We start from the raw sequence: 57,671 nt of genomic DNA on the forward strand, positions 1-57,671 counted from the left end.
TTGTACCTCAGCCGGCGAGCTCTGAGTCCACCAGAGAGCGGTCGGAGGCGACACAGTTCGTGACCTGTACAAGATAAGTCGTGGCTGCGCTGCATTCGCAACTACGCTGTTGTTGCACTGAGGTTTACCTATCGCCGACCAATATCGCTCTGCGCCGAAGCGGCAATCTCGAAGACGCCATGCTGCTCATCCTCACTCATCACGGTTGCGAGGCAGTAACGTTCCGTTTTCCGTCAACCAACTGAATGGCTCCAGGCGGATGAGGCGTCTCTAATGCGCCAAGACTTCTACTCCGCGGACGAGGCGGTCAGCAAATTTGAGCCTAAGAAATCGGTGCTCGCTCAACTTGCCTGCTTGTCGATTTACCAAAAGAAGACAGGTGCCAACGCAGCGAAGTCGAAAAGGCCCGCTCTGATTGGGATGGCTTGGTACTCGAACGGACGATTTACCGCGATTGAAACGTCCATAGACTGAATTAAGGGCAGCTGCTGAGCTTGAGGAAGTCGATTGATACCGCTAACGCTAAGGCGCACGGGGAGACAGCGGTGCCCGACGCTCTGTGTTGTCGAGCAGGGCTCTTAAGAGTGCACCAGCCGGCATCGGACGCGCCGACCGCCCTTGGATTGCCGAAGGCGAATGTGCGGTGCATTCGCCGCCAGACTAGGGCAAGCGCAAACGCTCGCCCTGTCGTTGCGCGCTCCACAACGCTCTAGCTATTGCCAACTGGAGGTCGGCCGTGCGCGGCGTGTTAGCGTACTTGTCCCGCCGGCTTTTGAACTCACCGCGAACTCCTTGGTCGGTGAGCGCGGCGAGTCACCATGGCTCTTCCGCCCCATCATGGCCTGAATTTATTCTCGCCAGTTCGACCCGATGGCGTTCCAGTTAGGTGGTTCTTGCCCGAGAATGTTGCGAACGAAGAAGTCCAGGAGCTTGAGCTTGCTGTAACTGCTTGGTGCTACGTGATCTGCGCCGGGCACCACAAGCCAGTCGAAGTATTTTCCCGCCCTAATGAGCCGGTCGGCAAGCTGGAGAGTAGAGGACGGATCGACAATGCGGTCCGTTTCGCTCACAATGAGCAGCAGCTTACCTTGCAATCTGAAAGCATTGTCGACGGCGGAGGATTGAGAATATTCGATGCCAACTGGCCAGCCCATCCACTGTTCGCTCCACCAGATCTGGTCCATCCGGTTGTCATAGGAGCCATTGCTCGCGACCGCTACCTTGTAGAAATCAGGATGGAAGAGCAGCGCACTCATAGCGTTCTGCCCGCCGGCGGACCCGCCAAAAATGCCAAGGTTCGAGATATCGTACCAGGGATACTTCGCACTCGCCGCCTTGTGCCACAGGATTCTATCGGGAAGGCCGCCGTCCTTCAAGTTTTTCCAAGCAACGTCGTGGAACGCGCGAGAGCGGTTGTTCGTACCCATTCCATCGATCTGAACGACAATAAACCCGAGCTGCGTGAGAGGCTCGACGAAGGCCGAGAAGGACTTGGGAACGGAAGACCTAGTCGGGCCGGTGTAAATGTGCTCCACAACCGGATATCTCTTGTTTGGATCGAAGTTGACCGGCAGGTGAATGATACCCCATATATCGGTTTCACCGTCCCGCCCCTTGGCATGGAAGCTGAGTGGCGGCTGCCAACCGGCGGCGACGAGTTCGGAGATCTCGGCGCTCTCGACCTGCATCAGCTCGGCATTATCGCTGGCTCGGTACAGCATCAAGCGGGGCGGGGCATCGATGCGTGACCAGAGGTCGACATAGTAGCGGCCGTCAGGCGAGAACTCGATGTGATGATTGGCCAGCTCAGGCGTGAGCGCGGTCAGTCCCTTCCCGTCGAAGTCGATGCGGTAGGCGTGGACGAAATACGGGTCCTCCGCTGGGTTCATCCCGCTCGCGCCAAACCAGATCTGGCGCTTGACCGGATCGACGTAATAGACCGTGCGGACCACCCAATCTCCTCTGGTGATCTGATTTTTGAGTTCGCCGGTCCGGCCATTGAAAAGGTAGAGGTGCTCGTATCCATCGCGCTCGGACGCCCAGATGATCTCCTTTCCGTCGTCAACATCGTAGCGGAAGGTCTTTCCAGTACGCGGCTGATTCACCAGTGGCTGGTAGTCGACAAAGGTGTGGCTGACCTCATCAATCAAAGAGCGCACCTGGCCGGTGGTGGCGTCCACCTCGACAACACGATAGAGCTGACGTCCGCGCTGATTAAATTCGAAGGTGAAGCCGCGGCCATCCTTCCACCACAGGATCGGCGAAAGACTGTAGGGATTTGGGAACGAAGCATTGTCGACCGCGATCTGGCGCCGGCTGACGATGTCAAACAGCACCGGCTGGTGCAGTGCCAAGGTATCACCCGCCTTCGGATACGTCATCGTCCAATGTTTCGGTTGAAGCTGGTCCCTCGGTGATGATTCGAGGTAATAGACCTGCCGTTTGTGCCCTGGGCGGATGCGGTAACCCGCGAGGTGACGCGAGTCTGGAGACCATTTCAGCGTCGACAAAGCATAGTAGTTGGATTCAGATCCGTCCCAGGTCAATGGGATGTTTCGAGAGCCATCCTTGCTGCGCAGGAACAAGTTGTAGTTCTTAGAATAGGCCAGCCATTTGCCGTCAGGCGAGACGCTTGTCTTCTCTCGATTATTTTCCGCGGGTGGCGTGCGGTCATACCTGTACTGATAGGCTTGGGGTGGCATGGTATTGCTTGTGCACGCATCGCTTACAAGGTCGCAGCTCCACCGGGTATTCTCGATGTTGGAGGTGATCCTGCCAGCATCTTTGGCCATCTTGAAACCGGCGAAGGGCAGATTGTCGGCCTTATAGTCCTTGTGGCTTGCCCTGTTCAGCGCGGCCGCGAGGCGGGTGTGATCAAAAGCCCGCTGTTTTGTGCCCGTGGCAGCATTCACGAGAATGAACTGATGCTTGCCTTAGTTGTTTGCCGATAGACGAAAGACTCACCATCTGCGAGCCAGAATGGCACGTCGGGGACATTGGTAGTGAGCTTTGCATATTGATCGCCGATCGTCATCGCTCGCTTGTAATCGGAGAGCTGCAGCTGATTTGCAGTGCTGTCCGTCGGACCCGCGGCAGCGGACGCCTGCTGAACCAACAGAACAAGCGTCAAAACGCCGAACTTGTACATGAACGATTACCTCTCCTGTTTGTTTGGGATGAAACACAAGTGTTGACTTCCCGAATGTTGTGCAGCTGCGGCTAGCGTCTGCTGCAGATACCGCACCGGATTTCTGGCGTAGAGCGCCGTGAACGCTGCTTTCAACTCCGTAACGCTCGTGGTGTGCAGAATGGATGCTAACGGGGCGCGATGCGCATCCCCGTGTTTCTCGATTACGATGTCATCTAGGCGACAAGAACGTTGAATGTTGAACCAAGCCGCGCGTCTAAGATCAAACACGAAACCCCATGCCAGTTATAGATTGCTGTCGACATGAGATCGGCCATGCTCGCGTCTACGCCACTTGACTCGTTGTTGATATCGCCCAGCTTGTTCTACCAAGCACGCTCGCCTTCAGGCTGGGATCGTCAAGGATGAGAAAGGCGACGATGGGAAATGGACCTCGTCGAAACAACCAGCATTTCGCCGTGCGGCGTGCGTAGGCCTTGGTGTAGAAATGCGGGCATCCGGCCTTCAGACAGAGCTGAAGTTCTAAAATGATAGCGATCGCCTCGACCGCAATGTATTCGTGCCATTCGGAGAAGCGCGCCGCTGGCGAAAAGTCCTCAATGGTGATCACGCTGTTTGAGACGACTGACAGGACCCGCCGTATTTCGCTTCTACACGCCCTTGCGCGGGCTTGTACGGGACAGACCTCGAACTTTCAGGCCCAGGCTCATCGAGCTGCTCATGAAGCATTGCGAAGCTGCCACTAGCCGCGCGGCAGACGAGCACGTTCGTCGATCAATCAATGCCTACCCTTAAATTCGCTACCCTCCGGTATTGAGGCCGCTGGCACGAGAGCTGAACTTCTGAAATAAGTTGTGACAGATCAAGGCACGATTAAACCTGAGCCAGAGCAGGAGGCCATGGTTTGTCCCTGGTGGGCTGATCAGCCGTTCGCCTGACCGGCATCTCCGCTAGAGCCGTCCGTCTCGTGTTTACGAATGAATTCCCTTATCGCGCTGGGTCAACGGTCTTCAGACGGTTCAGCGCGCGCTCAGCTTCGAGATCGGCGGCTTGGCGGTGACGGTTCTTGATCTTATTCACCGCATCTACCATGCGTTCGAGCTGCCTCATTGGCGTTGTCTTTCCGGGTTTGTCCGCGAACCTCTCTGCCTGCCCGAGTGCTGACCATGAACGCCTACTCGGTCGGCGTCCTCCTTATCATGGAGAGAGAAACGGCCCGTTGATCTTTTCTATGTGGATCCGCGGCGGTCCCTCCGCAGGCTCGACGGCGCGAGCGAGCTTCGTCAGCGCCTGCATGCGGCGTTCCTAATCTTCCGCGTAATGGCGGCCAAGTTCAGATGGCTATTCTGTCCCCCTTGTCGGAGATTGCACCCTCGATCGAGGGCTGGTTGAGCGCTGCAAGTTGATCGTAGCGGATATCCTGGGCGGTACGTGGAGCGTTGCGGCATTTTAGCGAAGCTTCAACTCTGCTGGGGAACGGAATCAGTGTCGTCCTCCAGGTACTTCAGCATGTTGTTGCAGGCGTCCTCGGCCTCAGCGAAGCTTTGGAGGGGCGTGCCGAGAACCCTGATCGCGCCACGGCCCTGGTGAAGCGGACGCCACGACGCGACGTAGCCCAACCTTCCGCGAAAGCTAGGACCGGCGGGGCTCTGGAAGCTGATCACGAACGAATAGTGGTCGCTGCTTGCGCTCCATATGTCCATGTCTTCGACGGCACGATGGAATTGCAGGGGCATCACGGTCCATTCGCTGGGCCAGCCCGAGAACCAAACTGCTGCGGGCCTACGCCGGGCAGGGTCAATACATCGCAGCTCTCGCCGGCAAATTGCGTTGCGTGGTCAACCCATGCCATCCCTTTCTTATAGCCAGGGCCGGAAGTAGGAGCATTGACGTCAAGCTTCGGCGTACATTGTAACAATCGAACTCCACGAACTGCTAGATTGTATGTCTGAGGGGAAGGCCGGAGGCCTATGGCCTGCGAGGCCACTTCGCCTCCACATTGCAGCAGTTAATATGGATGTCTTGCGGACGGCGCCTTGCGGTAAATCAATCTGGCTTGAGGCGATGACTTAAGAGCTGGGCAAACCCGATCTAAGACCGTACACAGCACTCTGGTGACAACGCGCGAATGCGGTGCCGGCATCCCGGTCGACGCCCATCAATGACTGCTCTGCGCTGGGGGACATATCGCCGCCGCCAATCTCATCGAAGATGCCCGCCGCTTGCCCCTAGAACATAGCTATGCATCTTGGATTAAGTGAGGTCGAGGAGCGGGGCCGTTAAGCGACAAGTGTACGGCGGTCCAATCAACATCAGCGCGTTTGGCGGCCGAGCTCATCGAGCCGGCTCGCGAAGCGGGTGCTGCCGGACGGATGGCCAGGCGGTCGCGAAAAGGGCACAGTGGAAATCAATGGTGGCCTTCTAGCGCAGAGGGTCAGAGAGCACTGCAGCGGCACTAGCGGGCTGATGTCAATTCGTCATTCGACCGACAGAGCTTTGGCAAAGAAGTCAAGTCCTCCCCTCGAGTTGGGCCAGTCGATGAAGATCCGATACCTGAGATAGCAACACGCTACCACACGAATTAGATACATATAGTCTTGCATGATAGGAGAGAGCTGGCCCTGAAAGTGGAGTTGCTGCTTGACGACAGGCAAGATTGTCCCGCGAATCAGGAAAGACGATGAGCAGGAGCGAGCCGGCACCACGCACCGGCATTCAAGGCCAAGGTAGCGTTAGCCCTGATCAAAGGCGGGATGAAGCTGACCCAGCTGATTTCGACGTGCACCCGAACCAGATCACGCGATGGAAGTCCAGCTTCAGTGGAGCCCAGGTAGTTGGTGCTGACATTGGCAACAGAACGAGCGCACGCGCGATGGACGTGGAGACGCTGCACGCCAAAATCGGGCAGCTGAGACTGGAGAACGATTTTTCAGGAAGGCGCGCTCAGCGAAGCTCGGCTGCTAAGCGTAAAGCGATGGTTGACGGTGGGCACCACCTGCCGATCACGAAACACAGGGAAGTTTTGAAGATCAGCCGTAGCAGCGTCCATCATCTATCGTCCGTGGAGTAGGGTGCCAGTTGCGGTCTAGCACTAAGAAACGCTTGATCTACTATACGCGCGCGAACGCGGACCTGCTTGTGACTTAGTTCGCCGCCGGATCGATGAGCACACACCCGTACTTGATCATCGTTTCGACCTCTGCGCGAAAAGCCTGGCGCGAGGCGTCGCGTGAATAGAACATGTGGCCGCCCGGATAGACCACGAGTTTGATCCGCGGCGCCGAGGCAAAGGGCGGCAACTGATCGAGCGCAAGCTTGGAGCCGAAATAGGGCGTGACAAGATCGAATAGGCCGTGTCCGACCAGCACGTTCATCTTCGGGTCCGTCGCAAGGATCTGGCGCAGCTCCGACAGCGATTCCGGGGGGGTGCCGTTGCCGAAATTCCAACCCGGCCTCACCGCGCGGTTGAGCAGTTCATAGGAGCCGTCCGGGCGCCAGTTGAGCTTGCGCGTCAGGACATCGACGGCGGCACTCGCCAGCGGCGCCGCCAGCGCATCGCCCGAGGGATCGCCGAAGCGGTGGCCATCGGAGTCCGGATAGGGATCGAGACCGCGTGCCGAGGCGTCATAACCGCCGGTCACCTTGCCGCTCTTGCGATCGAACTCTCGGCGGAATTCGCTGATGCCAAAGCGCCCGGCAAGCCGTCGGCTTACGGCCTGGTCGATGCCGGTCAAGGCGGCGACCTTGTCGGCGAGACGGTTGGTGGCCTCCTTGTCTGCCTCGCCCTTGATGAGGTCGGCCAAGAATTCGCCACGCGCGTAAGCTTCGACGTCGGTGAAATCCGCGCGTTTGACTGCTCCCCTGCCTTCGCCCTTGGCTTCGCGGGCTACCGCGACATAGCTCGGCAGCGTCGCGACATATCGCAGAAGGCTCGTGTCTCTAGACTCGCGGTAGTCGAACAGCGGCGAGACCAGGATCAGGCCCTTCACGCCGACGCCCTGCTGCATCTGCAGATTGCGCACGACCTTCGGTCCGCGAATGCCGCCATAGCTTTCGCCCGCGACATATTTCGGCGAGGAGAGCCGCTCATGCTTTTCGAGCCAGCGGCGGATCACAAGCGCGATCGAACTGGCATCGCCATCGACCGAATAGAACCGCTTGCGCACATTCTCCCCCGTCGCCACGAAACGGCTATAGCCGGTGCTGACGGGATCGATGAACACGAGGTCGGTAAAATCGAGCCAGGTCTCGGCGTTGGGCCTGACCTCCGGCGAAGCCGACGGCGTGACGGTCTCCGCATCGATCGGCAGCCGCCAGGGCCCGGCACTGCCGAACTGCAGCCAAGCCGAGGATGAGCCGGGGCCGCCATTGAAGAGGAACGTCACCGGACGGGTGGCGCGATCTGTGCCGTCGAGCTGATAGGAGGTGTAGGTGATGTCGGCCTGCGGCTCGCCCTTGTCGTCGAACACGCGGATCGAGCCCGCAGTCGCGATGAAACGAAGCGTCCGCCCGGGCAGCTCCAGCGTCTGTTTGGTCGTGGAATCGGGCGGCAGACCATGCTGCTCGGCGGCCGCTGGGGAACTCGGCGTGCTGCCGCTGCGCGCGCCGGGCCCGCCCTTCTGGCCGGCCTGCATCGTGGAGTCGGGGCGCGGCGGCGGATCGTCGGCCCGGGCGCCGCCCATTACGGCGCAGGCAAATAGGGCTAGCGCAAGAGAGGTGCGGCGCAGCGCGGTCAAATCAAACAGCATGGAGTTTCTCCCGGTCCGGCCGCACTTTGCGCGCACGAGGCGTGTCTGCCAAAAACGGCTCTACTCACTTAGCTGATAGTCGGGGAACAACAAACCTACTAAGTCCGGTAGCATTCGCTATGCCAGGTCCTTCCTGTCGGCGGCAGAAACCTGCCTGGATCACTCCCGCCGGATGATCTTCGACGTGAGTTGGGCGAGGAGTTCGGTCGTGCTTTCCGTGCTGCTGACGGGCACCAATTCCTGTGCCCCCCGCGAGTGGCATGTCAATCAGCACTGGAACGAATCCTACGGGATCCAAAAGGTCCACGCCCAAAACATAATCCTCAGCACAAGGCACAGGAGGCGCTCGCAGAGCATGCCAACTCAGGCGACCCTAGCGTCCAAGTCGTTGATCGCGGTCTGTATCGTTCCGCATCAAACGCGAAAGGTGGGGCATATGGTGGCCGATGCCGGCGGCGAGGGGCGATTTGGCGTTTCCCTTGGCGATCTCGACATAAACCTTCGTATCGTTCCGTCGTACCTTTTGGACGCTCGACGATTACCTGCGTTCAATTGAGCTGCAGATGGCGATCGTCCTAGGCTGCATCCTGCCCTCCTTGGGCGTTTCCTCCCTAGACTTCGGGCCGCTTGTGGCAACGCAGGCGGCCCGTTTTATCGCACGCTCCCGCTGGCTCGGAAACAGGTGGGTATGAGCGTCACCATCGACACCAAGCTGGCCGAACGTCTTACGGCCAAAGCTTGATGAGCTGGATAAGTGATAGACCCCATCACGTCCGGTAATCTCAAAGATTGGGGCCAGTATCGGCGCTAGGGGGTGCCGAAAGACTCCCCGCCAACGTGCGCACGATGGAAGACATCCTGAAAGAGTAGGAGGAGAGGGAAGGGATGGTACGCGTTTCGACGATGGAACGGCACTCGAAGTCGGAGGACCAGAAGGCCGAGCTGTTGAGGTCTATCGCGATCTGTGCAGCATCGAGCTGCTGAACAACAAAGGTCTTGGCCGGCATCTACATCGAGCCGAGAAGACCAAGGGGGGCTCATCCTGTCGACCGGCGCGATCAAGGAATCGGTCTGGCACGGCACCGTCGACCTGGTGCTCAAGAAGGGCGAGACCGCCTTCAAGGATGAGCCGGAGACCGGCACCTATTTCCACGGCTAGACCTTAGGGTCGGTGATTGGGTTGTATCCCGGTCCGGCGATGCCCGCCGCGTCCGGATCATGGCGTGGATTGCCGCATGGTCGAGGACACGTTGCTCGACATTGTGGTCGACAACCCCGACGTGATCACACACCGCTGATAGTGATACCCTTCGGGCGCACTGAACGAGAGCTCCCGTTTGTCAGCTTTGAGACCAATGTCCCGCGACGTGACGCTGCACACACACGAAGTTCGAAGCGACTGTAGATCCTCCAATTTTCAAAATCGGCACGCCGCTTGCTTCATTCGGGGCACCATCACCGGTGGGCGGTGCTGTAGGGGCGGACTCGGCACTTTCTCTGTGCTGTCCAGCCGCTCCGCCAATTTGCTGTGAGGCGACATGAAACAGCATGTTCGAGCGGCTGCAACTGCGGTCGCAGCCGCTCACGCTACGCCGTTGTGTCCTTTGCGTGTCAGAACACGAAACTACCAACTTTTGCTCCCGGGTTTCCCGACGATGTGCGTCGATCGCCTGGCCGCCCGGCTCGCTACGCGCCTTGCATTTTTGTCGCCGGCTTCGGCATTGCGGCCTTGGTGCCGCTGGTGCCGTTAGCGCGGGGGCGGTTGGCGGTCGATGATGGAGTTCTCGGTTTTCTGCTGCTCTGCCTGGGCGTCGGCTTGGTCGTCTCGATGCTTTTCAGCGATTTGCTGTGCGCGCGCTACGGCAGCAAACCGATCATCCTGATCGGCGGCTTCGGAATTGCGCTCATCCTGCCGTGGCTCGCGGTTGCCAGTACGCCTCTCGAGCTTGAGGCCGCGCTGGTTGCCTTCGGCGCCTCGTTCGGCTCGATCGACGTCCCTGAGAATGTCAATGCGGTCGAATTGGAACGTGCAGCGAAGCGTCCGCTGATGTTCGGCTTTCACGCGAAATTCAGCATCGGCGAATTTGCCGGCTTCGACAGCGATGACCGCATTGGCTGGCTGCACGTTGGGGCTTCTTCATCACCCTAATTCGCTCGAACTTATGGCGATCGCGATGGCGCTGACCTGGCCGCGGAGCAGGCATCGCTGTTCGTCATGCCGCATCGGTCCATTCCCGCAGGTAGTGCAGGCGATAAGGAATCTTAATGACGACACTGCGGTCGTCGCTGACGCCCCAGTTCTAGGCGCCCGCATATCGAGCATTTCATCTGGCTCGCGCGCCTGGTTTGAGGCGGCGCCAGCTGAATCGCTTCGCGGCGCGCATCGCCGGATTCCGAATTGGCTCTAATCCGCCATAGAAGAGCGTGCCACAAATTCTGGGTGTCTCTCGATAACGGACCCAGTAACTTTGGAGTCACGTACACGGCGCGCAGGTGCGAGCGTTTGCGAAGCGTCTCTATGGAATAATGGCCGTCGGTTGATGCATGTCAATGCGACAGACCGCAGCGCACGAATAGAAGCAAGAGTTGCCGACGACCAAGGATAGATTCGATGATCGATTTCGCTGTCCGTCGCGATTTGCCAACTGCGGCGCTGCTCGCGTGGCGGCCGCGGACCCGAATGCAAAACGCGGAGATTTTAAAGACCGGCGGGATCAACTGCGGTCTCAACGATGAGGCTGAATGGTACACCTGCGAGAAAAATTCGGCGCATCGCGCGGTCATTTCGGATACCTGTTCATGACGCAGCCTTGTAGTCTGTTAGTCGCTGAATTGGGCGCACGATTCGATGCTGGTGGCGGCGTCGGGCGCTGCGACGAGCAGCGAACATTCATGTCGCGCGCTTTGAATGAGACCGCGACGTGTCCGACGACGGAGACTAGCAGATGCGCCTGATGAGCTTTGCCGAGCCTGCCGATGCAACAGGCGAAGCGAGCGCCGCATGAGTTCATTTTTTCAGCGGCAGCTTGCCGATTATGTTCAGTATCATCGCGCCCCCTGGAATTGCGCCATGCATGTCTTCGGCATCGTGTTCCTGTTCCTGGCTGCCGTTCTTCCGCTCAGCCAATGGCCCATCGCCGTGTTCGGGATCCAAACCAGTGTGGCGGCCATCGCTACCATGCCGGTGCTCATCTATTGGTTCCTGCTCGACTTCGCGCTTGGAGCCGCGATCCTTGGGGCTGCGATCGTATTGCTTTCAGTCGCCGCCATTATCGCAGGTCAGGCAAATACTGTCGAAATGTGGTCGCTTACCGCTATCCTGATTGTGATGGCAGTGCATCGCAGGTTATTGGGCACCAGGTGTTCGAACGTCGCCGGCCGGCACTGGTCGACAATCCGATCCATCTGTTGCTCGGACCGATGTTTGTAATGGCGAAATTGTTTATCGTGCTCGGATTTCGGCGCGATCTCGCCGTCATCATCGACGAGCGTCCGCAAGGCCATTTGAGTTCGTCGTGAACAGATGTGCGCGACATTGCCGAAGGTCTTATCGTTGCCGTGGGACGCGGACGGGCTGGACATCGCTTCATGCTCGGCGACGAAGCGATCCCGCTGAAACAGATTCTCGAACTCTTGTCGGCGATCAGAGGCCGCCGCGCTCGGCGGCTTGAGGTGGCCGGCCGAGTTGCCGAGATTGGGCGCTGCAGTGCTGGAATTTATCGCCGATCACGTGACGCGCCGATCTCATTCCGATAAGGCCGAGGGCGTTCGTATCACATTGCGTACGGAGGTTTATCGAGCAGAAAGGCAGGCCGATGCGCGCATTTCTCCACCGCAGAGTGCCGTGCTAGTTGGGATACCTCGCAGAGAGAATAGGACGCCTATCAGAACGCCTGCAACAGCATCGCACGCAGCAGTTTCTCCGGCGGGATCAACGGCCGCCCAATCGGCGAATGGAGCGCGGCAAGCTCGCGCTATAGCGCCGACAGCGCCTCGCTCACGATGGATGATCGCAGCGGTGATCGCGCGGCGCCCGCGGCTCCAGGTCAACGTAGCTGAACAGCTCGCCAGTGCGATTGTCGCCGCCGCGCATGCACGATCTCCGTATCTCATCGAAGGCAATGAATCCCGCTCGCCGGTCGGCGGCGAGCGCCTTTTTCAAAGCCTGCTAGACTGGTTGCTCGACACAGAGGTCTTGGCTGGTTGGTTTGGCATTTCCAAGAGGGATAGCTGCTCAGGAGCGACCAGCATTTCGTTGGTGCGCGCGAGCCGGGTTGCCGCGTCATGAGACCCGCTCGTTCCAGGGGCAAGACCACTGGTGGACCCCGAAGTGCCGTTGAATCTCCCAAATGTACGAGCGTGTAGAGCCCTGACCGCCTTCAGCTCCTCGGGCCCGTCAAGAATGGGGAGCGGAGGAAACTTCGTTCCTTCCCTCTCGGTGGAACTAGGCGCTCTACAGCTCACCCGCTGGAGCAGTGTCCCCCGGTTCCCTCGCGCGAGCATCGCTCGACATCATCTTGCATGCTCCGCCCAAGCAGCGACAGCACGGGCCCATGATCGAATCCCGCGCATCTTGCGCCATCGGCGTTGATCAGCGGGCGCCTTATCAGGAGCGGATCGCTCAGCATCAGCGCGAGTGCGCTCGCCGCGTCGCTTGTGTCGGGGTTGATTTCGCCTGACTTGATACGCCGCGCGGCGCGGTTGAACCAGGATGCGACCGGCGTATTGCCGAAGAAGCGGCGCAGTTCCTCCGCACGCCACGGCTCCTTCAAGATATCCTTGGCAATCACGTGGTGGCCCGCGGCCTTCAGCGCTTGCATCTGGCGCGCGTTGGTGGCGCACCCGGGTTTGTGATAGAAAATGATCGTCGCCATGGCGCGCCTATTTGCGCACGCTGAGCCGCACGATCGGCGGGGCGCCGCAACGTCGGAGAATCGTATCGACCTTCTTACGGACGGCTTCCAAGGTCAGCGGCTTGAGCAGCGCGCCCTGCGCGCCGGCCTTGATGCCTTCGACCGCGGTGGGCCAGTCGTGTTTGTCGCAGATGATCAGGATCCGAACGTCGGGAAAATGGGCTGCAAATTCACCGATCAGCGTCGGCCCCTTTAGCTTCAAAAAGGAGGCGCCGAGCAGCGCCACATGCGGCTTCAACCCATCGACGCCCCTGGCAAAGGCCTCTTCCGGCGTTGCAAGCTCGTGCGTCTCGATCTTGTCATGCAGCATGAATTGCAAGGCCGCGCGGGTGGTCTCGTCATCGTCGACCACGAACACCCGTCGCTGGTCCACTGCTTTAGACCTTTCGACACCGATCTGCACTGTCGCTCTCCTGAAAATCCGCTCCGATAAAGCGCTTGCAAGAGCGTTAGCAATTTCCGTTCCGTGCATGAATGCATCGAAATGGCCCGCGCCAGGCCGGCTTTTGCCCGTTCGATGCTAGCGATCCTTGTCCGGCTTCTGACAGCGGCACGAATCCTGTCACGTTCAAAACACCTGGTTTCATCCACCGGCTCACGATTTTTTAAAGCGTAATCAGAAACTTAAAGAGCGTGGACAGGGTTGGCACGGCGGTTGCTATCAGGATGCAGCAACACTGAGTGAGGGCTGAGTGCACGCAGACGCGCAAGACGAGCGATGCTCTCCTTCCCTTGAACCCGTGTGCCTCGTTTCTGAGAGAAACAAGCTCGCGCGCGAGCCAGCGCGCAATCTTTGGCAAATTGGTTGATGGAGAGAGCAACATGGCTTCACTGAGACAAATCGCGTTCTACGGCAAGGGCGGTATCGGAAAGTCGACGACTTCGCAGAACACGCTGGCGGCGCTGGCCGAGATGGGTCACAAGATCCTGATCGTGGGCTGCGATCCCAAGGCGGACTCGACCCGCCTGATCCTGCACGCCAAGGCGCAGGACACGATTTTGAGCTTGGCGGCGAATGCCGGCAGCGTCGAGGATCTCGAAATCGAGGACGTAATGAAGGTCGGCTATCAGGACATCCGCTGCGTCGAGTCGGGTGGTCCGGAGCCGGGCGTCGGCTGCGCCGGCCGCGGCGTCATCACCTCGATCAACTTCCTGGAAGAGAACGGCGCCTATGAAAACATCGACTACGTCTCCTACGATGTGCTCGGCGACGTCGTCTGCGGCGGTTTTGCGATGCCAATCCGCGAGAATAAGGCACAGGAGATCTACATCGTTATGTCTGGCGAGATGATGGCAATGTATGCCGCCAACAACATTTCCAAGGGCATTCTGAAATATGCCAACTCTGGCGGCGTGCGGCTCGGCGGCCTGATCTGCAACGAGCGGCAGACCGACAAGGAACTGGAACTGGCGGAGGCGATGGCCAAGAAGCTCGGCACCCAGCTGATCTATTTCGTGCCGCGCGACAACGTCGTGCAGCATGCGGAGCTGCGCCGCATGACCGTGCTGGAGTATGCGCCGGAATCCCAGCAGGCCGATCACTATCGCAATCTCGCGACCAAGATCCACAACAATGGCGGCAAGGGCATCATCCCGACCCCGATCTCCATGGATGAGCTCGAGGACATGCTGATGGAGCACGGCATCATGAAGCCGGTTGACGAGACCGTCATCGGCAAGGCCGCAGCCGAACTCGCAGCCGAGTAAGGGGCACACCGACGGAAGCCGGCCTCCCCAATGCTCAATAAGGAGGTCGGCGTTCCCGTGAAAGATGTCGTGACCAGCATCACGATGCAGCTGAGCATACTTGATCACTGTGGAAAGGTCGGCAATCCATGTTCGAAGCGCAATTGTTTCCGCTTATGGCTGCCAGAGCGACTGAAGCGAACGGTGAGCGGCATAGGGGAATTGCGACCTATCGCCTGCTCACTGGGGCGGACCCCGCGGATGCCGACATAACCAGTGACAGCAATTTCGATCGCCACGTGCTGGCGTCTATTCTGGCGGCCGCCACGATGGATGGTGGTCTGGTTTCCGAGAAGGTCGGTCTGTCCGGCCATGAGCTGGCCGAGTTGCTGGAGAAGTACTTCCCGTCGATTCGGATAAACACCGAGGAGTTGCTCTTGCGTGTCGAACGCAATGAGAGCGACGAGGCGGCAATACTGCGTGATCTCCTGCTCGCACAACGCTCGACCGAAGGGGACATTGGCAACTGGCTAGCTGGGATGATCGCGCGACGCGCGATCGAGCCAAATCACTTGTGGGAAGATCTCGGATTGCGCGGTCGTGGCGAACTATCCCGGCTCCTAGGCCGCCATTTCGCGCCGCTGGCTGCGCGCAATACCAATAATATGCGCTGGAAGCGCTTCTTCTATCGCAGGCTGTGCGAGGACCACGGCCTTGTCATGTGCACGACGCCGGTGTGCACGCAATGCAACGACTTCAACCTCTGCTTTGGCGATGAAAGCGGCGAGAGCCGGATGGCCGAGCGCCGGCGCGAGGTTCTGCTGCAGGCGGCTGTCCCAATTGCGGCCGGCACCTGGCCGTGAGCGACATGGGATGAATCGGCCGTTGGCCAGACTTCCGACCAGAGACGCCGGGGACCGTGCGAGCCTCGAAGAGGTGCAGGTAGAGCCGGCCTCCGTCCAACTCAGCGGGCAATATCCCGCCACCGGCTGGAATAATGTGTTGCTCAAAGCCGGGGTGCGACCGACGCGCCAGCGCGTGATTCTAAGCGAACTGTTGTTTGCCAGGGGCGCCCGGCATGTCAGCGCAGAGATGCTCTTTGCCGAGGCGCATGAGACCGGCTTTCCGGTCCCGTGGTCTACCGTCTACAACACTTTGAACCAGTTCACGCAAGCCGGCCTCTTGCGCCGGTTCTGTCTTGATGGGTCGCGAGCATTGTACGACACCAACACCACACCGCATCCGCATTATTATCTACATGGCGAGGATACGCTGCTCGATGTCCCCAATGCGGATCTCCTGCTTGTGAATGTGCCGGAGCCGCTGCGCGGTCACGAAGTCTCCTGCGTCGATCTGATCATCCATCTGAGCCGCAAGCGGAGTTGATGCCATCCCATCGCGCCGTGAGGTAAGCGGACGCGTCGACTTTGTGAGGCTGTCGCGTTTGCGACAATCCGGCTGTGCCGAAATGCGCGCTTGTTCAATAGCTTGGGAGGTGGTGCCGGCGTGGCATGCGGGTTGCTGAAGGCTTGCTTTGCCAAGAACAAGGAGCCTCACATGATCGTCGCCACCTCTGCCAAACCGTTATGGTCCGAGACGGTATGGGGAAGTCCAATCGTGCTCAACGACACGACGCTGCGCGACGGCGAACAAGCGCCTGGCGTTGCCTTCACCTCTGATGAAAAGGTGGCGATCGCGCAGGCCCTGGCGCGGGCCGGTGTCCTCGAGATCGAAGTGGGCACGCCTGCCATGGGCAGCGAGGAAATCGCGGCTATCCGCGCCGTGGTCGAGGCCGGTCTCCCGCTCACCAGCATCGGCTGGTGCCGGATGCGTGAAGTCGACGTCGATGCGGCAATCGAGGCCAAGGTGTCGATGGTCAACGTCTCGATTCCGGCCTCTGACGTGCAGATTGCCGGCAAGCTTGGCGGTGACCGCGATCTGGCGCTGGAGCAGGTGAGACGGGTGGTTAGTTATGCCCGCGAGCGGGGGCTTGAGGTTGCCGTCGGGGGCGAGGACTCCTCCCGCGCAGATGTCGATTTTCTCATCACGCTGATCGCCACCGCAAAAGCCGCGGGCGCACGGCGCTTTCGCATTGCCGATACGCTCAGCGTGCTTGATCCCGACTCCACCTATGCGCTGATCGCTCGTTTGCGCGCGACCACCGATCTCGAGCTCGAATTTCACGGCCATGACGATCTTGGGCTCGCGACCGCCAATACGCTCGCCGCCATCAAGGGCGGCGCGAGCCATGCCTCGGTGACTGTCATCGGTCTCGGCGAGCGGGCGGGCAATGCACCGCTGGAAGAAGTCGCGGTTGCTCTCAAACAGCTCTACGGGCGCGACACTGGCATCGTGCTGCGGGAGCTGCAGAACGTCGCGGCCGTTGTGGCAGCCGCGGCTGCACGCACGATTCCTCTGAACAAGGCGATCGTGGGTGAGCATGTGTTCACCCACGAATCCGGCATTCATGTCCATGGCTTAATGAAAGATCAACGCACTTATCAGTCGCTCGACCCGCATTTGCTTGGTCGCTCCAACCGTATTGTGATCGGCAAGCATTCCGGGCTGTCGTCGATCACCACGTTGCTTGACGAATTGCAGCTCGCCGCCAGCGCCGAGGAGGCAAGACAGATCCTGTTGCGGGTGCGGAAACATGCCATCGAGCACAAGCGACCTGTCGCGTGCGAGACGGTGGTGGCGATCTGGCGCGACGTCTGCGAGCGCTTGTTGATCAATGGTGCGTGAGGCGGCCATGGTCCGGCATTATTACAGCCGTTCACTTCGAAACCGCCGGCGTACCACGGCAGCCCTCGCTGATCCACGACGACATAGGCCTGAAGGCCATATGCAGCGCCGCCTGCGCGAAGCAGCGTCGCAAGGAGATGACCAGCCGGTGTCGGGGGTCCCGACCACAGGTCGGCGATCTAACCCAAAGGAGATAATTCGATGAGCAACACACAGGCGGCAATCGGCATCCTGGATCGACTCAACAAGGCCTCCTCGGCCGAAGATTTTTTCGCGCTGCTTGGCGTCGATTACGACCCCAAGATCGTCAATGTCGCGCGCCTGCATATCTTAAAGCGCATGGGACAATATCTCGCCAAGGAAGTATTCGAAGATGGCGCGGAGGCAGAGGTCACGGCGCGCTGCAAGGCGGTGCTGGAGCAGGCTTATGCCGACTTCGTGGCGTCCTCGCCGATCGACCAGCGGGTGTTCAAGGTCTTGAAGGATGCGGTCGCGGAGCCCAAGAAACCGGCCGCCTTCGTGCCGTTGAGCTCGCTGAAATAGCCTCACAACCAGTTCAGATCTGCCGCAAGCCATGTCGATGCAGCGCGTTGTGCCATATTCCTCCTCAACTCTGTACAGCAATGCCCGAAGCGGCGCTGTCGCATTCGCGACGTATGTCGGAATTGTAGGATCGGCGATGCTAACGCCCGGTCTTTGTCAACTTTCTTAAGTCGTTGAATGGACGGCTGATTTTTGATGTCCCCAACTGGTACGACACTTGCTGTTCTCCGGCCAAGTCCGTCATTGGCGCCGACTGCAGAATTGTTGCTGTCCGAGATGAGATTTGGAGCAGGACCAATCATGTTGCCGTTACTGATCGCCGCTCGCACTGGCATCATCTTATGGCTCACGCTTGCGTTGATGCCCTTCGAGTTGCTTTTGGACGCCGTTGAGGCTGGGATTGACCGGGAGATGGCCGCCAATGGGTAACTCGCGTTCCACGTTACCTCTGGAGAAGGCATGCACAGTATCGTTTGCAGCAAACAGGTTCTCCATTCCGCGCAGATTTGCGTCAATCCCCTGACCAACACCATCGTGGGTCAGGGGAACCGAACAACCGATACGCCTTGTTCACGCTCGATGCGGCGCTCCAATTGCGTGACGAGTTCGACGGCGAGATCACCGCACTCACCACGGCGGACGCGGAGCGCCGCGCCGAACGCGGCGTGCAGATGTTGCGCGCAAAGCTGCTGGTCAACCATGGCGGAAGCAGCCAGCCAGATTTGCCGCGCCGTGATGAGGGACGCCCTGCGCGCGGCGCTGGGGTCGGTTGCAAAATGGAGCGCGGAGGAGGCCGGCGTCGAGGAGCCTCGAAATGCGCCGTGCCCGGCTCGCCGACCGTCGTCAAGCGGGCCTTTGCGCCGTCGCCACGTGCCGAGAAGGCGGGGCTGGTGGAAACCGCCAAGCAGCCGACGGAGGTGCTGATGAAAGCCGTCTTGAAGGGTCAACCCAAGCTAGTGACCGATCTTATGGCGCAGGCGCGCAGGTTCTGAGGGGAATTCAAAGCTATGAGCAACGTCACCAAAACTCCCACGCCGGCCGCGGGCGGCCGCGCAGGAATCAAAAAAGAACTGCCCGAGCACTTTAAGGCCTACAAGCACATCTGGGTCTTCGTCGAGCAGGAGCGCGGCCAGGTGCATCCCGTCTCTTGGGAACTCATGGGTGCGGGCCGCAAGCTTGCCGACAAGCTGAAGGTTGATCTCGCCGCGGTCGTCATCGGCCCGGAGGCCGAGGCCACGCGCAACGCCGCGCTCGAATCCTTTTGCTACGGCGCCGACCTAACCTATCTCGTGACCGAGAATGTGCTGTCGGAGTATCGTAACGAGTCCTACACCAAGGCGCTGACCGATCTCGTCAACACTTACAAACCAGAGATCCTGCTGTTAGGCGCCACCACGCTCGGTCGCGATCTTGCAGGCTCGGTAGCTACCACACTACTGACGGGTCTCACGGCCGACTGCACCGAGCTCGACGTCGACGCGGATGGTTCGCTTGCGGCCACGCGTCCGACCTTTGGCGGATCGCTGCTTTGTACGATCTACACCTTGAATTACCGGCCGCAGATGGCAACCGTCCGCCCGCGCGTGATGCCGATGCCAGAGCGTGTATCGCGCGATGCCGCCCGCATTATCGTCCATCCGCTCCGCCTGCTCGAAGAAGACATCGTCACCAAAGTGCTGTCTTTTGTGCCCGACCGTGATTCGGCCAAATCCAATCTCGCTTATGCCGACGTCGTCGTCGCCGGCGGGCTGGGGTTGGGCTCGCCGGAGAGTTTCCAGCTGGTACGGCAGCTCGCCGCCGTGCTCGGCGCCGAATATGGCTGTTCGCGTCCGCTGGTACAAAAGGGCTGGGTCACCTCCGACCGGCAGATCGGGCAGACGGGCAAGACCATCCGGCCAAAGCTCTATATCGCCGCGGGCATTTCTGGCGCGATCCAGCATCGGGTCGGCGTGGAGGGCGCCGATCTGATCGTCGCCATCAATACCGATAAGAACGCGCCAATCTTTGACTTTGCCCATATCGGCGTCGTCAATGACGCTATGCACTTATTACCGGCGCTGACGGCCGCATTTCGTGCACGGCTTTCACCGCATTCGCGCGACCGGATCGCGAGCTAAGGAGGTTGTTGTGATCGAGGAGAAGTTCGATGCAATCGTGGTCGGCGCCGGCATGTCGGGCAACGCGGCGGCGCTAACTATGGCTAAACGCGGCATGAAGGTGCTGCAGCTGGAGCGCGGTGAATATGCCGGATCGAAGAATGTCCAGGGCGCAATCCTCTATGCCGACATGCTCGAAAAGCTGATCCCGGACTTCCGCGATGACGCGCCGCTCGAACGTCATCTCGTCGAGCAACGGTTCTGGATAATGGACGATCGCTCCCATTTCGGCGTGCACTACCGCTCCGAAGACTTCAACGAGGAGCGGCCGAACCGGTACACGATCATCCGCGCGCAGTTCGATAAATGGTTCTCCTCGAAAGTGCGCGAGGCCGGCGCGACCGTGCTGTGCGAGACCACGGTCACTGAGCTCGCGCGGGACGCCCATGGGAAAGTCATCGGTGTTCGTACTGATCGCCGCGAGGGCGAAATCCACGCAGATGTCGTGGTGCTGGCCGAAGGCGTGAATGGCCTTCTCGGTACGCGTGCGCGCCTGCGCGAGAGGCCCAAGCCCGACAAGGTGGCACTCGCGGTTAAGGAAATGCACTTTTTGCCGCGTGAGACCATCGAGGCCCATTTCAATCTCAAGGGCGACGAAGGCCTCGTTGTCGAAGCGGCCGGCACCATTTCCCGTGGCATGACCGGAATGGGCTTCATCTATGCCAATAAGGAGTGCATCTCGATCGGCATCGGCTGTATCGTCGCCGACTTTCAGCGCACCGGAGAGACGCCATATGGGCTGCTCGACCGCTTCAAGCGTCACCCGTCCGTTGCGCCCCTGATCGAGGGCTCGGAGGTCAAGGAATATTCCGCGCACCTCATTCCTGAAGGCGGCTACAAGGCGATCCCACAGCTCTATGGCGATGGCTGGGTGGTGGTCGGCGATGCGGCGCAGCTCAACAACGCCATTCATCGCGAGGGCTCTAACCTCGCGATGACTTCGGGCCGCATCGCGGCGGAAGCGATCGTCCAGGTGAAATCGCACCGCCAACCTATGACCGCGGCAAATCTGTCAGTCTACAAGAAGATGCTGGACGACTCCTTCGTGATTAAGGATCTCAAGAAGCACAAGGATATGCCGATGCTGATGCATACCAACTCGCAAAACTTTTTTCTCACGTATCCGCAGCTCGTCTCCAGGGCGATGCAGAACTATGTACGCGTCGACGGTACGCCGAAGGCTGAGAAAGAGAAGGTGACATTAAAATCCTTTGTCAACGCGCGGTCCTGGACCGGTCTATTTGGCGATGCATTCCGCATCGCCCGTGCCTGGCGCTAACCAGTCAAAATCGAAGAAGGAAGCTGAAATATGAATGTCGAGACATCAGTGCGCGTCGAGGACAAGCTGTTCTACAACCGCTATCTCGTCGACGTCGGTCGTCCCCACATCAAGGTGCGCGCACACACGAAGCCATCCCCGCAGCTGCTTGCACTTTTAAAGGTCTGCCCGGCGCGCTGCTATGAGCTCAACGATAAGGGGCAGGTCGATGTCACCGTCGACGGCTGCATCGAGTGCGGCACCTGCCGCGTTATCGGCGAGCCCACCGGCGACATCGAATGGAGCTATCCGCGTGGCGGATACGGTGTGTTGTTCAAGTTCGGATGAGAGCTGCACGGCAGGCGCAGTGTGATCGCCCTTTTATTGAGACGATCTCACGGCAGATGCATGTCTCCGCGCCCTGCTTGTGCGGAGAGGCCGTATCAAATGGCGGTAGCTGGAGACGTGCCCGGCGCACGGAAGGGTCGCGGGAGCTTTGCCTCGCAATCAGATTTTCCAGCTGTTTGACAAGCTGTCGAGCGTTGAACCATGTACCTGCGTCATCGAACCGAGGTGGTGGCAGCGCAGCGCCGCTGGAAACGATGGTTTCACCGCTGCGTGCCTTTGGTCTCGTCAACGACTTTTTGACCGACGGAGCTCTCCTCCCGAAGCGGCTTTCGACCGAACGCAGATAACCAACGCGGCACGAAGGCAAGAGCGCTGGAAGAGGTTGAGGTCTGCGGCATCTTCATCTTCATTGCCGAGTTGGCTTGCCAGACCGCTAGCGAACTGCGCGTTGGCCTCGCGCGCGGGAGTTTTCCTGGCTCGGCAAGACCGAAAGGGCCTGATCGACGGCAGCACGCTTTCCAAGGTGCAAAGGCACCTTGGCAGCGATGGGCGATCCCTCACGATCGATCTTTAGTTAGCGCCACAGAGCAATGATAAATATCTCTGCGGGACTCTTGGGAAGTCTCATTGTTCTAGGCCACGGTCTGCGAACAGACGGTGCATGACCTCGCGTTTGATCTCGCCAGCGATCTCGTTTCGAACCTGGGCTCCGAGCACCCGCTCGGCATCCGCGTCGCCTAGCAGACCATGCTCGGCCAGTCGCTGATCCAGGCGGCCTTGAAACTCTTCGCCCATGGCTTCGACCAGCCGGTCTTGCATCGCTGCATGTTCGTCCGGAGCGATGCGCCTCAGCACCGTCTCCCAGGGTTGCCAGCGGGTTGCCATGTAGTCGCTGAACTGGTTCGCTTCCCGCTCCCGGACCAGGTCCAGCGCCTGCGCCGCATCATCCTCGCTTACGTGAGAGACCGCCAGGAAGCGCATGTCAGGGGCGACGTGACTGAGCTCCAGCGGCTCCCGCAGCAGATGTTGATAGGCCAGGTAGACTTCGATGTCGTCTGCGTTCGGGTCGTCGCTGACGAGCGAGTTGACCCTGTCGCGCGCGATCTCGTCCAGCGCCTCCAAGCGAAACGCAATACGGCCGCGCTGGATCAGTTCGCCAAGGCGGTCGTCATATACCCCGTCCTCGACGTCTGCGTTGAGGCGCGCGGTCTGCATACCGTTCCAGTGCAAGGTAACACGATCCTCGCAGCTCGCGTTGGCCTCGGAAGCTTGTGCAAAAAACTGCTCGCGCAATCTCGGGTCGGCCGCCGCCTGCCGCAGATCATCAGCCACTGCGTGCCGAAACTCGTCATTGCCGTAGTTCACGGTCCCTCGTAGTCTCTCTAGGAACCCTGCGTAGTGCTGGGCGCCTGGCTCATCCCCAAAGTGCTGCCATTCGGCCAGCGCCGCCGGGTCGTCTCCGAGCCAGTGCGCGGCAGCCTCATATAGAGATTGCTGCGCAAGCTGCGGTGGCGCTTCAGCCGCCGCCAGATTAGCGAGGACGTCGTCCGGCAGCGGGTTATCCCCGAACTCGAGGTTCTCCAGATGCGGGTAGCTAAGACTCGGTAGAAGACCCTCAAGAAGACCCTCAGGCAGGCTGGTCAGCCGGTTACCGCTGAGATTGAGCGATTGGAGCGTGCTCGGAAGGGGGGCGGGGAGGTTAGCCAATTGATTGCTGCTGACATCGAGTTCAATGAGCCCCGATGGGAGGGACTGGGGGAGGTCGGTCAGCTGATTGCCATTAACCGCGAGCGAGGTGAGCCTGCTCGGGAGAGCGTCGGGCAGGCTCATTAGTCGGTTGTCGTTTGCGTTCAGGATCTCGAGCCGAGCCGGAAGGTTGGCCGGCAGACTGATCAAGCTGTTATCGGCCACTTCCAGCCGAGAGAGGGTCGCCGGAAGAGCGTCTGGCAAACTGGTCAACCGGTTATGGCTAATGAGAAGATGCTGGAGACCGGGTGGGAGCCTAGCGGGCAGGCTGCTTAGCTCGTTGTGCCTGGCGCGCAGTTCCAGCAACCTTGGCGGCAGGGCGGCGGGCAAAGCGGTCAGGGAGAGGGATGACAAATCTACCGAATGCGAGCCCGTGTTGTCCGATACCCTAATTCGTGTGCGCCCCTGTTGCCGATTCTCCGTTTCGCCCTGCCCCTCTTCGGCAACCCAGTCTTCCAGGATCTGCGCGCGGGCGGAGGCTGGGGTCCGATATCCTGTCAAGACTTCGACCCAATCCGCCAGGGCTCGGCTGAGGCCGCCGAGGTGGCCTTCCTGCTCCCCCTCTTCAGAAGGGGCCGAGGAAGAACCTGCACTCCACTGTGCCTGTCCTGTGTTCATCAATTTCTCCGTCGTCAGAACAAGAATACACCCCCCGCTTCTTAAGGTCGCGAAGCAGTGGCTGCGCAGCGCAATGGTCATTCGAGAGCCTGTGCACGTGCGCTGCGGCTCCCGACGACACGAGCCGGTACAGGTTCACACGAGCCCAACCGCGGCAAATGGATCGATACTGCTGCGAGCTTTCTGCCATCTCGTGACCAGAAAAGTCCGGAGGACCCTCACTGCACTTAGCAGGCCTACCTGTCGATCAGCTGACGAGTGTCGCTGCAGAACACCCCAGGTGGTCCGGTTTGCCACCAGCGGCCAAGCAAGTCCAGCTTGCGGGTGAACCGGTCAAGCTTCGCAACAGCTTGGCACCGATTGCCTTGACATGTGAGAGGGCCGTCGCGAACTTGGGGCTTTCGGCGCGCTTGACGCTCTTCGTTTTCACGTACTCGGCCGAAAAGGCTCCACTGCCCGCCGTTGAGATAACGCACCACCGCCGCGCTGGGGTTCTATGCCTAAGCCGCTCCTGCGTTGGTAGGCTCGACAACTCGCGTTCGGGGCCGTCATCAGAAAGCGTAAACGAGGTGATGGTGCCGCGGTCGCGCTTGAACTCGGTCCCGATGCCAGCGCAGGCACAGAGCGGCCGATCCTCGTTTAGCGCGAACCAGACGACATCCTTCTTCGTTTCGGGGTTCGTATGGGGCGCATTCGGCAAAGCCGTTGAAGGGCACGAGGCATCGGTTGTCCAGCTTGAGCCTCACGCGCCAGTGTGGCGAAGACGTATTCCGGAAGTTGCTCACTGGCGGGCCGCCGGTCTGGGCGGCTCAAGCCGCAACGGGTCGGAGATGTGGACGAAAGAGCGCTAACGCCTAAAAACTGCGTACGCACGCGTCAAATGAAGGCTTTTCGATTGCGTCTTGTGGCACGCTCCCTTTTTTAACACGTCGTCCCCTGCATACGATCGGCAGCATCGATTCCAAGCGTCGCCCACACAAAAAGGACCAAAAATGAAGAATGAGAAGAAGCCGGGAAGTGATCAGGGCACGGATTTCGTCGAATTCACGATGATCGTGAACGGTCAGCCTGTCGTCATTAAGGCCGTAGAGCAGCAGCCGCTGCATGTGGTGCGCCAAAAGGCGCTGGAGGAGACCAAGAACCTGGCTCAGCCGCCCGAGAATTGGGAGATCAAGAACGAAGCGGGCGAGCTGTTGGATCCGGACAAGAAGGTAGGCGAGTTTGGATTTGGCAAGGAAGTGACGCTGTTCCTGAGTCTCAAGGCTGGCGTGGCCGGTGGCTGATCTCCAAACTGTCGATCCCGAGGTCTCGCGCGTAAAGTTCGAGCGGGAGCTTGCAAACTATCGGAGCATGGAATCGGCCTATCGCAAGAGGGGCTGGATCCTGCTTGACGCAGAGTTTCCGGAGATCTTCGTGGTTTTCGCGGCGACTAAGCCGAGACCGCCTCCGATCGTCGCTGCCATCGTGCTGAATTTTACGGATTATGATCTGCGGCCGCCCTCCGTCAGGTTCGTGGACCCTTTCACGCGCGAACCGATACCCGCCAAATTGCTCCAGGTGCAAATGCTTCGCCGTGCGGCAATCCCCGGCGCAACTCCCGAAACCATTCTGGCGCTCGCCCAGCAGGGCGGGGTGCAAGTGACAAACATGATTCAGTACAACAGCCCTGATGATCGGCCATTTATTTGTCTTCCCGGCATTCGCGAATACCACGACAATCCCGCTCACACGGGTGATTCATGGCTGATGCATCGAAGCTCTGGCGAAGGATCCTTAGCTTTTATCCTCGAAAAGATCTGGCACCACGGGGTGTCACCGATCGAGCATTACCAGGTGCAGGTCCAGATCCCGGCGGTGAACGTGCTGCCGTCATTGCTGGCCGTACCGGAATGAATCAAATCGCGGACGTTACGTCCCTCTCGGTACCGCGTGGCTGCGTGGACGAACTCCATGCCCATTTGCGGAAAGTGGGGCGTGAAGGGCATGAAGGTCTCGGCCTTTGGGTAGGCCGTCAGACGGCGCACCATTTTCAGGTACATAGGACTCTCATTCCTGCCCAGCGCCACATACGTACTGCCGACGGGGTGTGCGTTGTGACAGGAGCTGAAGAGCTGCATCGCATAAATGTGTGGCTGTACCGGGAGAAGCTTGCGCTCATTGCCCAGATACACAGTCATCCGGGCCGAGCGTATCATTCCAGCACGGACGACGAGTACGCGATTGCCACGACGGTGGGGTGCTTGTCTTTGGTCGTGCCGGACTTCGCGCGAGTGCCTTTCGATCTCAAGAACGTAGCATCGTACCGGCTTGACGGGGCTGGAGTGTGGCGCCCCCTGTCGGTTGGCCAGGTTACGCGGATGATTTTAATCAAGGATTGAACGATGGCCATGGCCAACTTCATGGACCGTGCGGCGTCGGCGGCGTCGCGGGTGCTGACTAATTTCAAGAGGTCGGCGTTCGAGGACAGGCTTGCCGCGCAAGTGATTGGGGTGTCTTTCGACGGCGCAGCCGTGCAGTCGCCGGAAGGCAGGGCCAGCCTGGATATGATCGTCAGGCTGTCGTCGCGCCTTTATCCGACGATCGCGCTGCGGCCGCTCGATGCAAAGGCGAAGGATCATGTTCCAATCCTGGAGTTCCTGGCGAAGTCCATAAATCCTGAGATCGAGCTCGCCAAGACCAGGAAGGCCGTCACGGTTTCCGTGGTCGTGGGAAGCAGTGCGTCACGCACTAACTGTCCGACCTTCTTCATCGGCTCGGAGGGATGGAGAGCCAAGCTTTCGAGCCGTGGTCTGGTTGGCTCCGGCAAGTCAATGAATCCCTTTGGCGCGGGAGCTGCGTCATGCTTCGCCGCAGCCAACGTCTTTCGGACGGTATTTGCCGACCAGCTGGAGCGGGGAGACGCTGACGAACTTATCGATTTCTCAATGCTGACCTACGCCCAGGGTACCCGTGACTCCGATCAGGGTTTGGAAGGAACGGATATCGGCGAGACTCACCTTGTCGGGCTCGGCGCGATCGGCAATGGCGCGATTTGGGCTTTGGCTCGCACGGCGAGCCTTAAGGGATCGCTCCGTCTGGTGGACGACGAAGACGTCGACCTCTCGAATCTGCAGCGCTACGTGCTGGCCGGCCAATGCGATGTTGGCTCACCAAAAGTGGATCTGGCGCGTGCCGCGCTCGCTGACACGGCGCTGGAAGTGTCGGCGCATCGTGCCAAATGGGACGGCTATGTGAGCAACCGTAAGGATTGGATGTTCGAAAGAGTCGCTGTCGCATTGGACAACGCTCCGGACCGCATCGCTGTGCAGGGGGCGTTGCCGAAATGGATCGTAAACGCCTGGACACAGGAGCTTGATCTTGGAGTGTCGCGCCATGGCTTTGATGACGGCCGAGCATGTCTGGCCTGCCTTTACTTGCCTCACGAGAAGATAAAGGACGAGGACGAGAAGATGGCTGAGGAGCTGAAGATGCCGGAGGCGCAACAGGAGATCCGGGAACTTCTTCAGACGAACAGGGCGGTGGATGTAGGTTTCGTCGAGCGTGTCGCCAAGGCCTTCGACATCTCGTCTGAAGCCCTTAAAGAATTTGTCGGCCAGTCCGTCCGATCGTTTCACCAGCGGGCAATCTGCGGGGGGATTGTCATGCGCCTGACCGACGGAGCGCAGCCTGTGAGAGCCGTTGTGCCGATGTCGTTTCAGTCGGCTCTCGCTGGCATAATGTTGGCGGCGGATCTCGTGAAGCACGCTTCCGGGCTTCTGGACCTGCGGACCACAAGCACACGAATTAACCTGCTTCGTCCACTCGCGTCGCATCTTCACGATCCCAAGGCGAAAGATACGTCGGGACGGTGCATCTGCGCGGACGAAGATTTCTTAGCTGCATACCGACGAAAGTACCCAAGCTGCAGAGCTCGTTAACTTCGATCTGAAAGGCCGCGCCTCACGGTAGACGCCGCGAACGTGCGCTCCAGCCGGACGCGCTATTTTCATTTGGAGAGGGCTGCCAAGCTATTGAAATTGCCGAGGGGGGCCCGCCTTTTTCCAAATGCGCCTTGAGTTGTTGGACTATCAACCCAATTTGGATTCCAGAACACCCTCGACAAGAGCGCGGAGGGGTGGATCACTCCACCGCCTGGGTTACGCCCATTCCGGCCGCCTCAATCGCAACTGCAACCGACTGCACGATCGCGGCAAAGCGGACCGCGGTTTGGATGGCCGCCGAGCTGACGCCGGCTTCCCGCAGCGCCTTCTCATGGGCGTCCATGCAGGCGCCGCAGCCGTTGATCGCGCTTACCGCCAGCGACCACAGCTCGAAATCGTCTCTGTCCACGCCGGGATTGCCGATCACGTTCATGCGCAGCCGCGCCGGCATCGTCTTGTATTCCGGATTGGAGGCGAGGTGAACGAAGCGGTAGTAGACGTTGTTCATCGCCATCATGGAGGCGGCGGATTTCGCCGCCGCGACCGCGGCCGGCGTCATCACAACGGCCGCAGCAGATTCCATAGCTGCGATCACCACGGGATTGCGGGCCGCAATCGCGGTGGCGAGCAACAGCCCGTATTTGCTATGCGGTGATAGCGTCTCATCCGACATCATCGACGCCAAGTTGAGTCTCACGTCCTTGGCGAAATCGGGAATTTGGTCCTTTAGCTGTTCAATCGACATGATGCCTCAAGCAACTTTCAGGGTTTCGCCGCCGATCTCACGGTTACAGGCGCAGAGTTCGTCGGTCTGTAGCGCGTCCAGCACGCGCAGCGTGTCCTTCGGGCTGCGGCCGACATTTAGATTGGTCGCGTAAACGTGCTGGATCGTATTGTCGGGGTCGACGACGAATGTGTAGCGATAGGCGACGCCGTCGGGCGAACGCACATCAAGGCCATCGACCAGCCCGCCCTTAGTGTCGGCAAACTGCCAGATTGGCAGATGTTGCAGGTCCTTGTGCGAGCGCCGCCAAGCGAGTTTGCAGAACTCGTTGTCGGTCGAACCGCCTAGCACGACCGCATCGCGGTCGGCGAAATCCTTCGATAGCCGCGCAAACTCCGCGATCTCGGTTGGGCAGACGAAGGTGAAATCCTTGGGGTAGAAGAAGATGACTTTCCATTTTCCAGGAAAGCTGTTTTCCGTCAGCGTCTCGAACGCGCTCTGCCCGTTTTCCTCGTGCAGATGAAAACCGGGCTTCACGCCTGTGATTTCGAACGACGGCAACTTACTTCCAATTCCAAGCATATTGTCCTCACAAGATTGCTTCGCGCGGAAACCGATGATTCCGGCCTCAGGCGAAGCAAGCGATATGCCAGGTAATCTCGCGATTCAACTGGCGGAAATGCAACAATCGGATGCTCGTCATGGAGGCAACTCAACAGCATGGTTTCGATTGAATGGTCCTGCCGTCCTGCTTCAATAACTGAGCATGTTGCCGTGCTCGACCGGTTGCGCGCCTCTGAACGATTAGCCCAACTGCTCGGGTGTGCTATAATGCCAAAAGAATGCGCTTAATTAAGACGAACTCAGCGCGCGCGGCAATGTTCCGCCAAGCCACTGGTCGCCCTCACGACGCGCACGCGTGATGTGAGGTGGAGCGGGAGCTGGGACTGACCTTGTTTTGATCGATGCCGAATCGGGGCTAGTAGCCGAGCGAGCTCGAGCCAGATTCGTTGACCAGGATCAAAGGCAGCGTAGACGCTTTTAGGCATAAGGAGTGATCTGGAAGAATTGGGAGGCACGGATGTCAGCAACTGAAATCGCGACACGTCATTTTTCCGCCGCCATTGCGGAGGCGGAGGGCGCAGGTCTTGGGACTGACAGCGTTTGCCGCGCGCTGCTTAGTTGTGTGGTCACGAAATATCTCGAGATCCGGCCAGTCGACGACGTTCAGTCGGAGCTGCGCTTCGTCGCCGATAATTGCGATCCAGCGACGGATTTCATGTTCATGCGGCCGTAGCGCGGCTGCGCTCTCTCTTCATCATTGCGGGGAGCGGAGCGACGAACTAGTCTATTCTCTCCTTCTGCCGCACGATGGATTGCTTCGCTGCATCAGCGGCTCGCTTTCTGGGAGGTCAAGGCTCGCTCATGGCCCTCGTGTGAGAAGAGACTTCACGTTCAACGCGAGCACAGAGGTCTATGTCAAGCGCGCCAAGCCCTCCTGTAACATCGCGTCTGTCATTGGCGATGTAACGGCGATCCGGACGGCTTTGGGGAATTGAGTTATCGGCGCTCTCCCCGAGGACAGCAAACATTTCGGCAGCGGGAATTGAACAATAAGCCTCGCTGCTATTCCGACGCATGCGCGGGCCGAAATGTTCGACGGTAATTTCGATGCCGTAGGAGAGACGTACGCCGGCGGGGTCGAAGGCGGTGCCCCAAACTGTTGCAACACAGCGTCCATCAGCAACTCTTTAACTACCTCATCGGCGTTGAATTCGCGGCCACGGGCCCTGGCGCGTCGCTGCATTCGCCAAGATCGAGGCCGCCGCGGACGTTCTCGGGTCAAAATTGTGGATGTCCTCCCGCCGTGATGAAGCTGTCGGATCTGATGATCAGTAAATAGCCGCTAACGGGATGGAATGCGCCTGGATGCGCGGAGGCGCAGGGCGATGTCCGCCACCGTCCCTCCACGATCTGTCGCTAGCACAGCAGCGTCGTGCCGACATCTCCGGTGAAAGTCCGCCAGGCGGCATGGTATTTTTCGGGAACAGCGGTGAGGAGCGGCACGCCAGCAATGATCGCATCAGCAAATTCCTCGCAGGCCCTGGCCGGACGCCTCCTTCCTGGAGAAACGTCGAGCGCTAGCATGGTTTCGTGCCGTTTGCGCCCTTGAAGTTTCGCTGGACGATGCCGCCGACGCGCACGCCTTGCCGCGCGAGATGCTGGGTGAAGTCGCCGAGCAGTCTATCCGCGTCTTGTTCCGGCCTGTAGAGGATTGCCGCGACGCGCTTGGGATCGATCTCGGCAAGGTTGGCGATCATAGGCTTAATCCTCTTGGCTCGTTTCACACAGCGGCGCCTGCCTGTCCAGTATCTACTGCTGGCGTAGATGGCGCGATGCCCTAGGGTTCAGAGGTCGTGAAACCAGCGAGACGACCTTTGACCTGGGCGAATACGTCAATTCCATAGTTGAGCCTTAGCGTATAGGTAGCGGCGCATCATGCGCGCCGTGCTGGAGGTCGCCGCCACACCTTTGGCCCGTACACTGAACTGCGCATCGATCGCAAAGCTAGCAAGCCTATCGCTGAAGGGATTTCAATCCTCTCTGGTGTGGCTGTCCTCACGTGCTTTCCTTGCGATGCGCTTCTCGATCAACGCTGCGGCGAAGATTACCGCAAGCCCGAACGTCACCATGCCGACGGCAAGCCAGCTTGGCCACGGAGGCGTTCGGAAGCGGCTGCACCACAAAGGACAGCCCGTACAAAACCGATCCGACCACAAGCCCTGCAAAGGTGAAGGGGAGGGTGCGTCCGTCCCAGAAAGACGCGAGAATCCCGCGTTCGGCTGCGTCGACTCACAGGTGCCGAGCTCTTTCACAGCGTGCTCCGCGGCTGCGCCGTAAAGCGCCGCCGCCGGATTGTAGATCGACAGTGTGGCGAAGGTCTCCGCGTCGTTCACAAACTTCTGAGTCGAACTCCACAGCACGAGGTTGCCGATCGGACAGGTGAAGCGGCTTTGCGGAACCACGACACGGTTCTCGACCAGTTTGCTCGGGCGGGCATCGTCGGCCGAGAGAAGCACCTCAAACGGCGCCCCTTGCGTGATCTGCCCGTAAAACTGTCCGCTCGCGCCAAAGCTCAACGGGGCCTCGTCTGGTCTTCTGCTTAAACGACGCTGCATCTCCTTGCCCGGCATGGTGAAGTTCGCAGCGACCGCCACATCGATCTCTGCCGCTTCTGCATTTCCGACCACAAGCAGCGCCAGAATTGAATTGATCAGGATCAATCGGGTAAGCGTCATCGGGAATTCCTGGGACGGGGCCGCTGCGATGGGCTTGGCCATCGCGGCTCTTTAGCTCCTCATCCCAGCAATCCGCGTGCCGTTCAGGAAAATGGTGCGCGGCCTTGGTTGACGACAGTAAAACGCGCATAGCTGCCAGCGTGCCCTGTCGAATAGCTGGGTCGGCTTGTCGTGCTTCCGATATCGGCGTCTTCACGCGTGGTACGACAAGAGTGGAGGCTTAAGATGATGCCGCTCGCCTCTCGTGCCGAGCTTCTCGTTGCACGCCGCGGCGCTTGCCTGTCCAGGTTCTGCTGTTGGCGTGGAAGCTGACATGGTTTGCGGTGGCGGTTCAGAGGCCGAGAGTAGCGAGATGTGCTTGAGCTGGGCGAATACGTCCATTCCATCCTTGAGCCCTAGCGAATCAAAGGAGAAACGCGTGATGCGCGCCATAATCTCCGCGCCCGAGCCCCCGGTGCCGAGCGCAAGAACCAGCGTGATCTCAGCCGTGCCGAGCGACAAACAGGCTCTGATGCGCGCCGGAAAGACGTTGAGGATGGAGCCCGCGCGCGGCGCTTCGCGCGCGACGCTGACGTCGCAGGCGGCGATGCGCAGCCGTTGGTGCACGCCGGGTGCAAGCGGCGGGGCCGGCACCAACAGGCGCGCACCGTTGAGGCGGAGAATAAGAAGCCCATAGCGCCCATCATAGCCGCTCACCACGGCATCAAGGCTGATGGCGGCTTCGTGGCTAGTCGCAAGCGGCAGCGTAGGATCGCTCTGCAAGACATGTAGCGGCCCAGCCGCGGTTACCATGCCGCGCTCCATCAAAACGAGATAATCGGCAAAGCGTTCGATCTCCGCCATGTCGTGGCCGATGTAGATCATCGGCAGCGCGAGCTTCTCGGGCAGGCGTTCGACGAACGGCAGAATCTCACGTTTGGCGCGGCTGTGGAGCGCAGCAAGCGGCTCGTCCATCACAAGCAGTCTGGGCTGAGACAACAGCGCGCGACCCATGGCGACGCGCTGCCGCTCCCCGCCGGAGAGATGCGAGGGAGAGCGGTCGAGCAGCGGCGCTAGGTCGAGCAGTTCGACCACCTCATCAAACGCGATCGGCATCGGTTTGGGTTTGGGCGCACCATAAAGCAAGTTGCGCCTGACCGACAAATGGGGAAAAAGGCTAGCGTCCTGAGACACATAGCCGATGGGACGCAGATGCGGTGGGCGGAAGGTAGTCTCGTCCTGCCATACCTCGCCATCGATGGCGCAGAAGCCGGCCGGCAAACGCTCGAGGCCGGCGATGCAGCGCGCCACCGCAGTCTTGCCGCAGCCTGGCGGGCCGAAAATCGCCGCCACGCCTTTGGCCGGTACGCTGAATTGCGTATCGAGTGGAAAGCTAGCGATACTGCCACTGAAGGCAATTTCAATCCGGCCCGGTGTGGCTGTCCTCACGTGCTCCTCCTTCTGCTGTATTTGTCAATCAAGGTTAAGGTGAGGACTACCGCAACGGCGAACATCACCATGGCGCCGGCAAGCCAGCTTGCTTCGCGCCAGCGCGATTGTTGGACAAAGTCGAAGAGAAAGGCCGACAGCACCTTGGTGCGCCCAGGAATGTTGCCGCCGATCATCAGCACGACGCCGAACGTGCCGATCGTATGCGCAAAGCCAAGCACGGCGGCTGTCAGAAGACCCGGTCGCGCCAGAGGCAGGGCGACCGTGAAGAAGGCATATAAGGGCGAGGCGCGCAGAGTGGCCGCGATCTCCAGCGGGCGGTCACCTATGGTAGCGAAGGCATTGCGGATGGGCTGCACCACCAAAGGCAGCGCGGACAAAGCCGATCCGACCACGAGCCCCGCAAAGGTGAAGGCCAGCGTGCGCCCGCCCCAGAGAGCGGCGAGAAGGCCGACCGGGCCGTTCGGGCCGAGCAGGGCGAGCAGATAAAAACCGAGTACTGTTGGCGGCAGCACCAGCGGCAGCGCGATGATCGTGGCCACCGCCTCAGTCCAAAGGCTCTTCGAGCGCGCTAGCCACCACGCGAGCGGCGTGCCAATGATCAGCAGGATCACGGTCGTCACGCTCGCGAGCTCGATCGTGAGCCCGAGCGACTGCCAGACTTCTGGTGAAAAGCCATCCATGCGCGTCAATTCAAGTATTCGAACACATTGTCATGCTCGCGTAATAATTGCGTAGGCTACCGGAACCTTTAGGCGCGCGTCGCTCGGTTATCGGCGTTAGTCTGCAATCGCAACACGTTCTGCAAGATCGGGTCACAAACTCATGCGGCACGAGCCAGCGCGAAACACTCTTGCTGTCTGCGAGTTGCGGAAGCGGGGCGGCGCTGAGCTCGGCATTGACCGTCTTGACGAATTGGTAGGCCTGCGTGATGGTTGCGCCCTCGACCAGCTTCGGTTGCATGCCCTCATAGGCGTCGATGGCCTTCATCGCTTCCACCGCAGCGCCATAGAGCGCCGCGGCGGAGTTGCAGATCTGTAATTTTAGGATAGATGCCGTTCTGAACGTGTCGAAGCCGTTCACGAACTTCGCCGTCCTGCTCCAGAGCACCAGGTTGCCGCCAGCGTAGGTGAGCCGGCCTTCACGTACAGCAAAACCATCCTCGACCAATTTCTTCGGGTGGGAATCGTCGGCCGTGAGAATCATTTGTCACGATCCGCGTTGCCTGATCTGGCTATAAAGCTGTCGGCTCGCGCCGAACACGGCCTTCTGTCCGGATTTCTGCTTGAAGGATGCGATGTCCCCGGCCGGCTCGGTGAACTCGGCGGCAACCGTGACATTGATGTTCGCCGACTGTTCACTTCCGAGCATAAGCGGCATCAGTGCCTTAATCGCGGTCGATCGAGCGCGGCTCATCGGGCAGTCCTGAGACGGGGCCGCTGCGAGCACTTTGGCAGCGGCGGGTTTGCGCCTGATCCCAGCAATCGGCGTGCCGCTCGCCGAATCTGGTGAGCGCCTCGCATGGCCGAGCGAAAATACGCGCAACTGCCTGCTTTTAAATGACGTTGCCGACCGTCGGACTTACGACATCGTCGTCTTGAACCGGACAAGGTGGCGCTCGTGTGATGTCGGTTGCCTCTCAACGCGCGGCGGCTAGAGTTTCGAGTTCGTATTGAGGAAGGAAAATCACAAGTTCGGAACGGCGGCCGCCGCGCTGGCGTCTCGATCCTGGTACAAGCTCGTTTATGTCCAGATGCTGATCGCAATCTTGATCAGTGTCCCCGTCCGCTGTTGTCGCCGTCTCGCATGGATGCCTCACGCACTTATCGCGACGCTCTCTCGGGCGCTTCGATGAGCCGCAAGGCCGATTGCTACGATAATGCCCCGATGGAGAGCTTCTTCCATACCCTGAAGACCGAGCTCGTTCATCATCCGCAACTACAACACTCGCGCCGAGGCCAGCGCGATATCTTCACCTTCATCGAGGGCTTCTACAACCGAACCCGGCTCCATTCCGCCATCGGATATATCGCCCCGATCGAGATGGAGGCCGTTGTCGCAAAACTGGCTGGTGGCGAGTTCATCACCAGAACGTCAAGCGTCACTCCGTCCACAATCGGCACGCTTCAACAAATCAACCGAACGGGCAAGGCACCAAACGCGGACAATTCAGGAGTGGTTCGCGTGTTGTCACAAGGCTTCAACGGGCTGGCGCAAGGCTTCAACGACAAGCTGGATTCTCTCATTGATCGCGTGAAGCGACTGGAGGGCACCACACGGCAAGTAAGCAATCAACGGCGGATGCCCGGATCTGACAAGAGGCCGCTTAATGGCGATGGGGCTCCGAAGTCAGGCGTTAGACTCGGAGCCTTCCGTCGCGGACGTTGACAACCTCGTCGTGTTCCTGTTATGTTCTTGTTCTGATCAATGGTTGCGACAGCGAATGTCTGCTACTTCCCTTCTGCAGTTCAGCATTGGGGCGGGGTGCTTATGGGTTTGCTTGATCAGGAGGTTCTGGATGGCATCACCATCCAGCGAATGATTTTTCACGTCGTCGGGCCAGCGAATGAAGATTTCCAGTTGATGGACGAAATTGATGCTTCGGGCTTCGAGCAGTTTTTTCTCGATCGCATCCGAGAAACTAACGTCGGCAACAGATTCTCTTTCATAGGTGCCGAGGCTGGCGTATGCCCTTCGTTGCGCAGCGTTTGGAAGGATGGCGCTAAGTTCGTTCAACGATCTAAGGAGCTCACGGAGCTATTTCAAAACGGTCACAAAGGCGCTCCGATGTCTTCTAGAGGAGCGTTCATAGTCGCGCAGCTTGGAGGCCTTTCAGTAGCTGCGTTTGCTCTAATAAAGTTCGACGACCAGAAGGTGTTGCGCTATCAGCAAGTCACGAACAAAGATGGACTGGTTCGCGCGAAGGTGACCGAAGTTGATAACACTTTCATCGAAGATCGAAAGGCAATGCAGAAATCTGCTCTGATCATCTTAAATTCCGACGGCGGTGACTTGGCCGTTTATGACAGGGCGAACAAACGAAACATCACCGAATACTTCAAAACCTTTTTGGGCGTGAAGCGGCTTTGGACACCAAGCGATGCGACGGAAAGGTTGATGAAAGCCTTCTCAGCGAGCGCCCTAGCCCACAAGCAATCCATGCCGGATGATGTGAAGCGAAACTGGCGCAGAAATCTTCACATAGCGACCCAGAGTCGCGAAAGTATCGAACCGGGTGAAGACCTGAACGTGTTCGGAGCGCAAGTTTTCGGCCCGTTCTGGGCAGACGAAGGTTTTCGGAAAGAGGTCGATCGCGCCCTGCATCGCAACCGAATCTCTGGAGAGGTAATCGAGATTGAAAGGTCCCTTATTAAGCCGCCGCAGGTCAGACGTCTTCGAACACGTGAAAATATCCTGATCGTATATCCCCAGCAGCTTGATGATGCGGGGTCTGCCGTTGTGAACGTCGAAAAAGGAACAGACGGCAGCGCCACGATTACGATCAAGACGCAAGGTATCATAGATGACGAACTCTCGGACGAAGGTATTGATGAACGGGCTGCGTCAGCACGCGGCCGGGCCGCTAAATGAAACCTGCGATATTTATCAGCAGATCATAAGCATAAGTGGTCTGCCGTTTTGGCAGTTACTGCAATCCATACGCGTCAACGCGGCGTCGCTGGGTGTAACGATCAGTCTGACAGACAGCGACCCGTCAGACGAACATGAATTGCTTGAGGACAAGATCGAAGACTTTGCTAACAGGACCTTTTCTATACGGATAGTGAAGGTACCTACCGCTGGCGTGTTGAAGTTCTTCACTGTAGATGGTTTTGAACATGCACTTATTTCGGAGCCGGAAAGATTTGAGCAAGTTAACTGCGTCCTGTTGGCCGAAGCTGAATTTGAGTGCGCTAGCGCTAACCTCATTGTGAAGCCGTGGCCGGATGAATACGTTGCCCAACCAAGGACGGTTGATGACCCAATTTCGCCGCGCCGGTTGGTGAACGACATCTCCGGTAAGGGTCTGACACCAATTTCCGTGGGCACTTGGATCACCGAAGAAAGTGGCTCTCCTTGGCTAAAAGAAAAGCTTCTCAACGCGGCTAGCCATCGCTTAGCGCTTTGCATTCCAGATGCGGTCTCTATCGATGTTGACGGCAACGTAGTTGCTCATTTGCGCAGCGGCAGAAAAGTAGCCGCTCGCGTTGATCCGGCCTCGCGGTGGAGCGATCAAGGCCTCATGTCTCTCCTCTCAGAAGTTTGTAGATGGATTTATCTGGATGGTCGCGATGCGGAGACCCGCCATAGCCTTCTTTCTGCCGAGCTAGTTCGGCTTTGGCCCACCGGTGCAGGCTGGCAGGAGGGGCTTTGGCATAGCTTAGCCGGAGGACTTGAGGCTGCGCGAACGGCTTACCGACTTCATGTGCAGTCGAAAGGCGTGGACGCGCTCAAATTGATGTCAGATCTACGTAAAGGCCTATCCGATGACGTGCGCGCTCTTTCGAACAATACTTCCTCCTTATCAGCTAGCCTTTGGCGCGACGCGGCAGTCGCATTTGGCGTGGTGGTTGTTAGGCTTGCAAACGCAACTGTCGGAAATTGGCTTCTGTGGATGGCCGCGGCATATCTAGCTGCGAGTTGCTTTTTTACCTGCGTCGCTGCGTCGAGCGCGGTAAGGGGCATCGAAGAGAATGAGAAGAGTTTTCGTTCCCGTCTATACGGACCATTGTTGCTCGACGAGGAATACGAAGAACTTGCCGCGAAGCATTATCGCACTGCTCTTAGTAGCTTTCGTTGGTATCGATTCTTTATAGTAGTAGCCTACCTAATCGCCGTAGGTGCGCTAATCTGGATAGCCTATGCCGGGACACGCTCTGTTGAGAGTTTCTCCATCTAGTCGCTCGATAAGGGAGAGGTGCGAGCTAAATTCGAGCGCAGACTCACTAAAGATTGCCCTTCTCTCGCGATCGTTTGGATGCCTCGAAATCGCGACGAAAGGTCTTGTTCTCGTAAATGACGCGCCAGCTCGCCGTAGAGTTATCTGTGGCGGTAATCCCTAATTGTATGGCTAAGGTTGGCGTTTCAAAATTCGTAAACCATCTTGACTGGCCACCTCGTATACCTGCCACAAAGTAGGCCGATTGCGCGTATATCGAATCGCCGAGCCTGTGAACTTGGTTCGCTTTCCCGTATTTTTCAGAAAGCAAGCTCACTAGCTCGCTATAACGAGCAACCACTGCGTTGCCTGTGGGGTCGTCAGAAAATGGTCGGCTAGTTATTAAAACACGCCAGAGCTTGTCGTTGAAGCCGAATGATAGCAAGGCAGCACTTTGGTCAGCTAATGCCTTCTCCATTTTTGTCGCGATATAGCTCTTGCCGAAATCCGTGCCCTCGAACTCGTTAAGTTCAATTCCTTTAGCTCGCACCTCCGAAAACGCGCTTCCCCAAGTAAGGCCAATTGGTCCGTCGGTTGTCTGTACTTGAGCAAACGCGGAGATAGACGACCACATCGAAATGCAGGCGACTAAAAATAATCTGGTCAAATTCATAGCGCTTCGCGATCCTTGACGATCTTTCCTGGTGGTTGTGTAGGTGTCTTCACATTGTCCGAAAGATTCGGAAGCGGGATGGGAATCCCATGCTTTGCAGAGTAAAATTTCAGCCGAAGTTGGGACACGCTGATTTCATCTGTTTCGGCCTTCATAAGAGCCACGGCCTGAAGAAGCCCTCCAGAATACCGTGCCGCTTCTTGTTTTGATGCATTAGCTTTCCTTTCTGCTTGTGAAAGGTCGTCAACAATCAGCTTTAGTTCTTGGTCGGAGGCTTCGTGAACAGGCTGACTGTCCAATCGATAATTCAAAGAAACTCGTCGAATGAAGGCTGTTCGCTTCTGATCAAGCATTGCCAGTGTGTTTCTTGTGATCGCCAGTCGGACTTCAATCAATGACTTGATCAGCCCCGATTCATATTTCGCGCTTTCCGTCTGGATTGCCGAAATCTCGGCGGAAAGGATAGCCCTATCTCGATCTATCTCCACCGTTGAAATCTGCGGGTCCTGAAGAATGACGGCGAGCAAGACACTCAGTATGACGATGACGACGATCGAAATTGTCAGCAGAAGTTTCTGCATTCCCGGCCTCCCGAAGTGGATAATTACGCAACTTATGGGAGTGTACAAGCAAAAAGCAACGAAGTTGCAATACCAAGCGCTATTTGACCTTTCGGGTGACTGCCCATGGATTGGTTGCCGCGTTGGTTTGGCGGCGCGCGCCTAAATTATTTCAGCTAAAATCTGTCCGTTGTGTACCTAATAGCGATACACCTTGCATGTTGACGGCTACAATCGCAAAAGTGCGGTCATGCCAGCGAGTAACTTCACTCGTATTTCGGAGATCTGCGGTGATAATTCGCAAAGAAGGTCCGCTTCCGCACCGGCCACGCGGCCGACGTTGTAAGCTTGCTGCCGAGTACGTCGGCGTCTCACTATTGCTCTGGGATAGGATGGTAGAGGACGGCAGCATGCCCAAGCCAAAACGCACCCACGGCCGAACTATCGGGACAAGATCTCGGTAGATCGGGCTTTTGACTTACTAGATGGTGGAAGCGCCACAACGAAAGCGGAGAGGAGATTTATGAGGTTGAGGCTGGCCCTCCTAATAATGAATGGCCAATCCTGACGCGGCGACTGCCTCTACTTCACGAGCGCGCACTGATCAATATGTACGAAGATCGCACGAGCCAATTCTTTTGCGCTGATGGATGCGGCCCCAAGACATATGCTCCGTTGGCAAATCTTGAGCTTACTGAGGTGGTCGGCGAAGTCAGACCGGGCAAGATGCCGTCCTGAGCTTGGCATTGAAAAGGGCAAATACCTCAAGGAGTGCGGCTAACGACGTTGCGCTATCAATCCGTCACCGGTCGAAATCATATCGATGATTGCGCTACCGTGAAGCTGGGTTTTGGGATGGCGAGTTCGGATGGCAGTGTCCTCTCAAGATCGAGAAATTCCCTTTCGCCGCTCCCGAGCTTGTCGCCCAACTCTCCCTTGAACGTTGCTCGCCAAAGTATCGGGCCGTCCGGAAGCGACGGAAATTCCGCGTCTAATTCCGGGTCAGACAGGCAGATCCACGTCCGCAGCATTTGGGAGCGTTGGTAGGCCCACTGGCCAGCCGTAGTGTCAGTCGTCTCAAGTTGTATCCACCAGCCACGGCGAGCGCTCTCGTAAACCGCTTTGGGCCAGCGGCTGTCAGTATCTTTCGCAACATAGAATGGCCGCCCGCGATCCTCTTCGAAGATGGATTGACCGTCGCGACGAACGACAAAAACGGCCATCTATAAATCCGCACGCGTGCTCATTGAAAGCGGGTGTCGCTTCTTCTGTAGGCTCTGCACTGCTGGCGCGGTGTTGGGTTCGAGAAAAGGCTTTCCGCTGGCGGCGAGCCAATCAGTTCGGCTTCACTCGGTAACCGTGAGGCCAGGCGGCATAAAGCTGGTTTGGACGCGAGAACCCTTATTTTTCTCTGTCCGTCCACGCCCGGTGCTCCCACATCGGCGCGGGCCAGCGCATAGGCGTGGTGCAGAATGTCCTCTCAATAGACCTTGTCGTAGAGCAGATAGAAGCGGAAGGCGGGCTCTGCCTTCGCCTTTTTCGCAGAAAGAGCCATGCCTCCTAATCTCAATAGTTAAGCGGGCTCATGGGTCGAGCGCATGAAAGCGGTACGGCGCCTTCCATGCGCTCCGCGTCCACATCCTCTTTCAGCATCGAGCGATTTCGGGCCCTCCGCGCGGCGATCGCTCACAAAGATGCTGCAGCTTGGGCGTTCGGGGTCCATATCTCAGAACCTGTTTGGATGCTGGCTTTCCGGCTTTCCGTAGGAAGCATACCCATCAAGCATGGTCACGAAGCAATTTTCTACCGCGATCTCTTACACGAAATGTCGCGGATGACGTGGTATGCGATACGGCATTAGCTTAACAATGCATCCTCATCGCAAGGGACGCGGTATGAAGCAGTTTCCGAAACGCTTCCGCATCCAGCCACGGCAGTACCAGGTGTGACCGACTTAGCATGATAAGGCTGTGCTGCAATGAAGTGCTTGCAGCAAAACGGCCTGATCAGGCAATTAGTCCCAATGAGCACGAATCAACGTTCCGCGGAGAGAAATTCTCTCGCCGCCTTGGATCGAAATCGGTGCGCACCAACTTCGGACGAACAGGCAAAAGCAATCGATTCCGGCTGGATGCAAGCTTACGTCGCTACAGGCGCGGCGCCCATCCTTCTGCGGAGCCGGCCTGCCAGACGAAGGCCGATGTACGCATCGTGAGATTGGGAATCTGGCTGGAGCCGTAACCCGTTATCGCATTGTCCAAAGCTGCTATGGGCTCCGCGTCTTCGCGGCGGCCCGAATTTTCGACGGTGCCGTCTCGGGCATCATCAGCATGGCGCAGAGCCCGGCCGCGGTAGCGACAAGCATGTACCAAGCGGGCGCCAGCGCGTTCCCAGTAACGTGGGTCAGCCAAGTGACGACAAGTTGAGCTGTGCCCCCGAAGGTCGCTATCGCAACGGCGTAGATTGTCGCGAAAGCGCCGCCGCGGACGCGCTTGGGCAAGCCTTCGGCCATACCGACATAGAAGGCGCTATACGGGATCGTTCCGATAAGGGTGAGCGCGCCGAGACCTCCGAGAAGCGCCATGGGGCTGCGGCTCTCTACGATCCACAAGAATACCGGATAGGTCATCAGCAGCGCGGCGATCTGCGGCCATATCATGATGGGCCGGCGTCCCGCCCGATCTGCGAGCCAACCGCCCAAGAGTGCGGCAGCAATGCCTATTGCATTGCTGACGACCGTGGTCGCAAAGGCGAGAGGCGCGGCAACTTGCAGGGTGTTCAGTGCATAAGTCGTCATATATTCCGTGACATAGGTGATAATCGTGCAGCTGGCCAAAATGATCAATCCCAAGCTCATCATGCGGCGGCTGGCACGCAATTTCCTTGCGGGATCAATGGCGAGGGCGGGCGCTTCAGGTCGGTGCAGCGTTTCGGGTAGGGACCTGCGCAACCAAAGTCCGACCGGCAGCGTACAGGCACCGAGCAGAAACGCGATCCGCCATCCGTACGCATCCAGCGACTCGCTTGTCATGGTGAGGGAGAGTATTTCTCCGACCAGCGCTCCGGCCGTTGCAGCTATTTGTTGGCTGGCAGGCTGAAACGAGACAGCAAGGCCCCGGCGTCCGGCCGGGGCCGCTTCCATCAGATAGGCGGTCGTCGGACCGACTTCGCCTCCCAGGGCGAAGCCCTGCACTAAACGCGCGAAAATCACCAACAACGGAGCGGCGATCCCTATCGTATCGTACGAGGGCATCACAGCAATCACGAGTATCGCGACACTCATCATGACAAAACTGGCGGTCATTGCGGGCCGGCGTCCGACTCGATCCGAGTACGAGCCGATCACAATTGCCCCGATGGGTCTGGTCACGAAACCCGCTCCGAAGGTCGCGAGCGACAGCATAAGGCTGGCGAACGGATCCTCCGCCGGGAAGAACGCGTGACCGATCTGGATGGCGAAAAAGCTATAGGTTCCGAAATCGTAAAATTCGAGCATATTGCCGATCGTCGCGCCCAACACGGCATGGCTTGTCAAGCTTTCATCTGCCGCAAGGAGGTGCGGCTTCGAAGTGCGCCGAGTGAATTGTTTAGCCATGCACGCTTCAATCCGTCTCGAATGCGATCCTAGAACATTCCGACCAATGATGTGGAGCACCTTGCGCTCCGCATGAGCAAGAAGTCGGTTCGCGCGGCTCACCATCTCAAAAGCTGATCACTACGGCGCAGCCGTGAGCCTGTACGTGGGCCCATTACAATCTTTGCCGCGACGATGAACCCCGCGGACAACGCCATCGATCGCGTTCGACGTCACGGATCGGGTATCGGCGATCGATGATTTGTTTGGGCGCAGTGCAACCAGATGGCTGCGCTTGAAAGGAGCCTTGTAACTTCAGAGCAATGCCGGCAGCACATGTACCGCTCGAGCTCGTGAATCGGTGTTGTCTTTCGACGCCAGATGACGTCCGCAGGCCTGCGCCATATCGAGCCCGCACCAAGGGCAGGAGCCGCCGCCTTCGCTCACGCTGCGCAGCATTGCCTCTCGACCTATTCGGCTTCAGAGGCGCATTCGTCCGGGTATCCATTCGGCTCTCCCCACCTAAACAGTACGACAGTCAGCTTCCTCGGTCAGGGCCGAATGGACAACTTTCAGAAAGCTCACTGCCGGAGCCGGGACCTGACGTGATGCGCTGATCGCCCGTGTCACGTGCGTAGGGCGACACCCGAGACGTCTTATTGCATCTGGCTCTTGTTGTATATCCGCGACAACAGGACAAAACACACGGCTACGCTGTGCGTGCCAGTATGAGATCTTTCCTTTGATTAATGACGTTGATGCACTGTTTTCGCCACCGGCACGCATTTGCCCGGACCCGACGATTGCTGCGAAGGGTGCTACTCGAGCACAAGGTCAACTTTCTTTCGCAACCAATGCCACCACGATGCCGCCGACCAGGAGCGGTTCGCTGCCCGTTTGGGAAACGGGTGCAGCATCCGACGGCTCGCTGCCACTAAGGGAAATCGATCCTTGAGCTTGATCCCGCTCGCGGAGCCGGCCGGGCCGATGTGGCAGGCCGGTAGGACCTTCGCCGATGCCTATTCCATAGGATTTTGGTGCTGCAAGCCGTTGTAATCTCCAATTTGCGGCGATACCGTCTGATCAAACGCAGCGGCCGCTCATCTCGATGCGCCGCCGCCGCAACGGCTTGCAGACGAGCTCTGGGCCTTTGACAGCAATGTCTTCGACTATGCCAAATGGCCCGTCTCCGGGAGCTCGATAAGAAGCATTTTGACGAGGTATTCACCAGAACCGCCTTCGAGACTAAGTATCCCGGAGCGCTCGTTTGAGCTCAACGAACTGGTGGAAGATGACGAACAGCGCGATCATTCCGGCGCCCAGTTCAGCGATTGCCTGACTGGCCAACAGTCCGTTGAAGCCCCATATGAGCGGGAATAACAGTACGGCCGGTATGAAGAGAAAGCCCTGCCTCGCCAAGGACACAAGCGCACTGAGGCGTGCTCTCCCGAACGATTGAAGCATTGTCGTCACGAAACTCTGAATACCGAAAAGTCCAAAAAAGAGATGGAAGACCACGCAGGCCGAGACGGCTATTTCGGTGACCTTTTCGCTATCGCTGAACAGGCTGACCAAGGGCCGGGCAAAACTCACAACGGCCGCAGAATACGCAACGGAAAGAGCCACAGTCATGGAGAGTATGAACTTCGCAGCCTTTAATACCCGAGCAAAGTCGCGCGCGCCCCAACCGAACCCCAGGACAGCTTGAGACCCTATACAGAAGCCGGTGATAAGCAGTGCGCCGATCGTCAAGATTCGTACAGCTATTCCCACCGCCGCGATGGAATTGTCGCCGAACGGCGCAGCAGCCCCGTACAAAAGCATAACAGCAACAGCAGATAGAACACTGGTCAGGGTCGCCGGCGCCCCTATGAAAGCTAGCTGTCTGATGCGATCGGCTCGCAACGAGATGTGAGATATCCTAATGAGGACTATTCCGCGAAGCTTCATAAAATACGCGATATAGAGGCTAATAGCAGCGATCTGAGATACCAGCGTTGCGAGGGCTGCGCCTCGCACACCGAGGTCCAGTAGGAATATGAAGATGGGATCAAGCACAGCATTGAGTATGAAGGAGGTAATCATCGTCCACATGCTGAATCGTGTATTGCCTTCGGCTCTGACGATGAAGCCGTTGACGATGTTTAGAAGCATCAGGGTGTACCCGAACAAAAGCGTCGCCGCGTAGTCGAGCGCCACGGGCATGATGGTTGGAGTGGCCCCGAGCGTTACGAAGATCCCTCGCAGATTTAGAAGAAGAGCGACGGTAAGAAAGATACCGATCGGAGCGGCGAGCGCGAGTGCAGTACTCGCGCCTCGACTCGCCTCCAGATACTCGCCGGCGCCAAGATGACGAGATACGAACGACGCTGTTCCAACCCCGATCCCCTGTCCGACTGCCGCGAGCAGGAACACGATCGGCAAGGTCATGCTGACAGCTGCGATCGCCTGCGCGCCGAGTGCGCCAACAAAGATCGCGTTGACGACCTCCTGTAACGCGTTGATCGATAAGCCAACAACAGACGGAATGGCGAGCCGCAGGATAAGGCGCACGAGATTGGAGTCCGAGAGATCGATGTGCTGCCGTTTATTTGGCAAGACATCGCTATCGCTCTCGACGGCGAATTCAGCATCCGACTCATTCATGGATGAAAGTGTCGCGAGCTCTTCCGAATGCGTTGATCGTCTGCAACAGCTCCTGTTGCAACGCCGTGCAAAGATTGCGGGTCACCTCATAACCGACCTCGGTTGGATTATACCTCGTTTCGATCTGGAGATGGCCGGCTTGATATCCGACATCGAACCAGAAGAGGTGAATCGCGGCCGCTTCATCCATGTCTTCGCCGATCCAAAGTGGAGAAGGTTCCTTGCCTAAGAGACGGCGTGGAAAATGGCGCTGCAAACCAGCTCGATAATTCAATCCAATTCTGGGGAGGGGCAGGCGATCGATCCGGCTTCGCACGGCCGGATCTCGGTTTAGGAACTTCATGGCCCGAAATCCTATTCCCCTGCGCGGCAGGGCATTGCGCTGGCGGTATATTGAACGAGCACGATCGCGACGGGGCTCCGTTCCGTTGAGACTCAAGGGAAGCGGAACGAGCTCGCTGATATGGCCGATGATCTGAGATGGATCGAGATCGTCAAACAGCCGACCTCGAGTTGAGGTAAGGCTATCAATCCAGAGCGAATAATTGCCGAAAACGCGTCCAAAGGCGCCAGATATGGCGGCAAGAAACACATCAACGTCCTGACAATGCGCCAATCTGGCTGTGATATTGAGCAGATCAGCTGTCGCTTCTTTGTCAATCTCGAGATCGTATTTGGCCTGACCTTCCCAAAGCGGTCGGCAATTTGCTTCATCCACGCGACCTTCAAGGCGTGCATAGTGAAGCTCTTTCGCGGTGACTTTCGAAAAGCTCGTGCCGCCCGATGGAGTGCTGCTGACATGAAAATTGAGCTGAGGATAGTCAATGCTCTCCCAGAATTTGAGTTCGGCTGGCGCTTCGCAGTTGGCGTAGCGCTCAAGGCGCTTCAACCATGGAGAGAGCATTTGTATGTTCTCAGGACCACTCACGGCGTGGCCTGAGGCAAGGGCGTCGTACGCCGCATCCAATGCTTCCAAAAACAGTCGATAGCCTATCCCGTCCGCTACAAAATGATGCATCAGGACCAGCAGATAGTAATCGCCGCTTTCCGATGTGCGGAACACGGTGACGTTAACAAGAGGCGTCTGGCCGTCAAACCGAAACATATGTTGACGTCTTGCTGAGACGCTCTCGACTGTCTTACGCTGCTGTAGGCCGGTCATTCCAACAAGATCGATCTCCTCCACGAGGCGTTCGGCCGCGGAAGGTCCGATTGTCAGGCGTAGACCATCGCCGGTTCGGGCAATACGGAGCCTGAGGCCTTCGTGCCTATCCATGACATGGGCAAGGGCGCGCTCCAGAATTCGGATATTCAGGACGCCGCCGGGCAAGAAGAACAGATCGCCGATGTTGAAATGCTCATCGAAGCCGACAAGACGGTTCCAAGATGAGATTGCGGGGATAACCGGCAATGAGGCATCTGCGAAAGGGAAGGTATGGAGTGTAACCGCCGCTCCGTCTGCCGCCAATTCCCTGATGGTCGGTGTTCGATAGATTTGGTCGACAGTAAGATTCAGTCCGGCTTTGCGCGCCAGCGTGACGCAGCGCACGCCCAGAAGAGAGTCTCCGCCGATATCAAAGAAGCTCTGATCGATTCCGACCCACTTGGCGCGTAATAGATCTTGCCAGATTCCAGCAAGAATACGCTCCTTCCTGGTGCGGGGCTCAGCAGATGGAACAGGCCCGATCTCGCGGTAAGGAACGGACGACAGGCGAGCACGATCTATCTTTCCGCTCGCCGTAAGGGGGATAGTATCAACCAAACGGAAGGCGGCGGGAATCATGTAGGACGGCAATGTGCGGCGCAGGTAAGTGACAATATCTCCAGAGCTTAGACCATCGCGAGCCGGAACCAAGGTAGCAGCCAAGCGACGATGGTCATCCGCGTCTTCTGCGACGACCGCGGCTTTTGCGATTGCCGGATGAGACTCAAGGGCCGTTTCGATCTCCTCCAGCTCGATGCGAAAGCCCCGTACTTTGACCTGGTTGTCCGATCGGCCGCAAATCTCGAGAAGGCCGCTGGTTGAGATGCGTGCGATATCGCCACTACGATAAAGAACGCTGTATTGTCCGTCATCATACGGATTCGGCACGAAACAGCGATTGGTCCGATCTTGATCCCGCCAGTACCCAGCGCTCACGCAGCGTCCCGCGATGCAGAGTTCACCGGCGGCACCGACAGGGACTCTCTTCAACTGTGCATCGAGCACGTAGAGTTTAACGTTATCGATTGGGCCCCCAACAGGGACGAGCGACGAGCCCTCGTAGGCACCCGATGTTTCGTAGACTGCTGCATTGGATGCACATTCCGTAGCACCATAGAAGTTCCACAACGGCACGTCCGGGAAATATGCACGCCAGCGAACCGGGAGCGAGGAAGGCATCGGTTCGGCGCTGCTTGCGACCAACCGCAAGGCGGTTGGTCGCGCATGCCGTTCTTGGGAAGCAATGAGGCCGGACAGGAGTGGCGGCGAGGCAAATAAGTGTGTCACGCGACGTCTCGCCAACGTGCACAACAACAGATCTGGATCCAGCAACTGCTCTTGGGTCAAGATCAGCGTGGGTACACCTCTCAGAAGCCCCCCAAAGTACTCCCATGCCGACGCAACAAGTGATGCGGACTTCTGGACAACCATCACGTCGGTACTGTCGAAAGGAAAGCGTCGCCACATCCAGTTCAGTCGATTGAGAATTGCCGATTCCGGTATAAGAACCCCCTTCGCCTTCCCGGTTGAGGACGAGGTATACATGAGGCTCGCAATTCCCTGATCTGATGGTCTGTCGCTGCACTCGAACTCGTGCGCGGGCACGCCGCACCCTTCAAGGTTCAACAGACAAATCGACGGCACGTCAAAACCAGGATCAGAGGTATTTGCGTGAACCAAAAGCTTTGCCTGACTATCTCGCAAGATATGTTCGATCCGATCACGCGGATAATCCGGCGAAATAGGGACAACAATGGACTGCAACGCTCGGGCCGCAAGAATAACAGCGGCCACGTCAGGCGACCGGTCGACCAGCATGGCGACCATATCCCCAGCCCCCACGTCAGAAGCCCGCAGTACCGACCAGATAGCTGTTACGCGCTCACGCAGCTGGCCGAATGTGATCTCACCGAAATCACCAAAATATGCCACCTGGCTGGGATTTGAGACGCTGATTTGCTCGAACGCTTCGATAAGCGGACATTCGGCCTCATATGGCTGCGCCGAGCTATTCAGCGAGTCCAGCATAGTGACGTCTGACGCGCTGAGGCAGCTCAGATCTTTAATGGGCGCAAGCGGCTTCTCAACGCAGGCTGCAATTAGACAGCGCAGATTGTCGGCCATGCGGACGATCAGATCGCTGGAAAATATGTCTTCTGCATACGCGAGCTGGAGGGCAATTTCATCGCCCTGATCTTGTGCATACAAGGTCAGATCGAATTTTACATAGCCAGTCTCATATTCGCGGAATGTGAGATCGAACTCATGTTGGCCAAATGGTTCCGCGGCCTCGGAGTACATGTTGAACATGACCTGGAAGATCGGTGATCGTCCCGCTTCGCGATACAATCGAGTATCCCTTGCCATCCAGCCGAACGGATACGCCGAATTTGCGATGGCATCGCTGACCAGGCCCTGGACGCGCAAGGCATGAACCGCAAAGGACTCGCCGACATCAATCGCGGCGCGGATTGGCAGCATATTCAGGAAAAAGCCAACGATTTCGGCGCTGCCAGGTTGATCGCGTACCACGTGCGGTATGCCAACGATAATATCGTCCTGACCGCTATACGTCCGCAGCAGCAGCTTGAAGTATGCGAGGAGTGTTGTCGAAGTGGTGCAGCTATGTCGGCGCGCAAACTCACGTACCTGATTGGAGAGCTTGCTGCCAAGCAGAACCGGATGCGAAGCGCCGCGGTAAGAAGTTGTCTGCGGCCGCGCTCGTCCCGTTCCAATCGAAAGCACCGGCGGATCATCACCAATTTGACGACGCCAATAGCTACGTTGGTTGGCCAGCGCCTCTGCAGTAACGTGTTGTGTTTCCCAGGCCGCGTAGGTCGAGAGTGAGGCGCGGTTCTCTGGCAAAAACGCCGCGGCATCAACGTACCTTTGTCGAAGGTCCCTAAGCAGAACAGAGATCGACCAGGCATCGATGATAATTTCGTGAGCAGTGATCAATATGAGATGGTTGTCGGGACCAAAACGGATCATGCGCGCGCGAAACAGATGGCCTTGGCTGAGATCAAAGCTGCCGTTCAGCTCTGTTTGCCGCAACTCTGCGATCAGCTTCTCAGCTTCCTGCGCCGTGAGATGAGATGCATCAGTCAATTCAAGGCTTCCGTATTGGGGAGCATCAAAAAGCTGAACCGGACCGTCCTCGTCGATAAAGCGTGCCGAAAGTGCCTGATGGGAGTGAACGACATCGGTCCAGGCGCGATTGAACGCCGCCAGATCGATCATGCCCCTTACCCGCAGGCCGCCTTGAATGATGTAGTTCCTGGCAGACGGATCGAGCTGCGAGAGAAACCAAAGGTGCTCCTGAACTCGCGTCAGAGGCGATCGCATGAGCTTTCCGTGCGTCGGGGCTGTGCACGGTTTGGAGTCGACTCGGGCCGAGATCGAAGCCGCAAGAGATCGGATCGTTCCACTCAGGACCAGCCTGAAATCCGTTCTCACTCCGAGCTTGGTCTGCAACTGGCCCAATATGAGCATTGCCCGGAGCGAGTCTCCGCCGAGGCTCATGAACTGGTCATTCACGCCAATGTTCTCAACACGCAGAACGCCGCACCAAATTTGACACAGCTGGGCTTCGAGCTCTGTTTTCGGCTCCTCGAATGGCGTCGCCAATAGAGGACGAATACTGGTCGGGTCCGGCAATGCGGCAAAATCGACCTTTCCGTTTCTGGTCAGTGGAATACTGCCGACGTGGATGATCCTTTCTGGGAGCATGTAAGTGGGAAGCGCTTCGGCAAGAAAGTTCTGAAGCTCGCCTTCCGTTACTTCAGCCGGAGCTGACACATACGCGATGAGTCGTCTTGATCCAGTTTCCCCCTCGGCCCTGGTTATATCTCTCGCCATAAGCTTTACGCCTGCGCAGACAGAGGCAACCGCGACGGCGCCACGTACCAAATGATGAGCGGCGAGGCGGGCCTCGATTTCTCCCAGCTCAATTCTGTGCCCACGGATTTTGACCTGACGGTCCCGTCGACCAAGACATTCCAAAAGGCCATCGGAACGAACGCGCCCGAGATCACCTGTCCTGTATAGGCGCTGGAACGACGGGTTGTTTGAGAACGGGTTTGGCCCAAAGGCATCCTTGGTGCGAACATCATCATTGACGTAACCAGCGGCGACACCAACGCCGCTAACACAGATTTCGCCGACCTCTCCCGTGTTGCACAGCCTCGGTCCGTCGGCGACATAAACCACAACGTTAGAAATCTGTTTGCCGATCGGCACATAAGGGTCAGCCAGCGCAGGCGCTACGGAAACCAGATGATGCGTAACGCCGTCCGCGCACTCGGTCGGCCCGTAGTGGTTGAGAATGGGGACCCGGGGATATAAGGCCAGCCACGCACGCGCCAGTCCGGGTGTTAGAGGTTCTCCGACCGTTGAAATAATCCGCAAACTGTCCAGAGCTCGCTCAGCCGCCGCAAGCGACTGCAGATATTCAACAAATATTGCAAGCATCGACGGAACGAATTGAACAACCGTCACGCCGTATCCTTGAATTGCTTTGAGAAGGGATACTGGCGATTTCAGTGTCGCATCATCAATGATCGCGATCGAGGCTCCGACGCAAAGCCCTGCCAGAAGCTGCCACAGCGAGATGTCAAAGCAGTGCGATGCCGTCTGCGCGATGCAATCCGTCCGACTGAGGGTTAGGGCATCAATCTTTGCCACCAAATGATTGTTTAGGGCTGCGCGCTCGATCATTGCGCCTTTAGGCTTGCCCGTCGAACCCGACGTAAACAGAATGTAGGCGAGTCCATCGTCGCACGATGGTGGTACAACAGGCGAAGTCTGGCCCTCGCGCAGCGCCGCCTCTATCGCTATGAATTGCGTCGTGCCTTTGCTGCTCGCCTGCAATTTGCTGAGCGAATCTGGCTGGTCTGGGCCTATAATCAGAGCGCAGCGACTCTGCTCGATCATGAATGATGTACGCGAAGCCGGTAACGATGGATCGAGCGGCAGGTACGTTGCTCCAGCCCTCAAAATTGCAACTACCGCCGTCGCCCAGTCGAGGTCCCGCTCACCCCAATAGCCAACGACGATGCCGTTAGCGCCCCGCGCTCGTAACGTCCTTGCGAGGGCATCCGATCTTAATCGCAGCGCTTTGTAGGTGAGTTCGTCTGCGCCGTACCTCAGCGCAACCCTCTCCGGATCCGATCTTGCAAGGCGATCGATCGCCGTGATCGGGTCGATCGGTTGCAGTTCCACAAGCTGATTTTTGCTTGATCGATTTTCCGTAGGCATACGCGTCTCGCCATTCGTCGCCTTCTGCGACCCTTAAATCAGAACACCAAGGATCCTGATCGAGCGTGTGCAATGCGTAGCCACCCTGGTTCTGCCAGTCATACTGTGCCGTTTTGTCCGTTTCTTAGCTTCTCGTCCTTCGTTCACACCGTTTCCGCGATGATCGGCAGGGGAACAGGGCCGGACGCTAGGGCCTCAAGTCGGCGTTGGCATCTACCAGATCTTGTAGTAGCCACGCGGGTAGTCTGCATGGCATCCGCAACCAAGCGCGCCCAGAGACTCGCTCCGGCTTGTGAGTTCTTTCATTTGTAGGCGCCTGCACAATGATTTGGTGCGCTCCTCATGAAAGCGGGGACTTGGCTCGCCGCGCTACAGGTCGCCCGCGGCGACCAAGCGGTAACGTCGATTGTGCAAGAACCAACACAGAGGCATGTTACCGTTTTCCACGAGGCCGGCGTTGTTCGCATAGACGCTGAAGGGCAGTCGTTGCGCGCCCAAGCGTTTTGACGCTCTTGGCCATAACGAGATAGCTAGGGGCGGCGTGCCGAGTCGTGGGCGTGCAGAACCATCCACCGCGAGGTCCTTGGTCTGCTGATGTTCGCGGTCGTCCACCTTGGTGCACACGAGAACGTGCTCAGAGACGGTGCTGTGAACGGCAGGCGACGTCCAGTCTACCCGAAGGGGCGTACCGATACGGCATTGCGAACCGGAATTGAATTGCGGATGGCGCCTTCGCTTAGTCTCCACAAGACGCATGCTCGGCAACTCCTTTTCCTAGAGCAGAACCGATAAGAATAGTGTTGCGGCAAAGCCACTCAGCACTACGGCGAAGCCGGAGCCGGCCTGTTATTATCACGCGGGTATTCGTGGTAAGCTGGAAGACACCGATGATGAGCCTTTCCTACGCGTGCCGCGTTGCGTGATTGATCGCTCGTGATGATTCTTCCCAACCAGCCGAACTTCGATAACGCGCGGCGTAGCCGGGTGCGCTCCCTGTGCGGGTAGACGGGTCCAGCGTCCAGGCCGGCTCCGCTCGTCGGTAATATCCATTGGCTCTCACCGTTTCTGAGCCTCGATAGGTGAGATCGAAAGCCTGCCCAGGCGAATAAGAATCTCCTTCTACTGCTGCAGCGAGGAAGGCGGTTTCGCGGCGCAGCATACTGTCGGACGCTACAGCGCGATTGTCAGCTTCAAGACCATTGTCCACAACCTGACGCATGCACCCGGTACGAAGTAACTGTAGCCCCCTCAATTTCCAAGCGGCACGGTGCTTGCTTCAGTCGCGGTGCCATCACTGATGCCACCTTGAAGCACTCGGTTGTGGATCGGGAAAGCGCCGCGGAGTGTTTGATGCGATCTGGAGTTCGTTTTTGGGGAGCGACAACGATTGCGCTGGTCGCAAGCGGTGCAGCCAATTCGGCGCACCTTGAGCCAGCAGTACAACTGCCACCGGCCCTGTTGAGCTGGTCCGGAGGACATATTGGCGGGCACGTCGGCATTGGTTTCGGCCAAAGATCCTTCAGTAATCCCTACGGTCCGTCGGTCTACGGCGGCGTCCTCGATACTGCTGTGTTCCTGGCAGGCGGCCAGATCGGCTACAACCGGCAGAAGAATAGCTGGGTGTTTGGCGTAAAACTCGATCCCAGCGGTGCTATCTCCAACGGCACAAATACCTGCCTCGCGGCCTCCGGCATAGTGCTGAGCGCAAACTGCAAGGCAAGTCCAAACGTCTTGTCCCCGGGGCCGGTCGCCTCGGTTACGCTTTTGGCGCGCAGGGCCACACGCTGGCCTACCTCAAGCGAGGCGTGGCTTGGCAAAACAATCAAGGCGACGTCATCAATAACAACGAGTTTGGCCAATGTCGGCGACGGCGCGCTCGACTTCTACAAGGCGCTCGACGAGGTCTTTCCCGGCACACGCCACCAGCGATGCTGGATGCACAAGACTGTGAACGTCCTGGACAAGGTCCACTCTCTGTGCAGACCACTATGAAGAAGGATTTGCGCGAGGTCTATGGGGCGAGAACCGAGCGTCCGCCGAAGCGGCGATCGACGTCTTCGCCGAGAAGTATTAGGCCAAGTACGGCCGGGCGATCGAATGCCTGGTCAAGGATCGCGATGCACTGCTGGCCTTCTACGATTTTCTTGCCGAACATTGGGATCACTTGCGCTCCACCACCAATCTCATCGAGAGCGTGTTCGCCCCGGGGCGATACAGGATGGTGTGGACGAAGGGCTCCTTGTCGCCAACCACCGCCAGGCCGATGGTGTTCTAGCTGGTGATCGCCGCATCAAGGACTTGGCGGCAGCTCAACGGCATAAATCAGCCGCCGAAGGTCGTCGCAGTTGTCAAATTCAACGACGGCATCTGAGGGCATCCAAGCGCCGGCAAATCAAGCGCCTGATCACCTCGTCACTTAAGTCCAGAATAGCTCAGCTTGCTGGACCGAAATTCAATGGAGATTTCTTAATGACTATTGATAACGAGAAGGAAGCCCCACCGGCTCTGTCCACCGGTGCGACGCATATGCTCATCGAGCTATGGGGAGCGAAGAACCTCGACGATCCGGCCATTGCGGAAGACGCCATCCGAAAAGCCATCAGTGCGGCGAGGGCGACATTACTCCACCTTCACGTTCATAAGTTTTGTCCGGGTCACGGCGTCTCCGCAATCGCCTTGTTGGCTGAATCGCACATTACCTTGCATACTTGGCCTGAGAGGTCCTACGCGGCCGCTGATGTTTTCGTATGTGGCAACAGCGATCCTGCGAGCGCCGTGCCAGTTCTAGTTGAGGCGTTTCAGCCCGAACAGTCTGACGTCCGCAGCTTCCGGAGAGGTGTGTCGATCGAGCCGACGCGTTGAAGCAGATGGTCGATCTTCTGGAATAGCCGGTCATGTTTCCGACCGCCCCGGGTGGGTCTATCGAGCTCACTGCCGCAATCGAAAAACATCTTGAGCTAACCTCTAGCATGAAAGCTTCACCGCGAGGCTTTCGGGTGTGAAAGCGTCACGCAACTCGTTTATGATAACATCTTTGGTGCTCATGGCGGCGGCGGACATAATTTGGCATCCGCTTTCCGTCAATGGCGTAGTCGAAGGAGAGGTATTCGCAATGTTAGGACTTGAAGCGTTTAGCATTGCGTAGTCAAAGTCAGCCATGCCGATCGATTCATCAAAATTCTTCGACTCCATTCGCATCAAGCCTACCAAGGGGAGTGCGAAGCGCAAGGCGCAGGCGGGTCAGGAGGCCGCCCCCTGCGAATGGGCGGGCTGCCAGAACAAGGGCTCGCACCGCGTGCGGAAGGGGCGCGAGAACGCGCGCGAGTACTGGCACTTCTGTCTCGACCATGTCCGTGAGTACAGCCGGTCCTACAATTTCTTCCAGGGCATGAATCCGGAAGCGGTTGCGCGCTAGAAGGATGCGCTGACCGGCCATCGCCCGACCTGGAAGATGGGCGACGCCAACACCAGCGCCAAGCGCGGCAAGGGCAACGTCGAGGAAGACCTCGGCGGCGCCGCCGATCCCTTCAACGTGTTTGCCGAACTCAGCGGCCGCGCTGGCTGGCGGCCTGGCCCCGGCGCGCAGGGCAAGCGCGAGACCCGCGAGCGCAAGGCGCTGCAGGTGATGGGGCTCACCGCCGAAGCCACGCTCGAGGACGTCAAGGCCAAGTACAAGGCGCTGGTGAAGCAGCACCATCCCGACGCCAATGGCGGCGACCGCTCCACCGAAGACCGCCTGATCGAGATCATCAAGGCGTACAACTATCTGAAGACCGTGGTGCGCGAGGCGTAGCGCCCCGCGCGTCTCTCACTCGTTGGACGTTGCGGGGCATCCCGCAGATCGGTCGAACCCTAAAACTGGAGCAGGCCTTTCCCCCGATTTAGATTAATGAAAGTTGTCGTAGTCGGGGCGAAGCTGAGCAATGTTACCTATTGGCTCATGGGGTCGGGTGCCCTAGTCGAACCTAAGGCATGCCGGAGTCGCAGCTTCTGCAGGTGCGACATCGCGCATGAAGGCAACAGCCAGTCCGACGCCGATGAAGCCAATCAGGATGGACCCTACAGCAAGGGATGTGACCCCGCTGATTTCGACGAGAATGCCGCCGAGAAAAGCGCCGATGGCGATTCCTGCGAAGGTGGTCGAGCTGTTCATTGCCAGAACGAGCTTCGACCTGTCCCCGGCCAGACCGAGAAGCCGGTGCTGGATCGGAACCAGATACATATAGCTCACGTTGCCCCAAAGAAAAGCGATGAGCACGGTTAAGGCACCATGGTGCCCGAATGCAACCAAACCTACGAGAAGGATTAGTTGTGCGCCGACCGCCGCAATAAGGACTTTGTAGGGGCCGAAACGATCGGTTAGAAAGCCGCACGCTGCGTTTCCCGTCACAGCTCCAAAACCGTACGCAAAGAGCGCGGCTGAGAGCAGCGGCACTCCGGTAAGCAGAGAACCGGTGATGAAGACGCTCACATAGGAGTAAACGATGAACTCGGAGACAACCACAAATAGCGTAACCGAAAGAATCCCGTAGACGACCTTGGAGAAGTCTTTCGAAGCCGGGCCGTTTCCGCGCTCTGGCGCCTTGGCAGAGACACCGGACATTATAGGGGCGAAAATCAGCAATGCGAGAAGCCCGGCAACGACGACAAAACCGAAGGCGAAACGCCAGCCGATGGCATCCGCGATCCAGCTGGTCGCCGGAACACCCGCAACCTGTGAAACGGTCATGCCACCGAAGATGAGGGACAATGCCAACCCTTTGCGAGCGGGCGGCAGGAGCTCGGCCGCCAGTGCGGTGGCCGCCGGGGTGAACATCGCTGCGCCGTAGGCCGAAATGACGCGAGCTGCAGCGAGGGTCAGAAAGTTCGGAGCGATTGCGCAGATCAGGTTGCCGACGATGAAGATTGAAACGGATAGGATCTGGACATTGCGGCGGCTTACGGCCTTGAACATCCAGGCATTCAGCGGTGCGAAAACGGCGTAGCAGAGTGCGTAGATCGAGATGATCCAGCCCGCCGCGCCGGTTGAAATCTTGAGGTCACGAGAAATCACTTCGAGTGCCCCGATGACGACAAACGTATCTAGGCCAATCGCGAACGCAGCGATGGTCAGAGCGGCAAGGATCAGTTTCGTTCGTTTATCGGGAGGGGATAAGCTCATGACGGTGCTGGTCCAGCTTATTGTGATGTGTTCAAGGCAGCAGGTCATGCAACTCAGGATAGGGGCTGGCGATAATCGTGCCCGAATAGCGGGGACGAGGGCCGTATAGCAGCCACGTCGTCACCACCTCGCCGATCTCCTGTATGATCTCAAGCTCGTCGGGATGTTCGAGCGCCGATCTGCTGTAAGCAACCCCCGCATCATATAGGCCTTCAAGGAGTTTTTTCTCTACAACCGGCTTTGTTGTTTCGAAAATCAGCTTATTCCATGCTTTTGGGTCGATATACCCTACCGTTGGCTCGGGGAGTCCCAGTGTCCGAGGCTCCTTCACATCCTTGCGTTTGACGACCGCGATGCTTTGAGTAGGCAGTATGAAGGTGTCCACGACCTGCAGCCGATTGCGGAATTTCTCGGTTAGGAGGTGGACATTCAGGTGCG

General features: G+C 58.3%; 46 protein-coding genes and 7 pseudogenes (1 of these 53 only partly in view). 26 read left to right on the forward strand and 27 right to left on the reverse strand.

The genetic code is table 11. The annotated features are described in order from the left end of the window. Positions 1 to 848 precede the first annotated feature (848 nt). The 4 genes from HCN58_RS18360 to HCN58_RS18370 all read right to left on the reverse strand — a co-directional run bounded on the left by HCN58_RS18360 (position 849) and on the right by HCN58_RS18370 (position 4,884). On the reverse strand, positions 849 to 2,912 hold the full coding sequence (locus HCN58_RS18360) for a S9 family peptidase (protein ID WP_311966828.1): 2,064 nt from the start codon (positions 2,910 to 2,912) through the stop codon (positions 849 to 851). Then, positions 2,909 to 3,148 (reverse strand): hypothetical protein, encoded by a 240-nt coding sequence (locus HCN58_RS35900; RefSeq protein ID WP_235983698.1) that lies wholly within the window; start codon positions 3,146 to 3,148, stop codon positions 2,909 to 2,911. The genes HCN58_RS18360 and HCN58_RS35900 overlap by 4 nt, the downstream gene beginning before the upstream one ends. 325 nt (positions 3,149 to 3,473) lie before the next feature. Then, positions 3,474 to 3,758, reverse strand: coding sequence for a hypothetical protein (locus HCN58_RS18365; protein ID WP_171580780.1), 285 nt, complete (start codon positions 3,756 to 3,758; stop codon positions 3,474 to 3,476). An 850-nt stretch (positions 3,759 to 4,608) separates the two neighbouring features. Continuing rightward, positions 4,609 to 4,884: a hypothetical protein gene (locus HCN58_RS18370; RefSeq protein WP_171580781.1), complete on the reverse strand. Its 276-nt coding sequence runs from the start codon at positions 4,882 to 4,884 to the stop codon at positions 4,609 to 4,611. Between the two features lie 1,002 nt (positions 4,885 to 5,886). Between HCN58_RS18370 and HCN58_RS35905 the strand changes: the two are divergent. Next, positions 5,887 to 6,203, forward strand: a pseudogene (locus HCN58_RS35905) (transposase); the annotation flags it as partial. An 88-nt stretch (positions 6,204 to 6,291) separates the two neighbouring features. Here HCN58_RS35905 and HCN58_RS18375 read toward each other — a convergent pair. After that, positions 6,292 to 7,896, reverse strand: a complete 1,605-nt coding sequence (locus HCN58_RS18375) for a S10 family peptidase (RefSeq protein ID WP_171580782.1) — start codon at positions 7,894 to 7,896, stop codon at positions 6,292 to 6,294. Positions 7,897 to 8,860: 964 nt separating this feature from the next. Between HCN58_RS18375 and HCN58_RS18380 the strand changes: the two genes are divergently transcribed. From HCN58_RS18380 to HCN58_RS36775, 5 genes are all read left to right on the forward strand, one after another. Beyond that, complete coding sequence (locus tag HCN58_RS18380) at positions 8,861 to 9,055, forward strand: hypothetical protein (RefSeq protein ID WP_171580783.1); 195 nt, start codon at positions 8,861 to 8,863, stop codon at positions 9,053 to 9,055. A gap of 603 nt (positions 9,056 to 9,658) precedes the next feature. Continuing rightward, the gene (locus HCN58_RS35910; protein ID WP_311966829.1) at positions 9,659 to 10,045 is read left to right on the forward strand and encodes an MFS transporter; all 387 of its coding nucleotides are present in this window, start codon (positions 9,659 to 9,661) and stop codon (positions 10,043 to 10,045) included. A gap of 462 nt (positions 10,046 to 10,507) precedes the next feature. Continuing rightward, positions 10,508 to 10,699: a hypothetical protein gene (locus HCN58_RS18390; protein WP_171580784.1), complete on the forward strand. Its 192-nt coding sequence runs from the start codon at positions 10,508 to 10,510 to the stop codon at positions 10,697 to 10,699. A 267-nt stretch (positions 10,700 to 10,966) separates the two neighbouring features. Then, positions 10,967 to 11,326: a hypothetical protein gene (locus HCN58_RS35915; RefSeq protein WP_283814606.1), complete on the forward strand. Its 360-nt coding sequence runs from the start codon at positions 10,967 to 10,969 to the stop codon at positions 11,324 to 11,326. Further along, positions 11,257 to 11,415, forward strand: coding sequence for a DUF962 domain-containing protein (locus tag HCN58_RS36775; RefSeq protein ID WP_311966830.1), 159 nt, complete (start codon positions 11,257 to 11,259; stop codon positions 11,413 to 11,415). The genes HCN58_RS35915 and HCN58_RS36775 overlap by 70 nt, the downstream gene beginning before the upstream one ends. A 368-nt stretch (positions 11,416 to 11,783) precedes the next feature. On the opposite strand, the pseudogene HCN58_RS18400 reads toward HCN58_RS36775, so the two are convergent. The 3 genes and pseudogenes from HCN58_RS18400 to HCN58_RS18410 all read right to left on the reverse strand — a co-directional run. Beyond that, a pseudogene (locus HCN58_RS18400) lies at positions 11,784 to 11,989 on the reverse strand (transposase); the annotation flags it as partial. A 367-nt stretch (positions 11,990 to 12,356) separates the two neighbouring features. After that, on the reverse strand, positions 12,357 to 12,770 hold the full coding sequence (locus HCN58_RS18405; RefSeq protein WP_171580785.1) for an ArsC/Spx/MgsR family protein: 414 nt from the start codon (positions 12,768 to 12,770) through the stop codon (positions 12,357 to 12,359). Between the two features lie 7 nt (positions 12,771 to 12,777). Next, a complete protein-coding gene (locus HCN58_RS18410; protein WP_171580786.1) occupies positions 12,778 to 13,212 on the reverse strand; it encodes a response regulator in 435 nt (144 codons plus the stop codon). Positions 13,213 to 13,631: 419 nt separating this feature from the next. On the opposite strand from HCN58_RS18410, the gene nifH reads away from it, so the two are divergent. The 9 genes and pseudogenes from nifH (at position 13,632) to HCN58_RS18455 (ending at position 21,545) form a co-directional block, all read left to right on the forward strand. Next, positions 13,632 to 14,516, forward strand: coding sequence for a nitrogenase iron protein (nifH, locus tag HCN58_RS18415; RefSeq protein ID WP_171580787.1), 885 nt, complete (start codon positions 13,632 to 13,634; stop codon positions 14,514 to 14,516). A 128-nt stretch (positions 14,517 to 14,644) separates the two neighbouring features. Continuing rightward, positions 14,645 to 15,358 carry a nitrogen fixation protein NifQ gene (locus tag HCN58_RS18420; RefSeq protein WP_171580788.1) on the forward strand — a complete coding sequence of 238 codons (714 nt, stop codon included), beginning with the start codon at positions 14,645 to 14,647 and terminating at the stop codon, positions 15,356 to 15,358. Between the two features lie 22 nt (positions 15,359 to 15,380). Continuing rightward, the gene (gene irr, locus HCN58_RS18425; RefSeq protein WP_235983699.1) at positions 15,381 to 15,881 is read left to right on the forward strand and encodes a Fur family transcriptional regulator Irr; all 501 of its coding nucleotides are present in this window, start codon (positions 15,381 to 15,383) and stop codon (positions 15,879 to 15,881) included. 171 nt (positions 15,882 to 16,052) lie between these two features. Next, positions 16,053 to 17,240, forward strand: a complete 1,188-nt coding sequence (nifV, locus tag HCN58_RS18430; protein ID WP_171580790.1) for a homocitrate synthase — start codon at positions 16,053 to 16,055, stop codon at positions 17,238 to 17,240. Positions 17,241 to 17,441: 201 nt separating this feature from the next. Beyond that, positions 17,442 to 17,783 carry a nitrogenase stabilizing/protective protein NifW gene (nifW, locus tag HCN58_RS18435; RefSeq protein WP_171580791.1) on the forward strand — a complete coding sequence of 114 codons (342 nt, stop codon included), beginning with the start codon at positions 17,442 to 17,444 and terminating at the stop codon, positions 17,781 to 17,783. A 459-nt stretch (positions 17,784 to 18,242) separates the two neighbouring features. Next, positions 18,243 to 18,775 (forward strand): annotated as a pseudogene (locus HCN58_RS18440) (hypothetical protein). 15 nt (positions 18,776 to 18,790) lie between these two features. Further along, positions 18,791 to 19,900 (forward strand): electron transfer flavoprotein subunit alpha/FixB family protein, encoded by a 1,110-nt coding sequence (locus tag HCN58_RS18445; protein ID WP_171580792.1) that lies wholly within the window; start codon positions 18,791 to 18,793, stop codon positions 19,898 to 19,900. A 10-nt stretch (positions 19,901 to 19,910) separates the two neighbouring features. Beyond that, a complete protein-coding gene (locus HCN58_RS18450; RefSeq protein WP_171580793.1) occupies positions 19,911 to 21,218 on the forward strand; it encodes an FAD-dependent oxidoreductase in 1,308 nt (435 codons plus the stop codon). Positions 21,219 to 21,248: 30 nt separating this feature from the next. Beyond that, positions 21,249 to 21,545, forward strand: a complete 297-nt coding sequence (locus HCN58_RS18455; protein ID WP_171580794.1) for a ferredoxin family protein — start codon at positions 21,249 to 21,251, stop codon at positions 21,543 to 21,545. A 624-nt stretch (positions 21,546 to 22,169) separates the two neighbouring features. Here HCN58_RS18455 and nopM read toward each other — a convergent pair. Continuing rightward, complete coding sequence (gene nopM, locus HCN58_RS18460; protein ID WP_171580850.1) at positions 22,170 to 23,909, reverse strand: T3SS effector NEL-type E3 ubiquitin ligase NopM; 1,740 nt, start codon at positions 23,907 to 23,909, stop codon at positions 22,170 to 22,172. Between the two features lie 574 nt (positions 23,910 to 24,483). Next, a pseudogene (locus HCN58_RS35920) lies at positions 24,484 to 24,712 on the reverse strand (SOS response-associated peptidase); the annotation flags it as partial. A 189-nt stretch (positions 24,713 to 24,901) separates the two neighbouring features. On the opposite strand from HCN58_RS35920, the gene HCN58_RS18465 reads away from it, so the two are divergent. The 4 genes from HCN58_RS18465 to HCN58_RS18480 are packed head-to-tail and all read left to right on the forward strand — an operon-like array spanning position 24,902 to position 27,826. Continuing rightward, positions 24,902 to 25,192 (forward strand): DUF2604 domain-containing protein, encoded by a 291-nt coding sequence (locus tag HCN58_RS18465; protein ID WP_171580795.1) that lies wholly within the window; start codon positions 24,902 to 24,904, stop codon positions 25,190 to 25,192. After that, on the forward strand, positions 25,185 to 25,802 hold the full coding sequence (locus HCN58_RS18470) for a putative metal-binding protein (RefSeq protein ID WP_171580796.1): 618 nt from the start codon (positions 25,185 to 25,187) through the stop codon (positions 25,800 to 25,802). The genes HCN58_RS18465 and HCN58_RS18470 overlap by 8 nt, the downstream gene beginning before the upstream one ends. After that, positions 25,799 to 26,287, forward strand: a complete 489-nt coding sequence (locus HCN58_RS18475; RefSeq protein ID WP_171580797.1) for a Mov34/MPN/PAD-1 family protein — start codon at positions 25,799 to 25,801, stop codon at positions 26,285 to 26,287. The genes HCN58_RS18470 and HCN58_RS18475 overlap by 4 nt, the downstream gene beginning before the upstream one ends. A gap of 3 nt (positions 26,288 to 26,290) precedes the next feature. Next, entirely contained in the window at positions 26,291 to 27,826 is a 1,536-nt protein-coding gene (locus HCN58_RS18480) for an E2 ligase fold family C protein (RefSeq protein WP_171580798.1), read from the forward strand. Between the two features lie 202 nt (positions 27,827 to 28,028). On the opposite strand, the gene ahpD is transcribed toward HCN58_RS18480, so the two are convergent. Together ahpD and HCN58_RS18490 are read right to left on the reverse strand one after the other, a co-directional pair. Then, complete coding sequence (gene ahpD, locus HCN58_RS18485; protein ID WP_171580799.1) at positions 28,029 to 28,574, reverse strand: alkylhydroperoxidase, AhpD family; 546 nt, start codon at positions 28,572 to 28,574, stop codon at positions 28,029 to 28,031. A 6-nt stretch (positions 28,575 to 28,580) separates the two neighbouring features. Continuing rightward, positions 28,581 to 29,135, reverse strand: coding sequence for a peroxiredoxin (locus HCN58_RS18490; protein ID WP_171580800.1), 555 nt, complete (start codon positions 29,133 to 29,135; stop codon positions 28,581 to 28,583). Positions 29,136 to 29,634: 499 nt separating this feature from the next. Between HCN58_RS18490 and HCN58_RS18495 the strand changes: the two genes are divergently transcribed. Beyond that, positions 29,635 to 29,850 (forward strand): hypothetical protein, encoded by a 216-nt coding sequence (locus HCN58_RS18495; RefSeq protein ID WP_171580801.1) that lies wholly within the window; start codon positions 29,635 to 29,637, stop codon positions 29,848 to 29,850. 683 nt (positions 29,851 to 30,533) lie between these two features. Here HCN58_RS18495 and HCN58_RS35925 read toward each other — a convergent pair. The 7 genes from HCN58_RS35925 to HCN58_RS18525 all read right to left on the reverse strand — a co-directional run bounded on the left by HCN58_RS35925 (position 30,534) and on the right by HCN58_RS18525 (position 34,696). Further along, positions 30,534 to 30,701 (reverse strand): DUF2478 domain-containing protein, encoded by a 168-nt coding sequence (locus tag HCN58_RS35925; protein ID WP_235983701.1) that lies wholly within the window; start codon positions 30,699 to 30,701, stop codon positions 30,534 to 30,536. After that, on the reverse strand, positions 30,695 to 30,874 hold the full coding sequence (locus tag HCN58_RS35930; protein WP_235983703.1) for a DUF2478 domain-containing protein: 180 nt from the start codon (positions 30,872 to 30,874) through the stop codon (positions 30,695 to 30,697). The genes HCN58_RS35925 and HCN58_RS35930 overlap by 7 nt, the downstream gene beginning before the upstream one ends. A gap of 273 nt (positions 30,875 to 31,147) precedes the next feature. Then, entirely contained in the window at positions 31,148 to 31,894 is a 747-nt protein-coding gene (gene modA, locus HCN58_RS36780) for a molybdate ABC transporter substrate-binding protein (RefSeq protein ID WP_376701190.1), read from the reverse strand. A gap of 150 nt (positions 31,895 to 32,044) precedes the next feature. Beyond that, the gene (gene modC / locus HCN58_RS18510) at positions 32,045 to 33,280 is read right to left on the reverse strand and encodes a molybdenum ABC transporter ATP-binding protein (protein WP_171580802.1); all 1,236 of its coding nucleotides are present in this window, start codon (positions 33,278 to 33,280) and stop codon (positions 32,045 to 32,047) included. After that, a complete protein-coding gene (gene modB / locus HCN58_RS18515) occupies positions 33,277 to 33,963 on the reverse strand; it encodes a molybdate ABC transporter permease subunit (RefSeq protein ID WP_171580803.1) in 687 nt (228 codons plus the stop codon). Before modB ends, modC begins: the two co-directional genes overlap by 4 nt. 10 nt (positions 33,964 to 33,973) lie before the next feature. After that, on the reverse strand, positions 33,974 to 34,486 hold the full coding sequence (modA, locus tag HCN58_RS18520) for a molybdate ABC transporter substrate-binding protein (RefSeq protein WP_171580804.1): 513 nt from the start codon (positions 34,484 to 34,486) through the stop codon (positions 33,974 to 33,976). Between the two features lie 3 nt (positions 34,487 to 34,489). Continuing rightward, positions 34,490 to 34,696 carry a hypothetical protein gene (locus HCN58_RS18525; RefSeq protein ID WP_171580805.1) on the reverse strand — a complete coding sequence of 69 codons (207 nt, stop codon included), beginning with the start codon at positions 34,694 to 34,696 and terminating at the stop codon, positions 34,490 to 34,492. A 396-nt stretch (positions 34,697 to 35,092) separates the two neighbouring features. On the opposite strand from HCN58_RS18525, the pseudogene HCN58_RS35945 reads away from it, so the two are divergent. The 3 genes and pseudogenes from HCN58_RS35945 to HCN58_RS18540 all read left to right on the forward strand — a co-directional run. Further along, positions 35,093 to 35,329, forward strand: a pseudogene (locus HCN58_RS35945) (integrase core domain-containing protein); the annotation flags it as partial. 441 nt (positions 35,330 to 35,770) lie between these two features. Continuing rightward, on the forward strand, positions 35,771 to 36,871 hold the full coding sequence (locus tag HCN58_RS18535; RefSeq protein ID WP_171580807.1) for a nucleoid-associated protein: 1,101 nt from the start codon (positions 35,771 to 35,773) through the stop codon (positions 36,869 to 36,871). Continuing rightward, positions 36,831 to 38,180, forward strand: a complete 1,350-nt coding sequence (locus HCN58_RS18540) for a hypothetical protein (protein WP_171580808.1) — start codon at positions 36,831 to 36,833, stop codon at positions 38,178 to 38,180. The genes HCN58_RS18535 and HCN58_RS18540 overlap by 41 nt, the downstream gene beginning before the upstream one ends. A gap of 46 nt (positions 38,181 to 38,226) precedes the next feature. Here the strand turns inward: HCN58_RS18540 and HCN58_RS18545 are convergent, their stop codons facing one another. The 6 genes from HCN58_RS18545 to HCN58_RS18570 all read right to left on the reverse strand — a co-directional run bounded on the left by HCN58_RS18545 (position 38,227) and on the right by HCN58_RS18570 (position 52,072). After that, positions 38,227 to 38,832, reverse strand: a complete 606-nt coding sequence (locus tag HCN58_RS18545) for a hypothetical protein (protein WP_171580809.1) — start codon at positions 38,830 to 38,832, stop codon at positions 38,227 to 38,229. Further along, complete coding sequence (locus HCN58_RS18550; RefSeq protein WP_171580810.1) at positions 38,829 to 39,413, reverse strand: hypothetical protein; 585 nt, start codon at positions 39,411 to 39,413, stop codon at positions 38,829 to 38,831. Before HCN58_RS18550 ends, HCN58_RS18545 begins: the two co-directional genes overlap by 4 nt. Before the next feature lie 794 nt (positions 39,414 to 40,207). Further along, positions 40,208 to 40,615, reverse strand: coding sequence for a hypothetical protein (locus HCN58_RS18555; RefSeq protein ID WP_171580811.1), 408 nt, complete (start codon positions 40,613 to 40,615; stop codon positions 40,208 to 40,210). A gap of 1,043 nt (positions 40,616 to 41,658) precedes the next feature. Next, positions 41,659 to 42,987, reverse strand: coding sequence for an MFS transporter (locus HCN58_RS18560; RefSeq protein WP_171580812.1), 1,329 nt, complete (start codon positions 42,985 to 42,987; stop codon positions 41,659 to 41,661). A 1,224-nt stretch (positions 42,988 to 44,211) separates the two neighbouring features. Further along, positions 44,212 to 45,612, reverse strand: coding sequence for an MATE family efflux transporter (locus HCN58_RS18565; protein ID WP_171580813.1), 1,401 nt, complete (start codon positions 45,610 to 45,612; stop codon positions 44,212 to 44,214). After that, entirely contained in the window at positions 45,605 to 52,072 is a 6,468-nt protein-coding gene (locus HCN58_RS18570) for a non-ribosomal peptide synthetase (RefSeq protein WP_171580814.1), read from the reverse strand. The genes HCN58_RS18565 and HCN58_RS18570 overlap by 8 nt, the downstream gene beginning before the upstream one ends. A 1,860-nt stretch (positions 52,073 to 53,932) precedes the next feature. Between HCN58_RS18570 and HCN58_RS18580 the strand changes: the two are divergent. The 3 genes and pseudogenes from HCN58_RS18580 to HCN58_RS18590 all read left to right on the forward strand — a co-directional run. Next, positions 53,933 to 54,492: pseudogene (locus HCN58_RS18580) on the forward strand (transposase); the annotation flags it as partial. Positions 54,493 to 54,598: 106 nt separating this feature from the next. Continuing rightward, positions 54,599 to 54,934, forward strand: a complete 336-nt coding sequence (gene speD / locus HCN58_RS18585) for an adenosylmethionine decarboxylase (protein WP_235983731.1) — start codon at positions 54,599 to 54,601, stop codon at positions 54,932 to 54,934. Positions 54,935 to 55,229: 295 nt separating this feature from the next. Further along, positions 55,230 to 55,865: pseudogene (locus tag HCN58_RS18590) on the forward strand (J domain-containing protein). Between the two features lie 162 nt (positions 55,866 to 56,027). On the opposite strand, the gene HCN58_RS18595 reads toward HCN58_RS18590, so the two are convergent. Then, a complete protein-coding gene (locus tag HCN58_RS18595; protein ID WP_171580815.1) occupies positions 56,028 to 57,233 on the reverse strand; it encodes an MFS transporter in 1,206 nt (401 codons plus the stop codon). Between the two features lie 31 nt (positions 57,234 to 57,264). Beyond that, on the reverse strand, positions 57,265 to 57,671 hold the 3' portion of the coding sequence (locus HCN58_RS18600) for a hypothetical protein (RefSeq protein WP_171580816.1). Its footprint extends 172 nt past the window's final position; 407 of the gene's 579 nt are visible here — the last part of the coding sequence; the start codon falls outside the window, past its right edge — the gene reads right to left on this strand; the stop codon is at positions 57,265 to 57,267.

It is taken from the genome of Bradyrhizobium australiense, assembly GCF_013114825.1.
Lineage (GTDB): Bacteria > Pseudomonadota > Alphaproteobacteria > Rhizobiales > Xanthobacteraceae > Bradyrhizobium > Bradyrhizobium australiense.

Coding starts and splice junctions, on each gene's coding strand:
- HCN58_RS35900 (WP_235983698.1), bottom strand. CDS start 3,148: ATGTACAAGTTCGGCGTTTTGACGCTTGTTCTGTTGGTTCAGCAGGCG.
- HCN58_RS18370 (WP_171580781.1), bottom strand. CDS start 4,884: ATGCCCCTGCAATTCCATCGTGCCGTCGAAGACATGGACATATGGAGC.
- HCN58_RS18375 (WP_171580782.1), bottom strand. CDS start 7,896: ATGCTGTTTGATTTGACCGCGCTGCGCCGCACCTCTCTTGCGCTAGCC.
- HCN58_RS18390 (WP_171580784.1), top strand. CDS start 10,508: ATGATCGATTTCGCTGTCCGTCGCGATTTGCCAACTGCGGCGCTGCTC.
- HCN58_RS35915 (WP_283814606.1), top strand. CDS start 10,967: ATGCATGTCTTCGGCATCGTGTTCCTGTTCCTGGCTGCCGTTCTTCCG.
- HCN58_RS18405 (WP_171580785.1), bottom strand. CDS start 12,770: ATGGCGACGATCATTTTCTATCACAAACCCGGGTGCGCCACCAACGCG.
- nifH (WP_171580787.1), top strand. CDS start 13,632: ATGGCTTCACTGAGACAAATCGCGTTCTACGGCAAGGGCGGTATCGGA.
- HCN58_RS18420 (WP_171580788.1), top strand. CDS start 14,645: ATGTTCGAAGCGCAATTGTTTCCGCTTATGGCTGCCAGAGCGACTGAA.
- nifV (WP_171580790.1), top strand. CDS start 16,053: ATGATCGTCGCCACCTCTGCCAAACCGTTATGGTCCGAGACGGTATGG.
- nifW (WP_171580791.1), top strand. CDS start 17,442: ATGAGCAACACACAGGCGGCAATCGGCATCCTGGATCGACTCAACAAG.
- HCN58_RS18445 (WP_171580792.1), top strand. CDS start 18,791: ATGAGCAACGTCACCAAAACTCCCACGCCGGCCGCGGGCGGCCGCGCA.
- HCN58_RS18455 (WP_171580794.1), top strand. CDS start 21,249: ATGAATGTCGAGACATCAGTGCGCGTCGAGGACAAGCTGTTCTACAAC.
- nopM (WP_171580850.1), bottom strand. CDS start 23,909: ATGAACACAGGACAGGCACAGTGGAGTGCAGGTTCTTCCTCGGCCCCT.
- HCN58_RS18465 (WP_171580795.1), top strand. CDS start 24,902: ATGAAGAATGAGAAGAAGCCGGGAAGTGATCAGGGCACGGATTTCGTC.
- HCN58_RS18475 (WP_171580797.1), top strand. CDS start 25,799: ATGAATCAAATCGCGGACGTTACGTCCCTCTCGGTACCGCGTGGCTGC.
- HCN58_RS18480 (WP_171580798.1), top strand. CDS start 26,291: ATGGCCATGGCCAACTTCATGGACCGTGCGGCGTCGGCGGCGTCGCGG.
- ahpD (WP_171580799.1), bottom strand. CDS start 28,574: ATGTCGATTGAACAGCTAAAGGACCAAATTCCCGATTTCGCCAAGGAC.
- HCN58_RS18490 (WP_171580800.1), bottom strand. CDS start 29,135: ATGCTTGGAATTGGAAGTAAGTTGCCGTCGTTCGAAATCACAGGCGTG.
- HCN58_RS18495 (WP_171580801.1), top strand. CDS start 29,635: ATGTCAGCAACTGAAATCGCGACACGTCATTTTTCCGCCGCCATTGCG.
- HCN58_RS35925 (WP_235983701.1), bottom strand. CDS start 30,701: ATGCTAGCGCTCGACGTTTCTCCAGGAAGGAGGCGTCCGGCCAGGGCC.
- HCN58_RS35930 (WP_235983703.1), bottom strand. CDS start 30,874: ATGATCGCCAACCTTGCCGAGATCGATCCCAAGCGCGTCGCGGCAATC.
- modA (WP_376701190.1), bottom strand. CDS start 31,894: ATGGCCAAGCCCATCGCAGCGGCCCCGTCCCAGGAATTCCCGATGACG.
- modB (WP_171580803.1), bottom strand. CDS start 33,963: ATGGATGGCTTTTCACCAGAAGTCTGGCAGTCGCTCGGGCTCACGATC.
- modA (WP_171580804.1), bottom strand. CDS start 34,486: ATGATTCTCACGGCCGACGATTCCCACCCGAAGAAATTGGTCGAGGAT.
- HCN58_RS18525 (WP_171580805.1), bottom strand. CDS start 34,696: ATGAGCCGCGCTCGATCGACCGCGATTAAGGCACTGATGCCGCTTATG.
- HCN58_RS18535 (WP_171580807.1), top strand. CDS start 35,771: ATGGGTTTGCTTGATCAGGAGGTTCTGGATGGCATCACCATCCAGCGA.
- HCN58_RS18540 (WP_171580808.1), top strand. CDS start 36,831: ATGAACGGGCTGCGTCAGCACGCGGCCGGGCCGCTAAATGAAACCTGC.
- HCN58_RS18545 (WP_171580809.1), bottom strand. CDS start 38,832: ATGAATTTGACCAGATTATTTTTAGTCGCCTGCATTTCGATGTGGTCG.
- HCN58_RS18550 (WP_171580810.1), bottom strand. CDS start 39,413: ATGCAGAAACTTCTGCTGACAATTTCGATCGTCGTCATCGTCATACTG.
- HCN58_RS18555 (WP_171580811.1), bottom strand. CDS start 40,615: ATGGCCGTTTTTGTCGTTCGTCGCGACGGTCAATCCATCTTCGAAGAG.
- HCN58_RS18560 (WP_171580812.1), bottom strand. CDS start 42,987: ATGGCTAAACAATTCACTCGGCGCACTTCGAAGCCGCACCTCCTTGCG.
- HCN58_RS18565 (WP_171580813.1), bottom strand. CDS start 45,612: ATGAATGAGTCGGATGCTGAATTCGCCGTCGAGAGCGATAGCGATGTC.
- HCN58_RS18570 (WP_171580814.1), bottom strand. CDS start 52,072: ATGCCTACGGAAAATCGATCAAGCAAAAATCAGCTTGTGGAACTGCAA.
- speD (WP_235983731.1), top strand. CDS start 54,599: ATGCTCATCGAGCTATGGGGAGCGAAGAACCTCGACGATCCGGCCATT.
- HCN58_RS18595 (WP_171580815.1), bottom strand. CDS start 57,233: ATGAGCTTATCCCCTCCCGATAAACGAACGAAACTGATCCTTGCCGCT.